At 66.7% G+C, this 54,648-nt stretch carries 55 protein-coding genes and 1 pseudogene (1 of these 56 only partly in view); 22 read left to right on the top strand and 34 right to left on the bottom strand.

Annotated features, from left to right (window positions below; genetic code table 11):
• Positions 1–88 carry the start of a TldD/PmbA family protein gene (locus tag VIF40_RS12620; protein ID WP_331937864.1) on the bottom strand. It extends 1,244 nt beyond the left edge of the window, so only the first 88 of its 1,332 coding nucleotides appear in the window; it begins with the start codon at positions 86–88; its stop codon lies off the left edge, out of view.
• A gap of 206 nt (positions 89–294) precedes the next feature.
• Between VIF40_RS12620 and VIF40_RS12615 the strand changes: the two genes are divergently transcribed.
• From VIF40_RS12615 to VIF40_RS12600, 4 genes are all read left to right on the top strand, one after another.
• Positions 295–678, top strand: a complete 384-nt coding sequence (locus VIF40_RS12615) for a DUF2946 family protein (protein WP_331937863.1) — start codon at positions 295–297, stop codon at positions 676–678.
• 89 nt (positions 679–767) lie between these two features.
• A complete protein-coding gene (locus VIF40_RS12610) occupies positions 768–1,313 on the top strand; it encodes an RNA polymerase sigma factor (RefSeq protein ID WP_331937862.1) in 546 nt (181 codons plus the stop codon).
• 85 nt (positions 1,314–1,398) lie between these two features.
• Positions 1,399–2,340, top strand: coding sequence for a FecR family protein (locus tag VIF40_RS12605; RefSeq protein ID WP_331937861.1), 942 nt, complete (start codon positions 1,399–1,401; stop codon positions 2,338–2,340).
• A 126-nt stretch (positions 2,341–2,466) separates the two neighbouring features.
• Positions 2,467–5,175: a TonB-dependent receptor gene (locus VIF40_RS12600; RefSeq protein WP_331937860.1), complete on the top strand. Its 2,709-nt coding sequence runs from the start codon at positions 2,467–2,469 to the stop codon at positions 5,173–5,175.
• 175 nt (positions 5,176–5,350) lie between these two features.
• Here the strand turns inward: VIF40_RS12600 and VIF40_RS12595 are convergent, their stop codons facing one another.
• Together VIF40_RS12595 and modA are read right to left on the bottom strand one after the other, a co-directional pair.
• Positions 5,351–6,874: a TldD/PmbA family protein gene (locus tag VIF40_RS12595; protein WP_331937859.1), complete on the bottom strand. Its 1,524-nt coding sequence runs from the start codon at positions 6,872–6,874 to the stop codon at positions 5,351–5,353.
• Positions 6,875–6,954: 80 nt separating this feature from the next.
• The gene (gene modA, locus VIF40_RS12590; RefSeq protein ID WP_331937858.1) at positions 6,955–7,761 is read right to left on the bottom strand and encodes a molybdate ABC transporter substrate-binding protein; all 807 of its coding nucleotides are present in this window, start codon (positions 7,759–7,761) and stop codon (positions 6,955–6,957) included.
• 241 nt (positions 7,762–8,002) lie between these two features.
• Between modA and VIF40_RS12585 the strand changes: the two genes are divergently transcribed.
• The 4 genes from VIF40_RS12585 to VIF40_RS12570 all read left to right on the top strand — a co-directional run bounded on the left by VIF40_RS12585 (position 8,003) and on the right by VIF40_RS12570 (position 10,150).
• Positions 8,003–8,881 (top strand): helix-turn-helix transcriptional regulator, encoded by an 879-nt coding sequence (locus VIF40_RS12585; RefSeq protein WP_331937857.1) that lies wholly within the window; start codon positions 8,003–8,005, stop codon positions 8,879–8,881.
• An 80-nt stretch (positions 8,882–8,961) separates the two neighbouring features.
• On the top strand, positions 8,962–9,414 hold the full coding sequence (locus VIF40_RS12580; protein ID WP_331937856.1) for a group III truncated hemoglobin: 453 nt from the start codon (positions 8,962–8,964) through the stop codon (positions 9,412–9,414).
• Positions 9,415–9,521: 107 nt separating this feature from the next.
• On the top strand, positions 9,522–9,749 hold the full coding sequence (locus VIF40_RS12575; RefSeq protein WP_331937855.1) for an AbrB/MazE/SpoVT family DNA-binding domain-containing protein: 228 nt from the start codon (positions 9,522–9,524) through the stop codon (positions 9,747–9,749).
• Complete coding sequence (locus tag VIF40_RS12570) at positions 9,746–10,150, top strand: type II toxin-antitoxin system death-on-curing family toxin (protein WP_331937854.1); 405 nt, start codon at positions 9,746–9,748, stop codon at positions 10,148–10,150. Before VIF40_RS12575 ends, VIF40_RS12570 begins: the two co-directional genes overlap by 4 nt.
• A 72-nt stretch (positions 10,151–10,222) precedes the next feature.
• Here the strand turns inward: VIF40_RS12570 and VIF40_RS12565 are convergent, their stop codons facing one another.
• Complete coding sequence (locus VIF40_RS12565; protein ID WP_331937853.1) at positions 10,223–11,065, bottom strand: hypothetical protein; 843 nt, start codon at positions 11,063–11,065, stop codon at positions 10,223–10,225.
• A 286-nt stretch (positions 11,066–11,351) separates the two neighbouring features.
• Here VIF40_RS12565 and VIF40_RS12560 point away from each other — a divergent pair, with 286 nt between their 5' ends.
• Positions 11,352–11,672, top strand: a complete 321-nt coding sequence (locus tag VIF40_RS12560) for a hypothetical protein (protein WP_331937852.1) — start codon at positions 11,352–11,354, stop codon at positions 11,670–11,672.
• 176 nt (positions 11,673–11,848) lie between these two features.
• The gene (locus tag VIF40_RS12555; protein WP_331937851.1) at positions 11,849–12,337 is read left to right on the top strand and encodes a molybdenum ABC transporter ATP-binding protein; all 489 of its coding nucleotides are present in this window, start codon (positions 11,849–11,851) and stop codon (positions 12,335–12,337) included.
• Here VIF40_RS12555 and VIF40_RS12550 read toward each other — a convergent pair.
• The 7 genes from VIF40_RS12550 to VIF40_RS12520 form a co-directional block, all read right to left on the bottom strand.
• Positions 12,252–12,668 carry a ModE family transcriptional regulator gene (locus VIF40_RS12550; protein WP_331937850.1) on the bottom strand — a complete coding sequence of 139 codons (417 nt, stop codon included), beginning with the start codon at positions 12,666–12,668 and terminating at the stop codon, positions 12,252–12,254. The genes VIF40_RS12555 and VIF40_RS12550 overlap by 86 nt on opposite strands.
• Positions 12,669–12,756: 88 nt before the next feature.
• Positions 12,757–13,626 (bottom strand): xanthine dehydrogenase, encoded by an 870-nt coding sequence (locus VIF40_RS12545; RefSeq protein ID WP_331937849.1) that lies wholly within the window; start codon positions 13,624–13,626, stop codon positions 12,757–12,759.
• A gap of 168 nt (positions 13,627–13,794) precedes the next feature.
• Positions 13,795–14,130, bottom strand: a complete 336-nt coding sequence (locus tag VIF40_RS12540) for a cupin domain-containing protein (RefSeq protein WP_331937848.1) — start codon at positions 14,128–14,130, stop codon at positions 13,795–13,797.
• A gap of 52 nt (positions 14,131–14,182) precedes the next feature.
• Entirely contained in the window at positions 14,183–15,367 is a 1,185-nt protein-coding gene (locus tag VIF40_RS12535; protein ID WP_331937847.1) for a site-specific DNA-methyltransferase, read from the bottom strand.
• A 171-nt stretch (positions 15,368–15,538) separates the two neighbouring features.
• Complete coding sequence (locus VIF40_RS12530; RefSeq protein WP_331937846.1) at positions 15,539–16,147, bottom strand: ribonuclease HII; 609 nt, start codon at positions 16,145–16,147, stop codon at positions 15,539–15,541.
• A gap of 76 nt (positions 16,148–16,223) precedes the next feature.
• Positions 16,224–17,405 carry a PA0069 family radical SAM protein gene (locus VIF40_RS12525; protein ID WP_331937845.1) on the bottom strand — a complete coding sequence of 394 codons (1,182 nt, stop codon included), beginning with the start codon at positions 17,403–17,405 and terminating at the stop codon, positions 16,224–16,226.
• Between the two features lie 263 nt (positions 17,406–17,668).
• The gene (locus VIF40_RS12520; protein WP_331937844.1) at positions 17,669–18,127 is read right to left on the bottom strand and encodes a hypothetical protein; all 459 of its coding nucleotides are present in this window, start codon (positions 18,125–18,127) and stop codon (positions 17,669–17,671) included.
• A 189-nt stretch (positions 18,128–18,316) separates the two neighbouring features.
• Here VIF40_RS12520 and VIF40_RS12515 point away from each other — a divergent pair, with 189 nt between their 5' ends.
• The gene (locus VIF40_RS12515) at positions 18,317–19,825 is read left to right on the top strand and encodes an ATP-binding protein (RefSeq protein ID WP_331937843.1); all 1,509 of its coding nucleotides are present in this window, start codon (positions 18,317–18,319) and stop codon (positions 19,823–19,825) included.
• A gap of 54 nt (positions 19,826–19,879) precedes the next feature.
• Here VIF40_RS12515 and scpA read toward each other — a convergent pair whose 3' ends face one another.
• Positions 19,880–22,045 carry a methylmalonyl-CoA mutase gene (scpA, locus tag VIF40_RS12510; RefSeq protein WP_331937842.1) on the bottom strand — a complete coding sequence of 722 codons (2,166 nt, stop codon included), beginning with the start codon at positions 22,043–22,045 and terminating at the stop codon, positions 19,880–19,882.
• Positions 22,046–22,316: 271 nt separating this feature from the next.
• On the opposite strand from scpA, the gene VIF40_RS12505 reads away from it, so the two are divergent.
• A complete protein-coding gene (locus tag VIF40_RS12505; protein WP_331937841.1) occupies positions 22,317–22,556 on the top strand; it encodes a CopG family ribbon-helix-helix protein in 240 nt (79 codons plus the stop codon).
• Positions 22,553–22,840, top strand: coding sequence for a type II toxin-antitoxin system RelE/ParE family toxin (locus VIF40_RS12500; protein ID WP_331937840.1), 288 nt, complete (start codon positions 22,553–22,555; stop codon positions 22,838–22,840). The genes VIF40_RS12505 and VIF40_RS12500 overlap by 4 nt, the downstream gene beginning before the upstream one ends.
• A 57-nt stretch (positions 22,841–22,897) precedes the next feature.
• Here the strand turns inward: VIF40_RS12500 and VIF40_RS12495 are convergent, their stop codons facing one another.
• On the bottom strand, positions 22,898–23,818 hold the full coding sequence (locus tag VIF40_RS12495; protein ID WP_331937839.1) for a retropepsin-like aspartic protease: 921 nt from the start codon (positions 23,816–23,818) through the stop codon (positions 22,898–22,900).
• A 163-nt stretch (positions 23,819–23,981) separates the two neighbouring features.
• On the opposite strand from VIF40_RS12495, the gene VIF40_RS12490 reads away from it, so the two are divergent.
• Positions 23,982–24,566, top strand: a complete 585-nt coding sequence (locus VIF40_RS12490) for an EF-hand domain-containing protein (protein WP_331937838.1) — start codon at positions 23,982–23,984, stop codon at positions 24,564–24,566.
• A 61-nt stretch (positions 24,567–24,627) separates the two neighbouring features.
• Here VIF40_RS12490 and VIF40_RS12485 read toward each other — a convergent pair whose 3' ends face one another.
• From VIF40_RS12485 to VIF40_RS12470, 4 genes are all read right to left on the bottom strand, one after another.
• Positions 24,628–26,538 carry a methyl-accepting chemotaxis protein gene (locus tag VIF40_RS12485; protein ID WP_331937837.1) on the bottom strand — a complete coding sequence of 637 codons (1,911 nt, stop codon included), beginning with the start codon at positions 26,536–26,538 and terminating at the stop codon, positions 24,628–24,630.
• A 341-nt stretch (positions 26,539–26,879) separates the two neighbouring features.
• Complete coding sequence (locus tag VIF40_RS12480) at positions 26,880–27,215, bottom strand: cytochrome c (protein WP_331937836.1); 336 nt, start codon at positions 27,213–27,215, stop codon at positions 26,880–26,882.
• Positions 27,216–27,252: 37 nt separating this feature from the next.
• Positions 27,253–28,470 carry an LL-diaminopimelate aminotransferase gene (locus tag VIF40_RS12475; RefSeq protein ID WP_331937835.1) on the bottom strand — a complete coding sequence of 406 codons (1,218 nt, stop codon included), beginning with the start codon at positions 28,468–28,470 and terminating at the stop codon, positions 27,253–27,255.
• Between the two features lie 81 nt (positions 28,471–28,551).
• Complete coding sequence (locus tag VIF40_RS12470; RefSeq protein WP_331937834.1) at positions 28,552–28,923, bottom strand: hypothetical protein; 372 nt, start codon at positions 28,921–28,923, stop codon at positions 28,552–28,554.
• Between the two features lie 256 nt (positions 28,924–29,179).
• On the opposite strand from VIF40_RS12470, the gene VIF40_RS12465 reads away from it, so the two are divergent.
• A complete protein-coding gene (locus VIF40_RS12465; RefSeq protein WP_331937833.1) occupies positions 29,180–31,420 on the top strand; it encodes a class I poly(R)-hydroxyalkanoic acid synthase in 2,241 nt (746 codons plus the stop codon).
• Here the strand turns inward: VIF40_RS12465 and VIF40_RS12460 are convergent.
• Together VIF40_RS12460 and VIF40_RS12455 are read right to left on the bottom strand one after the other, a co-directional pair.
• On the bottom strand, positions 31,399–32,691 hold the full coding sequence (locus tag VIF40_RS12460) for a cation:proton antiporter (RefSeq protein WP_331937832.1): 1,293 nt from the start codon (positions 32,689–32,691) through the stop codon (positions 31,399–31,401). The two genes, VIF40_RS12465 and VIF40_RS12460, sit on opposite strands and share 22 nt — an antisense overlap.
• Before the next feature lie 53 nt (positions 32,692–32,744).
• The gene (locus VIF40_RS12455; RefSeq protein WP_331937831.1) at positions 32,745–34,316 is read right to left on the bottom strand and encodes an NAD(P)-binding domain-containing protein; all 1,572 of its coding nucleotides are present in this window, start codon (positions 34,314–34,316) and stop codon (positions 32,745–32,747) included.
• A gap of 511 nt (positions 34,317–34,827) precedes the next feature.
• On the opposite strand from VIF40_RS12455, the gene VIF40_RS12450 reads away from it, so the two are divergent.
• On the top strand, positions 34,828–35,088 hold the full coding sequence (locus tag VIF40_RS12450) for a zinc-finger domain-containing protein (protein ID WP_331937830.1): 261 nt from the start codon (positions 34,828–34,830) through the stop codon (positions 35,086–35,088).
• 10 nt (positions 35,089–35,098) lie between these two features.
• Complete coding sequence (locus VIF40_RS12445; protein WP_331937829.1) at positions 35,099–36,262, top strand: FAD-dependent monooxygenase; 1,164 nt, start codon at positions 35,099–35,101, stop codon at positions 36,260–36,262.
• Here the strand turns inward: VIF40_RS12445 and VIF40_RS12440 are convergent.
• Positions 36,253–36,846: a TMEM175 family protein gene (locus VIF40_RS12440; RefSeq protein ID WP_331937828.1), complete on the bottom strand. Its 594-nt coding sequence runs from the start codon at positions 36,844–36,846 to the stop codon at positions 36,253–36,255. The two genes, VIF40_RS12445 and VIF40_RS12440, sit on opposite strands and share 10 nt — an antisense overlap.
• 141 nt (positions 36,847–36,987) lie before the next feature.
• On the opposite strand from VIF40_RS12440, the gene VIF40_RS12435 reads away from it, so the two are divergent.
• Together VIF40_RS12435 and VIF40_RS12430 are read left to right on the top strand one after the other, a co-directional pair.
• Positions 36,988–37,884 carry a MipA/OmpV family protein gene (locus VIF40_RS12435; protein WP_331937827.1) on the top strand — a complete coding sequence of 299 codons (897 nt, stop codon included), beginning with the start codon at positions 36,988–36,990 and terminating at the stop codon, positions 37,882–37,884.
• A gap of 45 nt (positions 37,885–37,929) precedes the next feature.
• Positions 37,930–38,316: a hypothetical protein gene (locus VIF40_RS12430; protein ID WP_331937826.1), complete on the top strand. Its 387-nt coding sequence runs from the start codon at positions 37,930–37,932 to the stop codon at positions 38,314–38,316.
• Between the two features lie 541 nt (positions 38,317–38,857).
• On the opposite strand, the gene VIF40_RS12425 is transcribed toward VIF40_RS12430, so the two are convergent.
• The 3 genes from VIF40_RS12425 to hppD form a co-directional block, all read right to left on the bottom strand.
• Positions 38,858–39,880, bottom strand: coding sequence for a fumarylacetoacetate hydrolase family protein (locus VIF40_RS12425; RefSeq protein WP_331937825.1), 1,023 nt, complete (start codon positions 39,878–39,880; stop codon positions 38,858–38,860).
• Between the two features lie 9 nt (positions 39,881–39,889).
• Positions 39,890–41,188 (bottom strand): homogentisate 1,2-dioxygenase, encoded by a 1,299-nt coding sequence (hmgA, locus tag VIF40_RS12420; protein WP_331937824.1) that lies wholly within the window; start codon positions 41,186–41,188, stop codon positions 39,890–39,892.
• 183 nt (positions 41,189–41,371) lie between these two features.
• The gene (gene hppD / locus VIF40_RS12415) at positions 41,372–42,436 is read right to left on the bottom strand and encodes a 4-hydroxyphenylpyruvate dioxygenase (protein WP_331937823.1); all 1,065 of its coding nucleotides are present in this window, start codon (positions 42,434–42,436) and stop codon (positions 41,372–41,374) included.
• A gap of 90 nt (positions 42,437–42,526) precedes the next feature.
• On the opposite strand from hppD, the gene maiA reads away from it, so the two are divergent.
• Positions 42,527–43,159: a maleylacetoacetate isomerase gene (gene maiA / locus VIF40_RS12410; protein WP_331937822.1), complete on the top strand. Its 633-nt coding sequence runs from the start codon at positions 42,527–42,529 to the stop codon at positions 43,157–43,159.
• Positions 43,160–43,174: 15 nt separating this feature from the next.
• Here maiA and VIF40_RS12405 read toward each other — a convergent pair whose 3' ends face one another.
• The 5 genes from VIF40_RS12405 to VIF40_RS12385 form a co-directional block, all read right to left on the bottom strand.
• Positions 43,175–43,867 (bottom strand): hypothetical protein, encoded by a 693-nt coding sequence (locus VIF40_RS12405; RefSeq protein WP_331937821.1) that lies wholly within the window; start codon positions 43,865–43,867, stop codon positions 43,175–43,177.
• Entirely contained in the window at positions 43,864–46,095 is a 2,232-nt protein-coding gene (locus VIF40_RS12400) for an adenylate/guanylate cyclase domain-containing protein (RefSeq protein WP_331937820.1), read from the bottom strand. Before VIF40_RS12400 ends, VIF40_RS12405 begins: the two co-directional genes overlap by 4 nt.
• A 71-nt stretch (positions 46,096–46,166) precedes the next feature.
• Entirely contained in the window at positions 46,167–46,655 is a 489-nt protein-coding gene (locus VIF40_RS12395) for a hypothetical protein (RefSeq protein ID WP_331937819.1), read from the bottom strand.
• A 114-nt stretch (positions 46,656–46,769) separates the two neighbouring features.
• Positions 46,770–47,462, bottom strand: coding sequence for a Crp/Fnr family transcriptional regulator (locus tag VIF40_RS12390; RefSeq protein WP_414684798.1), 693 nt, complete (start codon positions 47,460–47,462; stop codon positions 46,770–46,772).
• An 81-nt stretch (positions 47,463–47,543) separates the two neighbouring features.
• Entirely contained in the window at positions 47,544–49,340 is a 1,797-nt protein-coding gene (locus VIF40_RS12385; RefSeq protein WP_331937818.1) for a PHA/PHB synthase family protein, read from the bottom strand.
• 42 nt (positions 49,341–49,382) lie between these two features.
• On the opposite strand from VIF40_RS12385, the gene VIF40_RS12380 reads away from it, so the two are divergent.
• Complete coding sequence (locus VIF40_RS12380; protein WP_331937817.1) at positions 49,383–49,895, top strand: DUF4142 domain-containing protein; 513 nt, start codon at positions 49,383–49,385, stop codon at positions 49,893–49,895.
• Positions 49,896–49,908: 13 nt separating this feature from the next.
• Here the strand turns inward: VIF40_RS12380 and VIF40_RS12375 are convergent, their stop codons facing one another.
• From VIF40_RS12375 to egtB, 4 genes are read right to left on the bottom strand one after another with little or no spacing between them, the layout of a single operon-like run.
• Entirely contained in the window at positions 49,909–50,214 is a 306-nt protein-coding gene (locus tag VIF40_RS12375) for a type II toxin-antitoxin system RelE/ParE family toxin (RefSeq protein ID WP_331937816.1), read from the bottom strand.
• Between the two features lie 7 nt (positions 50,215–50,221).
• A complete protein-coding gene (locus tag VIF40_RS12370; protein ID WP_331937815.1) occupies positions 50,222–50,491 on the bottom strand; it encodes a type II toxin-antitoxin system ParD family antitoxin in 270 nt (89 codons plus the stop codon).
• A gap of 29 nt (positions 50,492–50,520) precedes the next feature.
• Positions 50,521–51,537, bottom strand: a complete 1,017-nt coding sequence (egtD, locus tag VIF40_RS12365; RefSeq protein WP_331937814.1) for an L-histidine N(alpha)-methyltransferase — start codon at positions 51,535–51,537, stop codon at positions 50,521–50,523.
• A complete protein-coding gene (egtB, locus tag VIF40_RS12360) occupies positions 51,534–52,850 on the bottom strand; it encodes an ergothioneine biosynthesis protein EgtB (RefSeq protein WP_331937813.1) in 1,317 nt (438 codons plus the stop codon). Before egtB ends, egtD begins: the two co-directional genes overlap by 4 nt.
• Positions 52,851–53,075: 225 nt before the next feature.
• Here egtB and VIF40_RS12355 point away from each other — a divergent pair, with 225 nt between their 5' ends.
• Positions 53,076–53,339, top strand: a complete 264-nt coding sequence (locus tag VIF40_RS12355) for a phosphopantetheine-binding protein (RefSeq protein WP_331937812.1) — start codon at positions 53,076–53,078, stop codon at positions 53,337–53,339.
• On the opposite strand, the gene VIF40_RS12350 is transcribed toward VIF40_RS12355, so the two are convergent.
• Positions 53,340–54,107, bottom strand: coding sequence for a L,D-transpeptidase (locus VIF40_RS12350; protein WP_331937811.1), 768 nt, complete (start codon positions 54,105–54,107; stop codon positions 53,340–53,342).
• A 333-nt stretch (positions 54,108–54,440) separates the two neighbouring features.
• Positions 54,441–54,648 (bottom strand): annotated as a pseudogene (locus VIF40_RS12345) (cell division protein FtsH); the annotation flags it as partial.

The following is a 54,648-nucleotide window of genomic DNA, read 5'->3' as shown; positions in this document are numbered from 1 at the left end:
CATCGATATGGATCACACAGGAATCCGCCGTCGACGAAGCGACCAGGCGTCGGGCGAGGGCGAGGGCGTCGTCTCGCGTCAGGAACATGGCCGGCCTCTCTGCGTTCGTCTGCGTCCCGGCGGTGGGCCGGCAGTCCGTGATGAGCGGTCGCATGATAAGATGGATATCCGCCGCTCGAAAGCCGTCAGGCGCGGCCGGGACTGTGTCCGCCGCGCAACAGTGGCTCGGATAGTGGGCCGCGCCCGCGTCCGATCATTGACCGCCCAGTTCCGGCGGACCTATTTTTGGAGCCGATGAGGACTGTCTCCTCCATGCGCGGCACGGCGCGCCGGCTTCTCGCCTGCGCTACGGTGTTTCTCGCCCTGTTGCAAGCCGTCGCCCTGCTCGGCTCGATGGCGCGCGCGCATGGGGCCGCCTCGGCCGGCCTCTCGTCGAGCGAGCTCTGCGCCGCCGCCCGCGACAGCGACGGCGCGCCGATCGCCCATCATATCGGCGAGCATCATTGTGTCCTGTGCTCGGATCGGACCGCCGAGCCGCCCGCCCTCGCCCCCGCGACGGCGCCCGTCGGGCTGCGGCCGGACGGCGTCGCCAGCATCGGCGCGCGGGCGCTGTCGCCACGCGCGCCGCCGCTCGGCTGGGCGAGCTCCTGGTCCTCGCGCGCGCCGCCATCGGTCTGAAATTCGAACGCCGCCGCCCGCCTCGGGCGAGCGGCCGGCCTCGACTTTTCGGATCAATCGCGCGCGCGCGCCAGCCAGGGCGTTTCACTTTGTCTCGATCGATCTCGTCACGCGGCGATCGGCCTGCGGACCCCAAACCTTGGCGGTTCCGCGAGCTGTTCCTCGCCCATAAGCGCGATCTCTTCGGCTTTCTGGTGCGCAAGGTCGGCGCCGTCGACGCGCCGGATCTGCTGCAGGAGACCTTCCTGCGCATGGTCCGCCATGATCGGCCCGAGACGATCGAGGACCCGCCGGCCTTTCTGAAGCAGATCGCCGTCAATCTCGTGCGCGATTTCGCCCGCCGCCGCAAGACCGAGGCGGGCTGTCTCCAATTCGGCGACTATGTGATCGACCCGCCGGCGCCGGAAACGCCGATCGAGGAGCGGCTCGACTATGAGCGCCGCTCGGCGCTGCTGAAAGCGGCCATAGAGACCCTGCCGCCGCGCTGCCGCGAGGCCTTCGAGCTGCATATCTACAATGACGTCGCGCTCGCCGAGGTGGCGCGGCGGATGGAGATTTCCGACCGCATGGCGCGCAAGCATGTGAGCCTCGCGCTGCGCGCCTGCCGCGCCGCGCTGCGGAGCGGCGCCGAGTGATTTTTTCCCGTTTCGAGGTTCCGCCTCGCGCCGGGGCCGCGTCCTCTATACTGTCGCGCGCGGCGCCTCGAGGACGGATGGAGAGATGACCGGGGATAAGGCGAGAGAACCCGCGCCGGACGAAGCCGGGGACGCCGCGATCGAATGGTTCGTGCGCCTGCGCGCGGGAAAGCTCTCGTCGCAGGAGACCGCGGCCTTCGAGGCCTGGCGCGCCGAGCCGCCGCATGCGGCCGCCTTCGACGACGTGCTGCATATGTATGGCCACCTCGCCGGCATGAGCCCCGCCCGCCGCATGCGCCCAGCGCCGCGCGCGCGCAGGATACGGGCCGCGGCGCTCGCCTTCGCCGCCGCGGCGGCCGTCGCCGTCTTCGCCTCTTATGATGAAATCGCCCTGCGGCTCGAGGCTGATCATTTCACCGGCGTCGGCGAGAAGCGTCTGGTGACGCTGGACGACGGCTCGCATGCGCTGCTCGACTCGCGCTCCGCCATCGCCTTGCGCTATTCGGCCGGCGAGCGGCGGCTGCGGCTGCTCTCGGGCGAAGCCTGGTTCGAGGTCGCGCCCGACGCCTCGCGCCCCTTCGTGGTCGAGGCGGGCGAGGGCCGCGTCACCGCGCTCGGCACCGCCTTCGACGTGGCGCTGGAAAAATCCGGCGCGCGCGTCACCGTGACCGAACATCGCGTCGGCGTCGCCAGCGGCGGCAAGACCACGATCGTCGAAGAGGGCCAGCAGACCGCATTCGAGCGCGACGCGCCGGCCAGCGCGCCGGAGGCCGTCGATCTCGATGCGACGACCGCCTGGCGGCGCGGCAAGCTCATCGTCAATCGGCAGCCGCTCGGCGATGTGCTCGCCGCGCTCGGCCGCTATCATCGCGGCTATATTTATTGCGTCGATCGCGCGATCTGCGCGCGGCGCATCTCCGGCGTCTTCGGCGCGCAGGAGGACGCGCTGCAATCCTTGGCGGAGATAGAGTCCTCGCTCGGCCTGCGCGCCATCCATGTCACCCGCTATCTGATCCTGCTGTATTGAATTCGAACGCTTCATCGGCGCGCGAATTTTTTCGAGCGTAGGAGGTTCCGCTTTTTCCGCCTGCCGCGTCCTGTTGCCGAGAGCCCGACACTATGGCGGGCGTTGCGACGGCGGGACGGAATGGCCATGGCGAGGAAAAAGTCGGTAGGCGAGGGCGTGAATATGAGCTCGACGGCGATCGCCTTGGCGCTGAGCGCGATGACGCTCGGCGCACAGGCCCCTGTCACCAGCGCGCAAGCGTCCATCTCGCCGCAGGAGCGCGCCGGGACGCTGCTCCATTACCAGATTCCGGCCGGCGCGATGGAGACGGCGCTCAATGCTTTCGCCGATCGCAGCGGCCTGCATATCGTCTTCGACGTCGGTCTCACCGACGCCGTGAAGACACGCGGCGTGCTCGGCGCTTATTCGGTTCGCGAAGGTCTCGACCGGCTGCTCTTTGGAACAGGCCTCTCCTATCGCCTGTCGGAGAATGGTCGCTCCGTCTCCATCATTCTCGCGCAGGCGTCGCGCGGAACCATGACCGACGCCAGCGGCGAAGAGCTGCCGCCGATCGACATCGGCGCCGAGCAGAAGCGCATCTCGGGCGCCTCGACCGCGCCGGGCTTCGACGCCGAGCGCGCCAAGGAGCCGATCTATCGCGACCCGCCCGGGCAGACGGTGACGACGGTCGATCACAAATTCCTCGAGACGACGCCGATGCAGACTGTGCAGGACATGCTGCAATACAGTCCCGGCGTCTCCATCGCGCAAGGCACGATTCCGCGCGAGCTGCTGCCGTCGATCCGCGGCTCCGGCAATCGGCTCGGCATGACCTACCCCTTCTCCGTCCGCAATATCATGCTCTATGAGGACGGCTTTCCGATCGTCACCGCGGACGGCAACGGCCGCACCGACATGCTGGACCCGCATTCCTTCGCCGGCGTCGACGTCTATCGCGGCCCGTCATCGGCGATGTTCGGCAATTACGCCTATGGCGGCGCGATCAATTTCCGCAGCCTGACCGGGGCGCAGATCGACGGCGTCGAGACCGGCTCCGAATTCGGCAGCTTCGGCTATTTCAACAATTACCTGCGCGCCGGAAAAAAGTTCACCGATCGCGATTTCGGCGACTTCGACATATCGTTCTTCGGCTCCGACACGCGCGGCGACGGCTATCTCGCGCGTGGCGCCCACGCGTTCGACCAAGGCAAGGTTCTGGCGACATGGACGCCGGTTCCGACCGATCGGCTGACGTTCAAATTTCTCGCCAGCAGCTCCTTCGCCGAATTCATGAATCGCAGCTCGCTGACGCAATTCTACACCAATCCCTACGGCAAGACCGTCAGTTGCCGCATCGCGACGCCCGCCAATCTGCCCTTCTGCAACAATCTCAACGCGCCCGCCAACGGCTCCTTCACCAGCGCCGCCTCGGGGCTTTCCAATCAGAGCGTCTGGCAGCTCGGCACGCATTGGCATGTGATGCGCGACATCGTGGGCTTGCGCTATGAGCACGACTTCGACAACGCCACCACATGGCGCACGCAATTTTCCTATGATTATCTCGATTACATCAACAGCACCTGGCCGCCGCCGAAGGTCGGCCCCGCCGCGCTCGGCGGCCTCGGCGGACCAGTCGCGATCCGCGGCCCCTCCTTCGGCTTCAGCGCCTCGACCGACATCACCAATCATGGCGCGATCTTCGGCCTGCCGGCGACGCACTATCTCGGCTTCTTCTATGACGCTCTGAAGAGCGACAATCCGCTGTATTCGCAGGTTCCCAATGCCTGGGGCTATGGCGCGATCGGCGGCGCGGTCGGCAATATCGAAAGCAATCATTCCAACATCGGCATTCGCGCGCGCGAGGAGATCGCGCTGACGCCGCAGCTCACCGCGGCGATCGGCTTCAGCTCCAATTGGAACAGAATCTCCGGCGTCTACACCGTCTATAATTACGCCGCCAGCGGCGCCATGACGCGGCCGACGCAGGTCGGCGTCGACAATGAGTATTGGAACACGGCGCCGGAAGCCTCGCTCACCTATCGCTTCAGCCCGGAATGGCAAATCCGCGCGCGCTATGCGACAGGCTATGGCACGCCCAATTTCATGTATCTCACCAACACGCCGACGGGCGCCGGCAATAATACGTCGCTGAAGGCGCAGACCAATATGGGCGTCGATCTCGGCGTCGACTGGACGCCGGCGAAAAACCTGACGGCGAGCGTCACGCTCTACAATGAATGGTTCCGCAACGAGATCCTCACCCAGGCGAATGGCCTCGTCAGCTATCAGCTCAATGCGCCGGCTTCGATCCATCGCGGCGTCGAGGCGAGCGTCGACTGGCGTCCCTTCGACCGTTGGCGGCTCATCGCGGCCTATTCGTACAACGACCAGTTCTTCACCAATTTCTGGGACAATCTCTCATCGACGATCGCCTATAATCGCTCTGGAAATCGCATCCCCAATGTGCCGACGCATACGCTGACGAGCCGCGTCGGCTATGACATTGCGGATGGCGATTTCAAAGGGCTCGGCGCTTTCGTCGAATATGTGTTCAAGAGCTCCTACACGATCGACAACGCCAATCTGACGTCGGTCCCGGGCTACGGCCTCGTCAATCTGAACCTGCATTACAGCCGTCCGATCACGGATAGCTATGTGAAGAACATCGAAGTGTATTTCGATGTGAAGAACCTCTTCGACCACACCTATGTCGCGGGCGCCAATGTGCTGACCAATACGCTGGTGACGGGAACCGCGGTGCAGACGCCGGCCGTCCTGCTCGCCAATTCGACGGGCGCGTCGATCATCGCCGGCTCGCCGCGCGCTTTCATCGGAGGGGTGAAGTTCAAATTCTGAATGTCGCGCGCGCGTCGAAGAAGGCGAAGATGCGCGAGCCCCCTCCCCAACCCTCCCTCGCTACGCGGGAGAGGGAGCAGATTGCACGCGTCATCGGCGTTTCGCGACACGTCGTCGCCTTCCCTCTCCCGCACAGCGGGGAGGGTGAGGGAGGGGGCCTGCCGCGTGAAGGACTTCAGTCGCGCGCGGTGTTCAGCACCGTCACGCCGCGGAAGCGCGCGGCCGGCGCGCCATGGGAAACCGGCGCGAGCTGCATCGGCTCGGCCTTGCCGCAAGTGAAGGTGCCGCAGAGCCGGTAGGTGGAGGAATCGCCGAGCCCGTCGAGCGAATTCCAAAACGGAATGGTGCGGCCCTGATAGGCGGCGTCGCGCACGGGCTCGCCGAGCTTGCCGTCCTTGATCTCGTAGAACATCTGCCCGCCGAATTGGAAATTGTCGCGCTGCTGATCGATGCTCCAGCTTCCCGCGCCGACGATATAGAGCCCCTTCTCGACGCCGCCGATCAACGCCTCGAGCTTGCAGGCTTCAGGATTGGGCGCCAGCGAGATATTGGGCATGCGCTGAATGGGGAAGGCGGTCGGATCATCCGCATAGGCGCAACCGTTGGAGCGCTCGGCGCCGATGAGATGCGCCTGACCCAGCGCCATTTGAAAATTGCGGAACACGCCTTTGGAGACGATCTCGAATTCGGCGCGGTCGCGCGGCGCGCCATCGTCGTCGAAAGCGATGCTGGCGAGGCCGCCCTCCTGCGAGCGATCGGCCTTTATCGTCATCAGCTCGCTGCCGAAGCGCAGAGTGTTCAGCATATGCGGCTTGACGAAGGAGGTGCCGGCGAAATTCGCCTCCCAGCCGAGCGCGCGATCGAGCTCCGTGGAATGGCCGACGGTCTCGTGAATGGTGAGCCAGAGATTGGTGGGATCGATGACGACATCGGTCACGCCCGCCTCGACGGGCTTCGCGTCGAGCTTTTGCCGCGCGTCCTCGACGGCGCGGGCCGCCTCGCCGAGGAGATCGCAGGCGAGCGCATAATCCCAGCCGGCGGCGCGCGCCGGGGCGAGGCTCTCGCGCGTCGCATAGCGGCCGGAGCCCTTGTCGATCACCGTGACCTCGAAGGAGGGCTGCGCGCGCGTGCGCGACTGGACGATGCGGCTGCCGCGGCTGTCGGCGAAGAGCCGCTCCTCCGTGGCGAAGGAGAAGGAGGAGACGCAATAATCCGCGCCCGCCGCCAGCGCCGCCGAATTGACCTCGATCAGGCGCGCGACCTTCGCGGGCGCATCGACGGCGAAAGGATCGATCCCCAGCGGCATGATCCATTCGGCCTCATGCGGCTCGGTCTCCTCGAGCCGCACGGGCGCGACGCGGATCGGCGCGACGGCGCGAGCGTTGTGGATCGCGCGCTCGACGGCCGCCTCTATGGCGCCGTGCTCCAGCGAGCGCGCGCCGTAAAAGCCCCAGCAGCCGTCGACGAGCACGCGCAGGCCGAAGCCGGGGCTGGAGCTCTCGAAAAATTCGTCGAGCCGCTCTTCCTTCGCCTGGATGAACTGGCGGCGCGTCTCGCCGATGCGAATATCGGCGTAGCTCGCGCCGGCGCGACGCGCGGCGGCGAGCGCCGCAACCGCCAGATCGGCGAGACGGGCGCGGTCGAGCCGGAACGGCGCAGCGGTCCGCGAAGCCTCTTCGAGTTTTTGCGCAATGGTCATGGGTCCCTCGCCGCCCGAGGATAGACTCGGAGGGGCGGCGAGGGAATGCCGAAAGCTCGGACTCTTCGCGTCCGGCGTCTTCAGCGTAGAACGGCGAAGCCCTGCTTCTTGTAGAAGCCGGCGGCCTCCGGGCTCTTCAGAAAGGCGAAGAATTTCGTCGCCGCCTCGCTCGTCGAGGAGGCGGTCTGCGCGAAGGGATAGACGATCGGCGGATGCGAGGAGGCCGGGAAGGTCGCGACGACCGAAACCTTCGGCTCCGAATGCGCATCGGTCAGATAGACGATGCCGAGCGGCGCCTCGTCACGCGCGACGAACAGCAGCGCAGCGCGAACATTCTCGGCGAAAGCGAAGCGCGATTCGAGATCCTCCCACAGATTGAGCTTGGTCAGCGCCGCCTTGGCGTATTTGCCGACCGGCACGGAGGCCGGATCGCCGGTGGCGATGCGTCCGCTATCGCCGAGCGCGGCCAGCAGCGCGGCCTTTTCCAGCGCGACCTTCTTGCCGCCCGCGATCTTCGGCGCGACAAGGACGAGGCTGTTTCCGAGCAGATCGACGCGCGTGCCCTCCTTCAGGAGGCCGCGCGAGGACAGGTAATCGGCCGAAGCCGTGTCGGCCGAAACGAAAATATCCGCCGGCGCGCCCGATTCGATCTGCTTGGCCAGCGGCAGAGAGGCCGCGTAGCTGATCGAAATCTCGACGCCCGTCTTCTTCTTATAGGCCGCGGCTGCGTCGTCGAGCGCATTCTTGAGGCTCGCGGCGGCGAACACAGTGACCGTCTTTGCGCCTGCCGCCTTGTCGGCGCCGGCCGCCGGCGCCTCGGCGAAGGCGGGAGTGAAATTCAGCGACAGAAAAGCGGCGACGAGCGCCAGACTTGCCATTTTGACCATGAGAACGACTCCGATGATCGGCCCCGATGCGCGGGCCTTGTCCTAATTATGCATATCTTTTGCCTCCATGTGAGTCATTCACATAAATTCACATGAAAAGACCGCGCTGTTTCGTCGCCGCTCGGCGTATGGCGACGCCTTTTTCGTCTCTCGGCCGCGAATGGCGCGATTGTCGGCGGCCAGTCGATATGATAATTTTCCCCGTCTCGGAAAAAATGCACCCTGTTCAACAAAATGCGCAATGTCTGAATTTCTCACGACGCGCGAGCTCGCCGCGCTTTTGCGCGTCAAGGAGCGCAAGGTTTACGATCTCGCCGCGGAAGGCGCTCTGCCGGTGCGCCGCGTTACCGGCAAGCTGCTGTTTCCCCGCGTGGAAATCGAGGAGTGGCTGGCGGCGGGCGCGAGTGGCCGGGCGCCCCGTGGCGAGGCGACGGCGCGTCCGCTGGTCGTCGCCGGCGGCCATGATCCGCTGCTCGAATGGGCGTTGCGCGAATCGCGCTGCGGCGTCGCCGCTCTGCTCGACGGCGCGCTCGACGGGCTGGAGCGCGCGGCGACCGGCGGCTGCATCGCGGCCGGCCTGCATATTCCAGAGCCCGGCGACGGCTGGAATGTCGAGACCGTGGCCCGCAGGCTCGCGGGCGAGCCGATCGTCGTCGTCGAATGGGCCAAGCGTCGCCGCGGGCTGATGTATCGCAAGGGGCTTCCGCGGCGCATAGCCGGCCTCGCCGATGCGCGCGACCTCGATTTCCAATCGCGCCAGCCGGAGGCCGGCAGCGAGCTCGTCCTGTCGCAGCTGCTCGAGCGCGAAGGGATGAAGCGTGAGCATCTGCGCCTCGTTCCCGCGGTGGAGCGCTCGGAGACCGATCTCGCCTCGGCCATCGCCGCCGGCCGCGCGGACATCGGCCTCGGCCTGGAGGCCAGCGCGCGCCAGTTCGGCCTCGACTTCGCGCCGCAAATCGTCGAGCGCTTCGATCTCGTCGTCTGGCGCAAGGCCTATTTCGATCCGCCCTGGCAGGCGCTCATGCGCTTTTGCGCGAGCGAGGCGTTCACCGCGCGCGCCGCGCGGCTCGGCGGCTACGACGTCTCGCAATTCGGCGCCGTGCGGTTCAACGCCGACTGAGGCTCTCGAAAAAGCGCGACGCCGCCGGCCGGCTCTGGCGCCCGCCTTGCTGTATCGTTACAGGAATAGGAGCAAAGACAATGTCAGCTTCCACCGAGATGAGCGTCGACGCCGAAAGCGCGGCGCTCGAAGCCGCGATCACGACCTGCGTTCGCTCTTTCTATGACAAGGGCCTCGCCGATCCGCTGCTCGGGCCGATTTTCGGCGCGATCCCGGCGCTCGACCAGCATCTCGACATTATTGCGAATTTCTGGTCGAAGGCGCTGCTCGGAACCGAGCGCTATGACGGCCATCCTTTCGCGGTACACCTCAATCTGCCGGTCGAGCTCGAGCATTTCGCCCGCTGGCTGGAGCTGTTCACGCAAACGGTGCACGAAAACCTTCCGCCCGCCGCGGCCGAGCAGGCCATCGCCAAGGCGACACATATGTCGGAATGTTTTCAGGGCGGGCTGTTTCCCTTCACCGGCGCGGACGGCAGACCGTCGCGGCTGCCGGCAGCCGCCGTCCCGTCGATCGGACAGAAGCGCGGCTAGCGTTTCCAGCAGACACTTACGCGACGAGCATACATATATGCATTATAATGTCTTTGATCGCCCGCGGTCGCGCATTATAATGTCCATATGTATGGAGGACATCGCTCATGACAAAGCTCAAGCTCACCACGGTCGGCACGTCCACGGGCGTCGTCATCCCCAAGGAAATGCTCACCCGCATGAACGTCGCCAAAGGCGATACCCTCTACGCAATAGAGGGCCCGGACGGCAGCTATCGGTTGACGCCCTATGATCCGATGTTCGAGCGCAAGATGCAGGCCGCCGACGACATCATGCGCCGCTACCGCAACACCCTGCATGTCTTGGCGCAATGAGCGGCGCAGAGCCGATTTGGATCGAGGAATTCGACGCGCTCGCCTTGCATGATCGCTTGCTGGCCTACCATGGCGGCGCGCCGGGTTTGCGCGACGAAGGCCTTTTGAAATCGGCTCTGGCGCGAGGGCGGCAAATGTTCGCCTACGACGACCGCGCCGACCTCATCGACATGGCGAGCGCCTATACGAGCGGGATCGTCAAGAACCATCCGTTTCTCGACGGCAACAAGCGCACCGGCTTTGTCGTCGGCATTCTGTTTCTCGAATTGAACGGCTGGCGTTTCGACGCATCTGAAAGCGCCGCCGCCGAGGCGGTTCTCGCGCTCGCGGCGGGCTCGTTGGACGACGTGAGCTACACGACATTCTTGCGGGAGAATGTTTCGCCTGACGCAAAACCCTGATCGATACGAAGCCACGCTCAATAGCGCTGGAGACTTTGCGCGACCTGCCCGCCCGAGCTGACGCCGTCGGTCTCAGATCGACAGTCCGCCGCCGCCCTCCAGAAACGCGTCCCAGGAGAAGGGCGTCCAGCCTTCCGCCTGCATTTCGATCGCGAAGGAGACGCCGCGGGCGATGAGCCGGTTGCGCGCGGCCATGCCGGCGACCTGCGCCCCGCTCGAGGCGGCGATGTCGGCGAGCGGCGTGCCGACGGTGACCGCCCTGCCCTGCTTGATGATGCCCCTGATGCGGCCGCCATAGGGGGCGAGGACCGGCGCGCCGTCGATCAGGCCGAAGGCTTCGCCCGCCTCGACGACATTGCCGATGTCCTTATACATTTTGAACAGCCCGGCCACCGGCGCGCGCACCGGCTCGGACTCCGGCGGGTCCGCCTCGGCGCTGGGGCCGGGACCGTCGCCGGGGCGCCGTATCGCGCCCGGGTCCTTGCCATAGGCGTCGATGGCGAGATCGCAATTCTCGCCCGGAATCGAGCCGGTCGCGACGCCGATCGTGAGCGCCGCGAGATTTTTGATCGAGAACGGGTCCTTGCGCGGGGTCATCTCGGCGTCGATGACGACCTCCCAGGGCCAGCGTTCGAGGATTTCATTGAGCGGATGCGTCAACACCGGCACGAACATGCGGCTGCGCAGGCCGAGCATGAATTCGGCGACGAGATCGGCGCGGCGCGCCTCCACCCCTTCGAGCACGCTCGAGCCGTCGAACCAGGCGTCCGAGAACGTCATTTTACGCCGAAGATCGGGCGGCGGCGCGGCCTCGTGAAGGGCGACGATATGATCGGCGAGGAACAGCTCGCGCGCTATGGCGGAGGCCGTCTCGCCGATGCCGAGGACGAGAACGCAGGAATGTCTGTCGGACATGACGGCTCACTTCGGCTGAGGTGATGTGGTTCGTGCGGGCCAAGCAAGAATCTGGCCTTCCCTGCGAAAGCGGCGCCATTCGGCGGTGGCGCGCGGCCCCGATGCGCGCTCCGCGGGTGACCTTATGCCGCAGCGGAAAACACCCTTGTCTGGAAATTTTGCAATATACTCTGATATACGGCTGGCGTAGAAAGAAGCGCTTCGGGCGGAGACGCCGGCTCGGCCGGCCGATCGACAGCCCGACAATTCGGAGAGCGCCGCGCGCGCGGCGAAAATGGAGGACGATGTGCAACCGAATGTTTCTTCAGAGGTCTCGACCGAAGCTGGCCATATCGTCGCGACTGTCCCCGCGGCTGTCGAGCCGGTGGTAAAAGACGCCAGCGTCGCGACCGCGGTCGGCGACAGCGTCATCATCATGATCCGTTTCCGCCCCGATACGACCGTCTGGGAAATCAACGGCCTTCCTTCCCATCTCGACAAGCAGGCCTGGTTCACTCTTCTGTGCAAGCGCGCCGGCGACAAATTCGAGGCGCGCGCAGGCGGCCGCGGCTATTTCCGCCTGACCCGCGAGCAATATGAGGCGATCGCCGCTCGCAATCCGAACTGACCAATCGAGACGGGCGCCGCCGAGCGGCGTCCGTGTCCTGACCCGCGCCGCCGAGCGGCGTCCATATATTGGCGTCCCTATCCTGACGTCGGCGTCCTGGCCCGGCCGGTCGATGCGACTGCGATTTTCCCTTACCAAAATATGAGATTGGCGTATTTCTCGCTAGTTCGGCGATCATGCTGGACAAAACGACGCCGCTCTTTGCTCGAACCCATCATTACGTGTCGCTCTTCCCGGCGCGCGTGCTGCGTCACGACTGGGATTTGGGCCTCTCCACGCTGTTTTTCGCCGGTGGGGAATTGCGCGTGCCGCTCGTCGACGCCGCCGTCGGAACGGCGATCGAGGTGGAGATCGACGCGCGCGACGTCTCGATCGCTCTGTCGCGGCCGATGGATGTCTCCATCCTCAATCGCCTTCCCGGCACGATCATCGAGCTAGATTTTCTGCCGCCGCCCTTCACCCGCGCCAGCATCTCGCTGGGCGGCGCGCGCGTCGACGCGCTGATCACCCATGAATCGGTGGAGCGGCTCGCTCTGGTCGAGGGACTCTCGGCCTGGGCGATGATCAAGACGATCGCCGTCAGCGGCCGGACGCTCGATCCCGACGAGGCTCCGTCTCCGCGCCACTGGCCGTCTTCTGATAGGACCAGTCGAGCGCGCCGATGATCTCGTCCAGCGTGCGCTTGGCCGAATTGGCCGCATGGCGCTCGATGGAGCGATAGACGCTCACCAGCCGCTCGCCGAAAGGCGTGATCTCCGCCCCTCCCTCGCGGCGACCGGGAAAGGTCGCTACGACCGGGCTCTCGAAGGTCCGGTTGAGCGCGTCCACCGACAGCCAGCATTTGCGATAGGACAGGCCGAGCGCACGGCTCGCGCCGATGATCGACCGCTCCTTGCGCAGGGCGTCGATCAGCTCGAGGTCCGCCGGGGCGAGGACTCCGCCATTGGGCAGCTTCAAAATCACGCCGATCTGCGGCGCTTCACTGTCTGTTCGCATCGTCCCGGGCCTCCTTAAGACGCCGCGATCTATATCGAACAAAATATAGCTGAAATGCGACGGCCCTGTCACATTGGATACAGGAATGTCAGTGTGCGACGAAAGGTCCCTCGATCGGCGTCGCCTCGCGCTTGGCGAGCTCGATGCGGATCGCCCGGCCGACGCCGCTCGCGACCAAGGCCGATCGCTCGTCTATGCCGGTCCATTTGGCGGAACGGCCGCGCGGATCGATCTCGAGCAGCTTGACCCCGGCGGGAATATGCAGCCCGTCGCGAGCGACCCCGCGCAGCACGCCATCGAGCGGCGCGGTGACCGGCTCGCCGTCCAGATGGCCGACGACGAAATCCTTGAACACGCGGACGCCGATCTCGACCGCCGAATGCCACAGGCCCGGCTTGCGCGAATAGGCGAAGCGCTCCTCTCCAACACCGCCGAGGCGGTTGGGAACATGGTCGGCCGGCTCGGTCGCGCCTTCCTGAATGATGAGGCCCGCCTGCGACGGCTTGGTCTCGATCGCTATGTCGCAATTGCGGCCGACGGCGAAATTGGGACCGAGACCGACCGCGATCTTGGCAAGATGCCGCAGGTCCGGCGTCGCCCGATATTTCTGCATGCGGGCGTCGACGAGCACATGCGCCGTGCGAATGGCCACGAGATCGTGGAACTGCAGCGGCGTCACCGCGACATTGGTCGTGCGGTCGAGGATTTCGACAAGCTCGATCGTCGAGTCGGCGCGCTCGCCCGCGACATCCTCCAAAGTGATCGATTCGCCATAGAGGCAATCGTGAAACGCCATCTGCCGACGAATGACCGGCGGAAACGAATCATAGCTGAGCACGCATGCCCAGCCGATGCGGTTCATGTGGACGGCGACCGCCGAAGCGATCTCATTCGTTCCCAGAATGACGGCCAAAGGGCGCTTCCGCCGCGGCGTCGAAAATTCGTGTCGAGGGCGCATCGCTCACTCCTGATCTGAAAAACAGGGAAGCAAGCCGCGCGCCAGCGCTCATGCAATCGTTTATCATTTAAATTCATGTCGTTGTAAAAACACTTCGCGCCGTTTCGGGTGGCGCTCCTATATTGTCGTGTATATAACAGTGGCGGTTTCCGACAGTCTGTCGCATCGTCAGGCGTCGTCGGCGCGGAAATGGACAGCGAGCCAGACGGTCGGCAACGTCGCATCGGTCCATTCGACGCGATGGCGGCGATGGGCGGCGATCTCGAGATAATCGCCGGGCGCGAGGGTCACGAGCTCCTCCCGATCCGAAAAGCGCAGGCCCGCCGAGCCCGCGAGCAGGATCACCCATTCCGATTCGTCCTGGTCGTGCCAGAAGCCGGGAGGGCTGGCCTGGCCGAAGGAGACGATTCGCTCGACGCGCAGGCCCGGCGCGGCGAGCAGCGGGAGAAATTGCTCCTGCTCCGCTTTTTCCGGCAGATCGACGAAAATATTGTCCGGACGCATGGCTCACCCCCGCAGCTGGCGCGCGGCCGCGGCTCGTCGGATCGAGCCGCGACTATTCCGCGGCGTCACGCAGACGCGCGCGGGCGACCGTGCGCAAATCGTCGATCGGCGCCAGTCCGGCGCCGGATTCGAAATGCCAGAAGGTCCAGCCATTACAGGCGGGCAGGCCTTGGACCAACGCCCCGGTCTTGTGAATGGAGCCGACGATCGCGCCGATCGCCAGCGTGCCATCGGCGCGGACGACGGCGGTGTGGCGACGCCGCGCATCGGTCAGCGTCACGCCGGGGGCGACGAGTCCGGCCTCGACGACGCTGGCGAAAGCGATGCGCGGCTCGGTGCGTTTGGAGGGCGCGGACGCCACCGCCTCGGCCGGCAGAGGCGAGATCGCGGCAATGCGCTCGCGCGCCGCCGCCGCATAGACCGAATCGCGCTCGATGCCGAGATAGTCGCGGCCGAGCAGGCGCGCCGCAGCGCCAGTGGTGCCGGAGCCGAAAAATGGATCGAGCACGAGATCGCCGGGATTGGAGGCGGCGAGCAATATGCGGGAGAGCAGAGCCTCGGGCTTTTGCGTGGGATGAGTCTTGCGGCCATTGGCGTCTTTGAGCCGCTCGCCGCCGGCGCAGATCGGCAGCAGCCAGTCCGAGCGCATCTGGCAATCCTCATTGCCGGCCTTCAGCGCCTCGTAATGAAAGGTGTAATTGCGCGCCGAAGCGTCGCGCGCCGCCCAGATCAGCGTCTCATGCGCATTGGTGAAGCGGCGGCCGCGGAAATTCGGCATGGGATTGTTCTTGCGCCAGACGATGTCGTTCAGGATCCAGAAGCCGAGGTCCTGCATGATCGCGCCGACGCGGAATATATTGTGATAGGAGCCGATCACGAAAATCGTGGCGTTCGGCTTCATCGCCCGCCGCGCCGCCGCCAGCCAGTCGCGGGTGAAGGCGTCATAGGTCGCGAAATCGGCGAATTTGTCCCAATCGTCATCGACCGCGTCGACAACGCTCTGATCCGGCCGGGTCAGCCGATTGGCGAGCTGGAGATTATAGGGCGGGTCGGCGAAGACGAGCTCGACGCTCGCCTCCGGCAGACTCAGCATGACCTCAACGGTGTCGCCGATGACGACTTCGTTGCGAAGAATCGCGCGCTTCGGCGCGCGAGGCGACCCGAAATTCGTCGGCCCAGTACGCGAGACCTTTATCTGGGACTTGGGGCGGGTCGCCCCGACGCGCGCGCTACTCATGAACCATCACCGGCTACGCAACCAACGCTGCGAACAATGCCCGATCGGGGTAAAAGCCGGGTTTAGAGAGCCGGTGCGCAGCTGTCTCTTTTCCGCACGTCTTCGTTAAGAAATCGCAAGTTCACCAGATGTTTACGAAACATCATGACGCGCCGGCGCCGGGTCCGCCCGTCAACTGCGCGCCGTACGCAGCGGCGCGAAGCTCATGCGGTGGAAGGGCGTCGGACCATGGGCTTGCAGGGCCGCGAGATGCGCGCGCGTGCCATAGCCGGCGTTGGTCTCGAATCCGTAATGCGGGTAGAGCGCGGCGAGCCGGCGCATCTGGCGGTCGCGCAGCACTTTGGCGACGATCGACGCCGCGGCGATAGAAAGAGAGAGAGCGTCTCCCTTGACGATCGCCTCGCCCGGGCAGCCGAGCGCGGGCAGATCGCGGCCGTCGACGAGGACGAATCCCGGCGCGACATGAAGCGCGGCGACGGCCCGCGCCATGGCGAGCAGGCTCGCCTGTCTGATGTTCAGGCCGTCGATCTCCTCGACGCTGGCGAAAGCGACGCCGATCGCCAGCGCGCTGGCGGCGATGCGCTCGAAAGCCGCCTCCCGCGCCTTGGCCGAAAGGGCTTTCGAATCATCGACGCCGTCCGGCAGGCGGTCCGGATCGAGAATGACCGCCGCCGCCGCGACCGGCCCGGCGAGCGGGCCGCGCCCGACCTCGTCGACGCCGGCCACAGGACGAGCGCCGTCCCGAAGAACGCGGATCTCGGTGAGAAAATGGGGAGGCATGCTCGCTCGGCGGTCGAAAAAAGGGCGACTGAAAAAAACACAGCGGCTGGATCGAGGCAATCGATCCGCGGCCGCCTCAGAACAGGCTGAGCTGCTCGGCGTCGCTGCGAGGCGCCCGGAACAGATCGGCGCGCAGACGCGTGCGGGAAAAACCGAGCCGCGTCGCCGCGAGCTCGAAACGGCGGCCGATCATCCAGGCGTAGGGCCCATCGCCCGTCATGCGCTTGTCGAAGGACGGATCATAGAGCTTGCCGTCGCGCGCCGAACGCACGAGCGACAGCACATGCCGGGCCTTGGCCGGGAAATGAGTGACGAGCCATTCACTGAACAATTCGCGCAGCTCGAGCGGCAGGCGCAGCATCACATAGCCGGCCTCGCGCGCGCCGGCGGCATGGGCGCGCGTCAATATCGTCTCTATCTCCGCGTCATTGACCGCCGGAATGATCGGCGCGACCAGAACCGCCACCGGTATGCCTGCCTCGGCGAGCCGCTCGATCGTCGCCAGCCGCCGCTCGGGCGAGGCGGCGCGCGGCTCCATCGCCCGCGCCAGCGCCGGATCGAGCGTCGTCACCGAGATGGCGACCTTGACGAGGCCCTTGCGCGCCATCGGCGCGAGAATATCGATGTCTCGAACGACCAGCGAGGATTTGGTCACGATGCCGATCGGATGATCGGCGCGGCTCGCCACCTCGAGCAGGCCGCGGGTGATGCGATAGCGCTTCTCGAGCGGCTGATAAGGGTCCGTGTTGGCGCCGATGGCGATCGTCTTCGGCGAATAATTACGCGCCGACAATTCGCGCTCGAGCAATTGCGCCGCGCCCTCCTTGACGTAAATCTCCGTCTCGAAATCCAGGCCCGGCGACAGCCCCATATAGGCGTGGCTCGGCCTGGCGTAGCAATAGACGCAGCCATGCTCGCAGCCGCGATAGGGATTGACGGAGCGGTCGAAGGAAATGTCGGGCGAGTCGTTGCGCGTGATGATCGTCTTCGCTTTCTCGACATGGACATTGGTGCGAAATTCGCCGAGCTCCTCGAGGCGGCTCCAGCCGTCGTCGGCCTCGACGCGCCGCTCGCGCTCGAACCGCCCGCTCTCATTGGAGAGCGCGCCGCGCCCGCGCCGCCGCGCCGGATCGACGATCGGGCTCTCCTCGGACGAAAAATTCACAATGGCGCCGATCGCCTCGCGGCTGCGCTGCGCCGCCTGCCCCCGATCGCTTTTCTCAGCCTTCTGGATCAAACGTTTCGCGGAGCTCGCCATGGCGACACTCTCCTTGCCGGCGCCGGCCTCGCTTCGGCCCGCGGACGACGAGACGCCCATGCGCGACACTGGGGCGCCTCGCGACCGCGAGCCTCGATGCGACGCGTATAACTCTAGGGGACTTGTTTACGCACGCAGGGAACGTTTACCGAACAAAGGAACATATATGGAACAAATCGGCGGGCGTCAAGCGCCCGCTTCGTCGAGCGTCGGCGCGGATCGAATTCTGATCGATCGAACGATTGCGGTCGGACGGAAAGCGCTCAGTTCTTGGCGTCGACGATGCGATAGGACTCGTGGCAGGCGACGCAATTGCGCATCACCTCGCCGAGACGTGCGAGCGAGACTTTCTCGGTCTCGCCTTGCGTGAGGCCCTTCGCCAATGCGTCGAAGCCTTTGCGCATCGGCTGGCCGAAGCTGCGCCATGTCTCCGGAAATTTGGGCCCGAGCGTGGGGGGCATGGCGTTTTCCGCCTGAAACCGCAGGGCGCCGCGCGCGGCCGCCGCCTCGGCCGCCGTCGCTGCGTCGTCGGCGGCGAGCGCTGCGACGATCTGCTCTATGCTCTTCACGAAAAGCCGCATCTGGCCGAGCACGAAAGCCTTCTCGGAGGCCGTCATCGCAATGGCGACGCGCGGATCGGCGTCCTCGGCGCGCGCCGCAACCATCTGACCCAGCGAGAGGAAAAGGCAAAAGGCAGCAAATCCCGTGTGACGCCAGCGCATCGCGACTCCCCGTCGAACACAGCTATATACTCGCACTATATGTTGTGGCCCCTTCGCGCGACAGGCCAAAATCCAGGCGCCGGCCGCCCGTTGTCCACAGGCGGCGCGACGCAGTTGAACGCGCGGCGCGAATCGATATTGAGTGCCCGCCATGATCTTCAGTCCCTTCACCGCCGGACGGGCGTCGCGATGAGCGCGCCCGCCAAGGTCGCCATCGATCTCGGGACGCGCACGGACGGCGGCGTCGCCACTCTCGATCTCGAGGAGCTGCTGGCGACGCGCCTTCTGGTTCAAGGCAATTCCGGCTCCGGAAAGTCGCATCTGCTGCGACGCCTGCTGGAGCAGAGCGCGCCCTGGGTGCAGCAGGCGATCATCGATCCGGAAGGCGATTTCGTCACGCTGGCCGAGCGCTACGGCCATGTCATTGTCGATGCGCGGCGCGGCGCGGCGGATCTCCAGCGCATAGCGGCGCGCACGCGCCAGCACAGAGTCTCTGTGGTGCTCGACCTCGAAGGGCTCGACGCCGAGCAGCAGATGCACGCCGCCGCGGCCTTTCTCGGCGGCCTCTTCGACGCCGAGCGCGACCAATGGTATCCGCTGCTGGTCGTGGTGGACGAGGCGCAGCTCTTCGCCCCCGCGGTCGCGGGCGAAGTCTCGGACGAGGCGCGCAAGGCCTCGCTCGGCGCCATGACCAATCTGATGTGCCGCGGCCGCAAGCGCGGTCTCGCTGGCGTCATCGCCACGCAGCGCCTCGCCAAGCTGGCCAAGAATGTCGCGGCGGAGGCGTCCAATTTCCTCATGGGCCGCACCTTTCTCGACATTGACATGGCCCGCGCCGCCGATCTGCTCGGCATGGAGCGGCGTCAGGCCGAGATGTTCCGCGATTTGCAGAGCGGCAATTTCATCGCGCTCGGCCCGGCCATGGCGCGCCGCCCGCTGCCGGTGCGCATCGGCCCGGTGGAAACCGCGGCGCGCAATGTCAGTCCCAGGCTGCTGCCGCTGCCCGAGCCGGGCGGCGACGACGCCCATGATCTCATTTTCACGCCCGGCGCCGATGAAGAGCGCTTCTCGGCCCCGCGCCGACCGCCGCCGGCGCCGCCGACGGCCGATGTGCTCGCCCGTCTCGCCCGCGGCGCGCCGCCCGCCGCCGAGCCCGCGCCGAGCCTCTCGCCCGAGCAGCGCCAAGCGGCGATCGACTCGGCGCTGCGCGAGATTTTGACCGACAGCGACGCCAGCTTCCGCACCATAGCGGTGCTCTATCAGGATTTTCTGGTGCGCTGCCGCATTCGCCGCATCGGCGGCGAGACATTGAGCCTGCCCGCCTTCCGCCGCCGCCTCGCCGTCGCCCATGCCGGCATAGAGCTCGCCGAAGCCGAGGCCGAGGATTCGCCCTGGGCCGAGGTGCTGGCCATGGCCGGCGCTCTGCCGGAGGATATGCAGGGCGTCTTTCTATCGCTGGCGCGCGCCGCCTTCGACCATCGCCCCTGCCCCTCCGACGCCGATGTCGCCAGCGCCTATGGCACGAGCTCGCCGGGAAGAGCGCGTCGGCTGCTCGCCTATATGGAGGAGCGGCAGGCGATCGTCTGCCGCTTGGACTCCCGCCGCTGGCGCATCGTCGCCATTCCCGGCGTCGCCTGGGAGACCGAGCCGGGCGATCCCGGCGCCGCGGCGGCGACCTCCGAGGCGAGCCCGGGCTGATACAAATTCAGAGTGATGGAATTGTTGCGAGCCTGAAGGCTCGCTTCATGAGCGCTATTCCCGCACCGTCTCCCGCTGCGCATAGCCGAGCCGGACATTCAGCTCTTGCAGCACTTTCTCGGCGGCTTCCGGAATATTGGTGCCGGGCGGGAAGATCGCCGCGGCGCCGGCGTCATAGAGCGCCTGGAAATCCTGCTCGGGAATGACGCCGCCGACGACCATCATCACCTCCTCGCGCCCCGCCGCCTTCAGCGCGTCACGCAATTCCGGCGTCAGCGCGAGATGGCCGGCGGTCATCGTGTTCACGCCGACGATATGCACATCCTCCTCGGCGGCGCGCTTGGCGACCTCCTCCGGCGTCGCGAACAGATCGCCGATGACGACCTCGAAACCCAAATCCGTGAAGGCGGAAGCGATGACCTTCTGACCGCGGTCATGGCCGTCCTGGCCGAGCTTGGCGACGAGAATCTTCGGCTTGCGCTTGTCGTTCTCGGCGAAAGCGGCGGTCATGCCGCGCACGCGCGCGACCTTGTCGCAATCGGCCCCCGCCTCGCGCGCATAGACGCCGGAAATGACATTGGCCTTGGGCTTATGGCGGTCGAACACTTTTTCCAGCGCATAGGAAATCTCGCCGACGCTGGCCTTGGCGCGCGCAGCCTCGATCGCCAGCGCCAGAAGATTGCCGTCGGCCTTCGCGCCCTCCGTCAGCGCGTCCAGCGCGGCTTGCGTCCTGGCCTCGTCGCGCTCGGCGCGCAGGCGCTCGAGCTTGGCGATCTGCGCGGCGCGCACGGCGGAATTGTCGACCTTCAGCACATCCGGCGCGACGTCGCTGTCTGGACGAAACTTATTCACGCCGACGACGACCTGCTGTCCCGTATCGATGCGCGCCTGCGTCTTCGCCGCGACTTCCTCGATGCGCTGCTTGGGCAGGCCGGCGGCGATCGCCTTGGCCATGCCGCCGAGGCTCTCGATCTCCTCGATATGTTTCCACGCCGCCTCGGCCAGCTCGGCGGTCAGCTTCTCCACATAGAAGGAGCCGCCCCAAGGATCGATGATGCGCGTGGTGCCGCTCTCCTCCTGCAACACGATCTGCGTATTGCGGGCGATGCGGGCGGAGAAGTCGGTCGGCAGCGCCAGCGCCTCGTCCAGCGCATTGGTGTGCAGCGATTGCGTATGGCCTTGCGTCGCCGCCATCGCCTCGACGCTGGTACGGATGGCGTTGACGTAGACGTCCTGCGCGGTGAGCGACCAGCCCGACGTCTGGCAATGTGTGCGCAGCGTCATGCTCTTCTCGGTCTTGGCGCCGAGGTCCTTCATCAGCCGCGCCCACAAGAGGCGCGCGGCGCGGAGCTTCGCCACCTCCATGAAGAAATTCATGCCGATGGCGAAGAAGAAGGAGAGCCGCGGCGCGAAAGCGTCGATATCGAGCCCCGCGGCGACGCCGGCGCGCACATATTCGACGCCATCGGCGAGCGTGTAGCCCAATTCCAGATCGGCCGACGCGCCGGCCTCCTGCATGTGATAGCCGGAAATGGAGATGGAGTTGAACTTCGGCATATTCTTGCTGGTGTAGGCGAATATGTCCGAGACGATGCGCATCGACGGAAACGGCGGGTAGATATAGGTGTTGCGCACCATGAATTCTTTTAAAATGTCGTTCTGGATCGTGCCGGTGAGCTGCGCGGGCGAGACGCCCTGCTCCTCGCCCGCCACGATGAACAGCGCCAGCACCGGCAGCACGGCGCCGTTCATCGTCATGGAGACGCTCATCTGATCGAGCGGAATGCCGTCGAACAGCGTGCGCATGTCGAAGATGGAATCGATGGCGACGCCCGCCATGCCGACATCGCCGGCGACGCGCGGATGATCGCTGTCATAGCCGCGATGAGTGGCGAGATCGAAGGCGATGGAGAGCCCCTTCTGCCCGGCGGCGAGATTGCGGCGGTAGAAGGCGTTCGAGTCCTCGGCCGTGGAGAAGCCGGCATATTGGCGGATCGTCCAGGGCTGGGCGACATACATCGTCGGATAGGGGCCGCGCACGTAAGGGGCGACGCCCGGGAAGCCGTCGATGAAGGAGAGGCCTTCTATATCCTCGGGACCGTAGGAATTCTTGACTTCTATGCCTTCCGGCGTCCGCCAGCGGCGCGGCGCGGCGGCCTCGGCCGGGGTCGCGGCGACGGGAGCGAAGGCGATTTTGCTGAAGTCGGGAATTTGGGACATTGCTTTCCTCGGAACGGCTCTCCTGATTATTAGCGAAAAGCGGCGAGGGGCGCAAAGGGCGAGGACGCGGGTGTGAGGGGCGAGGGCAGCTCCTCAAAGGCGGCGCTGACGGTTTCCGCGTCCTTCGAGACGCCCGCTTCGCTGGCTCGGCGGCCCCACAGACCCGCAGCGCTTGGCTTACGCCTCTGCGAATTTCATGGATTTCGACGCGCGGCGCTACTAGAATACAAGTGAACCGGATCACACCACGCAAGCCGACACGAGCACCCCGATGTCCGCCGCTTTTACTGTGCGTCTCGATGAGGCCACTCTCGGCGAGCTCGATAGACTCGCTGAAAAAACCGAACGCTCGCGCAATTGGCTGGTCGCCAAGGCCGTCGAGGATTACATCGCCCTGAACGCTTGGCAGGTCGGCAAGATCGAAGCCGGAATCGCCGCCGCCGATCGCGGCGACTTCGCCAGCGATGACGAGCTGGCGCGGGTGCGGAAGAAATTCGCGGTCAAAAAATGAAGGTGCGCTGGACGGCTCCGGCGCTACGCGACCTCGAAGCGATCGGCGACTACATCGCGCGCGACAACCCCGCCGCCGCCGATCGCATCGTGACCCGCATTCTCGACCAGGCCGAGCTTCTCGCCGCCCACCCCCATGCAGGCCGCGCCGGTCGCGTCCCTGAAACGCGGGAGATGGTCGTTTCGGATACGCCCTTCATTCTGCCCTACAGTGTGAAGGGCGATGTGGTCGAAGTGCTTGCCGTTTTCCACGGCTCCCGCCGGTGGCCGGAGAGCTTCGACTGAAGTTGGCGCACTTTCGCGCCTACCGTAGCCTGCCTCGTCGAGAAAGATGGCCTTTGTTCACGGCGACGCCCCCTGTCTCCCCACAACCCTCCACCGCGGCCCCTCCGCCCCGAAATCCAGCTCCCAGCGGTAGCGGCTCAAAATATCGAAGCCGAGGATGATCGGCGTCTCGCCGCCGAGCGCCTCGCGCAACGGGCCGAAATCATAGGAAACCACCACCACATCCTTCAGCACGCGCCCCGCGCCGAGATCGATCTCCTTCACTCGGTAGACTTTCGACGCGAATTTCTTGCCTGACGCCTCGCTCACCTTCGCCTTCTTGGCGAGCGGGACGAACAGCGCCTTGTGCCGCTCCAGAAATCGCCGATCGACGGCGGAGATTTCCGCGCCCGTGTCGAACAGGCCGACCGCCTCCGTCTTGCCGAGGCGCACATCGAGGCCGATGAGCTTCTGATCCGCCCACAGCCGGCGAAACGGCCGAAAGCCATCCCCATCGCTCGGCGGGAAGAACACCATCTCGCCGCCCGCGAGATCGAGCGAGAAGCGCGCGCCTTTGAAGAAGTCGAGGCCCAGCAGATCGTCGCCGTCCGAGGTCGCGCAGCGGGTGACGCGATAATTCGCGCGGCCGATATTATTGCCCTGCGCGGCTTTCAGCTCGACGGCGCCGGCGTCCGCATCCTCGCAGCGCATGGCGGCGCCCGAGGCGCCCGTCGAGACGCTGGCGCCCAGCGCCGGAAACGCCTCGTTCCACGGCGCGAGCCTGATGCGGCTCGTCGAGGCCGCCGTGTCGAGCCGCATCGGCCCCATCACATTGCCGAAGCGCATGGTGACATAGGCGCGGCCGCCGCCATCCGCGCCATGGACGATGGTCAGCGGGACGACGGAGCGCACCTGCGCGCGTGCGGCGAGGGGGCCGACGAGAGCGCCGACCAGCGCCCAGAGAAGCAAAAGCGGAAAGCGCGAAAAGATTTGCGTCATGGCGCGGTGGCTCCGTCCCGGCGGAAAAGCCGTCTATAGCGCGCGCCGTCCGCCGCGGAAATCGAGCAGAGACCGGAGGGAGCGATTTCGTGATATTGCAGAGACGTCGGCTCTCTCGCCGCGGGCCAGACCATCGGCGAGAGGCTCTCTGGAGGTCATCACCATGAGACGTGCGGCGATCCGGCTGGCGGCGGGTCTATTGGCTTTGGTTTCGAGCGCGGCGCTCGCGCAGCAGCATCGATCGCATGGCGTTCCGGGCGACGCGCCCCGGGGCCCGGGCGGCGGCGGGGCGGACGACGTGCTCGCCACCTCGAGCGAATGGGGCGGCGCCGGCGGCGTGTACACCTGCGAGCAATGGAAGCAATATCTCGAGCGCATGTTCCGCCTCGCCGACAAGCGCAAGCGCGGCTTCATCGACGCGCAGGATTTCGCGATCATCCCGCGCGCGAGCGTGGTGTTCCGCGCCGCGAGCTTCGACTATTTCGACATGGCCGGAAAGGGCCGCGTCACCCGCGCCGAATTCCTGGCCTTTCCGAGCCCCTTCTTCGCCCGCTACGACCGCAAGAAGAGCTGCCGGGTCTTCCAGGAGGAGCTCGCCAAGACGCAGGCGCCGGCCGCCGGCGCGCCGGAGTCGTCTCCCGGGGCGGGAGGCTTCCCCGGACGCGACCGCGGCGGCGGTTTCGGCGGAGGCTATGGCGGCGGCAGCTTCGGCGGGACCGGGAGCGGGGCCGGAGGCTTCGGACGGTGAGACGGCGCGGCGCGGCGGAAAAAGGAAAAGGGAGCGCGAGCCCCCTTCCCCCGTCGCCGGCTCAGAACTCCGCCCACTCCTCGTCCTGCGCCGGCTCCGCCTTGCGCACGGCCGAGCCGGAGCGCGCGCTCGCCGTGCGCTTCAGCATCGGCCGCGGAGCGGAGGCGGCGCGCGGCGCGCGCGTCTCGATCTCGCCGATCTTGAACTGCGTGACGAGCTGAATCAGCTCGGCGCTGTCCTCGGCGAGCGAGCGGCTCGCCGCATTGGTCTCCTCGGACATTGCCGCATTCTTCTGCGTGACCTGATCGATCTCCTGCACGGCGGTGTTGACCTCGCGCAGGCTCGTCGATTGCGCCTCGGCGCTCGCCGCTATGCCGGTGACGACGACATCGATGCGATTGACCTGCTCGACGATGCGGTGCAGCGAGGCTCCGGTCTCGGCGACCAGCCCGACGCCGTCCTGCACGCGGGCGTTGGAGACGGCGATCAGATCCTTGATCTCCTTGGCGGCCTCGGCCGAGCGCTGAGCGAGCGAGCGCACCTCCGTCGCCACCACGGCGAAGCCGCGGCCGGCCTCGCCCGCGCGGGCCGCCTCGACGCCGGCGTTGAGCGCCAGAAGATTGGTCTGGAAGGCGATCTCGTCGATGACGCCGATGATCTGGCCGATCTGCTGGGAGGATTTCTCGATGCCGCTCATCGCGTCGATCGCCTCGCCGACGATCTTCTCGCCCTTGACCGCGTCGGTCTTGGCGTCGCCGACGATCTCGCGCGCCTCGACGGCGCTCTCGGCCGCCTTGCGCACCGTGCCGGTGATCTGGTCGACGGCGGCGGCGGTCTCGGCCAGCGTCGCCGCCTGCTGCTCATTGCGCTGCGACAGATCCTCGGAGGCGCGGGCGATCTCGCGGGTACTGGAGCCGATCGCGCCGGTCGTCACGACAATGCCGCGCAGCGTGTGCTGCATGCGCTCGGCGGCGGCGTTGAAACGCGCGCGGAGCTTCTCGTAATCCTTGATGAACTCCTTCTCCAGCCGCACCTCGAGGTCGCCCTCGGCCAGACGCTCCATGGCGGCGGTGTATTCGGAGAAGAAGAAGTCGCGATTCTCTATATACCATTTGGCGCCGGCGGCTTTCTCCTCCAGCTTGCTGGCCGCGGCGGCGTTCTGCTCGGCGGCGCGCGTCTCGGCGAGGCGGATCTCCTCGAGCTTGTCGCGCACCACGGCGGTGGCGTCGCGCAGCCGGCCGATCTCGTCATCGCGCCCCGCGAAGGGCGGCTGGCCGAGCTTGTCGCCGCGCGCGAGCTTCGTCGCATAATCCGAGATCGCGACGATCGGCGTCACGACGCGGCGATGCGCCAGCAGCGAGGCGCCGACGAGCGCGCCGAGAATGGCCAAGGTCGCAGCGAGGCTCACGAGATCGGCGCGGTCGCCGAGCTGAACGGCGTCCTTCTCCGTCGCGGCGGCGGCGGCGCTCGCCAATCCGATCGCATTGGCCACCAGCCGGCGATGCGCGGCAAAGTCGGCGTCGACGCGCTCGAGCGAGGCCGAGACGGCGGCGGCGTCGCCGCGGCCGAGAGCGAGAAGGAAAGCGTCGACGTCGCGCCAGAAGGCTTCGGCCGTCGCGCCCGCCGGGCCGGCGACCAGCGCCGTCAGCTCTGCGGGAAGATCGGGAGATTTCGCCCAGACGGCGCGGCGCTGCTCGAAGCGCGCGCGCAGATCGGCGAGACGGGCGCGAGTCTCGGCCGCGTCCAGCCTGCCGGCGGCGGCGAGCTCGACGTCGAGATAGGCCTCGGCGACGGAGAGCGGCGCGGGTTGCGCGTCGGCGACGAAATCCTTGCCGGCGACGATCTGCCGAAAGGCGTGTCCGCCGATGCGCAGCTCATCGAGAATGTAGCGTCCGGCGCCGGCGGTCGCCAGAAAAGCCAAGAAAGCGACAGCGGCGAGCAGACTCGCGGCGCGGGAGAGGGAAAGGCGCATCGACAGTGCCTCCGAGAGGAAGCCGCTCGGAGGCGAATTGGTCCTGCCGGCGGGAGATGTTTCGAGGGGGAGCGAAAGGGTCGGTCCGCGGACATCGTCCACGACCGGAACACAGCCGGATCGGCGCCGGAATGGCGGAACGGCGTCATGCCTCCGAACGCATGGCCGCTCCATGCGCTCGATCCTCCATGCGACAAAATTACACAGGACGGATTAAGAAATCATGCCGGACGGCGCGATCGGGTGAACGAGAAGAGGCGTCGAACGAGGCGCAAAGGAGGGGGGTGATTCCGCCGAGTCTATTTCTCATCGTCACCCGACCGCCCTGGTGGCGCGCGCGATCACTTGTGCTGGATCGACGAGAGATAGGCGAGCAGCGCCTCGATCTGGCCGGGCGAGAATTCGAAGCGCGGCATGTCGAGCCCGCCATGGCCGACGACAATGCCTTCGGCCAGCGCCTCCTCGAGATTGTCGAGCGGATATTTCTTCGCCAGCGCGCGAAACGGCGGCGAGGCCGGGTTGGGGCTCTTCCCCCGCGCGCCGATCGCATGGCAGCGGCTGCAATTGGCTTTGGCGATAGCGCGGCCGCGCTCGATCTGCTTGTCTTGCGGCTTATCCAGCGCGAGAGCCCCGCTGGCGACGAGAATGGCGGCTATCGCCACGAAAATGCGAACCATGCCGCCCTCCCCTTCTATTCCCTGCGCCGGCCGCGCGTCAGCCGTGCGCTTGCAGCGGCACGACATTGTGCAGCGTCGTCTCCGCGCCATCGAAGAAGCGGCGCAGATTGCGCGCCGCCTGGCGGATGCGCTGCTCGTTCTCGACCAGCGCGAGACGCAGATAGCCCTCGCCATGCTCGCCGAAGCCGACGCCCGGCGCGACCGCCACATCCGCCTTCTCGATGAGGAGCTTGGAAAATTCGAGGCTGTTCATGCCGGAAAAACGCTCCGGGATCGGCGCCCAGACGAACATCGACGCATCGGGCGCCGGAATCGGCCAGCCCGCCTGCGCGAAGCTCTCCACCATCACGTCGCGGCGCTTCTTGTAGATGGCGCGCATCTCCTTGATGCAATCGTCCGGGCCGTTCAGCGCCGCCGTCGCCGCCACCTGGATCGGCGTGAAGGCGCCATAGTCGAGATAGCTCTTCACCCGCGCCAGCGCCGCGCAGAGCCGCTCATTGCCGACGGCGAAGCCGATGCGCCAGCCGGCCATGGAGAAGGTCTTCGACAGCGACGAGAATTCGACCGCTATGTCGATCGCGCCATTGACCTGCAGGATCGACGGCGGCGGATTGTCGTCGAAATAGACCTCGGCGTAAGCGATGTCGGAAAGCACGAAGATGTCGTGCCGCTTCGCGAAGGCGACGAGGTCCTTGTAGAAATCGAGCGAGGCGACCGTCGCCGTCGGATTGGCCGGATAGCAGACGACGATGGCGATCGGCTTCGGAATCGAATGCGCGACCGCCTTCTCCAGCGCGTGGAAGAGCTGCGGCGTCGGATCGGCCGGCACGGAGCGGATGACGCCGCCCGCCATCAGAAAGCCGAAGGCGTGAATCGGATAGGACGGGTTCGGCGCGAGGATCACATCGCCGGGCGCCGTGATCGCCTGCGCCATATTGGCGAAGCCCTCCTTGGAGCCGAGCGTCGCCACCACCTGCGTCTCGGGATCGAGCTTCACGCCGAAACGGCGGGCGTAATAGCCGGCCTGGGCGCGGCGTAGCCCCGCTATGCCCTTGGAAGCGGAATAGCGATCGGTGCGCGGACGACCGGCCGTCTCGACGAGCTTCTCGATCACATGGCGCGGCGCGGGCAGATCGGGATTGCCCATGCCGAGATCGATGATGTCGGCGCCGCCGGCGCGCGCCTTGGCCTTGAGCCGATTGACCTGCTCGAAAACATAAGGGGGAAGACGCTTGATGCGATAGAAGTCCGACATCGCCGATATCCGTTGAAAGCTCCGCCGGCCCCTTTTTTAGAGGCGGGCGGACGATTGTGACGCGAAACCCTTTCGAAAGAGCTAGGGCCGTTTCGTCTCGGCGCGCCGTTCTTTCGGCGCGTCGGGAATTTTGACGCGGGCGCCGCGGGCGCGATTGGCGGCCGCAGCGGCGCCGAGCTCTTTCTCGAGCGCAGCGGCGCGGGCGGCGCTCTTCTTGACGTCCGTCTTGACGTCGGAGGCCGGCGTCGGCGCGGCGAAGGGCGTGTAGCCCGTCTCGCCGGTCCGCGAATGGGCGACGAAGTCGGCGGGCCGCGGCGGCGGCCGACGCATGTCCAGTCCCTCGAAGAATTTGCCGATCGACTCGCCGACCGTCCCCGACCCGCCCTCCTGCGCGCGCGCGTCGCCGACAGCGACGGCGAGCAAGATCAGGCAGATCGCGAAACGCGCGTTCATCGGCTTCTCCGGATGGTTTGTTTCGTCATAGAGCGACAATGCGGCTTTGGTAAGGGGGCAAGTCGAGAAGCCGGGGCAAGGCAGCCGCGACAAAGAGGCCGAGACGCCGGCGCTTGCCCTTCCGCGACGCATCGCCGTGCTTAAGTATTGGAGGAAGCGCTTTTCTCCACGGGAGACGGTTTCCGAACCTTCGTGGGATATGCTCTAAGGAAACGACGAGGCCGGCGGCCCGAAGCCGCCGAGGACAGGACAGCCGATGACCGCACAACGCCGTTCGCCAGCCGGAGCCAAACGGCGGCCCCCGCTTCGCGCGGCGGCCGAGCCCCCCGCAGCGCCGCCCGAGGCGGCCAAGGGGCGCGCGGCTGTCGTCGGCGAGCGGAGCCTGACGGTCGCGCCCAAGGGCAATGCCGCGGGCGGTCGCGCGGGAGAGAATGTCCAGAGCCCCATCGTCGAATCGAGAGCGGCGAAAGCCGCGAAGAAGAAGAATCCGCAAAAGCCCGCCCCGGCGAAGGCCGCGCCGGCTCCGCGCCTCGCCGAGCCGACAGGCGAGGCGCTTCGCCGCGACGCGCTCGACGCCGCGGCCACGCTGCTGACGAGCGCCGCGGGGGAATTGACGGACGATCAACGCCGGCTTCTGGTCGAGCGGCTGCTGCTCCATGCGGCGCCGGCTCCCGAGGCGGAGCCCGCCCCGCGGACGCGGCCGTCGGCCCGGTCGCAAGCCGCGCCGAACGGCCATGACTTCGAGGTTTTCGCAGAAAATCTGGCGCGGCTGGTGGATCAAGGACGCAAGGCGCTGGCCGCCGCGATCGGCGGCATGGAGCCCGGCGACACGCGCAGCGAGCTCGCCAGCAATGTCGCCGACGCGGCCAAGACGCTCGGCGTCGTCGCCGAGCGCTGGATGGCGAAGCCCGAGCAGGCCTACGCCGCCCAGGCGACGCTCGTCGCCGGCCTCACCGATATTTGGAGCCAGACGCTGCGCCGCTTCTCCGGCGAGGACACGCCGCCGATCGTCCCGCCGGACCCGAGCGACAAGCGTTTTTCGGCGCCGGAATGGAACGACAATCCCTTCTTCGACTGGCTGCGCCAATCCTATGCGCTGACCTCGCGCTGGGCCGGCGAGACGGTGGAGAGCACGGAAGGGCTGGACCCGCAGGTGAAGGCCAAGGCCGGCTTCTACACGCGGCTCATCGCCAGCGCGCTGTCGCCCTCCAATTTCGTCGCCACCAATCCGGAGCTGCTGCGCGCCACGCTGGACGCGCGCGGCGAAAATCTCGTGCGCGGCATGAAGATGCTGACCGAGGACCTCTCCGCCGGCCATGGCATGTTGAAGCTGCGCCAGAGCGACGAGAGCCAATTCGAGCTCGGCGTCGACATGGCCACGACGCCCGGCAAGGTGGTCTATCGCACGCAGGTGATGGAACTCATCCAATATGCGCCCTCGACGCCGACGGTCTATGAGCGCCCGCTGCTGATCGTCCCGCCCTGGATCAATAAATTCTACGTGCTCGATCTCAATCGCGAGAAGAGCTTCATCCGCTGGGCGGTGGCGCAGGGGCTCACCGTCTTCGTCATCTCCTGGGTCAATCCGGACGAGAACCAGGCGGAGAAGGGCTTCGACGCCTATATGAAGGAGGGCGTGCTCGCCGCGCTCGACGCGGTGCAGCAGGCGACGGGCGCTCCGCATGTTGCCGCGGCCGGCTATTGCGTCGGCGGCACCATGCTCGCCGCGACGCTCGCCTATCTGGCCGAGAAGGGCGACGACCGCATCGACAGCGTGACCTTTCTGGCGACGCAGGTCGATTTCACCGACGCCGGCGACATGCAGGTGTTCATCGACGAGGCGCGCCTCGCCGCGCTCGACGAGGCCATGGCCCGCACCGGCTATCTCGAAGGCGTCAAAATGGCGACGACCTTCAACATGCTGCGGCCGAACGAATTGTTCTGGACCTATTTCGTCAATAATTACATGAAGGGCGTCGAGCCGGCGGCCTTCGATCTGCTCACCTGGAACTCCGACTGCACGCGCATCCCGCGCGCCAATCATCTGTTCTATCTGCGCTACTGCTATATCGAGAATGCGCTGTCGCAAGGGCGCATGGTGATCGACGGCGTCACGCTCAATCTGCGCAAGGTGAAGATTCCGATCTACGAGCTCGCAGCCAAGGAAGACCATATCGCGCCGGCGCGCTCCGTCTTCACGGGCGCGAAATATTTCGGCGGCGAAGTGCGCTATGTGCTCGCCGGAGCGGGCCATATAGCGGGCGTCGTCAACCCGCCGGCGAAGAACAAATATCAATATTGGACCGGCGGCCCGCCCGTGGGCGTCTATGAGGATTGGGCGAGGACGGCCCATGAGACCAAGGGCTCCTGGTGGGGCGACTGGCTCGGCTGGCTCACCGCCCAGGCGCCGCAGCGCCTGCCGGCGCGCATCCCCGGCGACGGCCGGCTGAAGCCGCTCTGCGACGCGCCGGGCGATTATGTGCGGGTGCGCGCCTGAACGGGAGGACAGTGGCTCGCGAGCCGCGACGACCGGCTCGCGCGCTGCGACCAATCGAAGATCGGCATGGCGGCGGCGGTCGTGATCACGGCGACCGTCACCAGCAAGGCGAAGACGCTTTTGCCGATCAGCGCGTGATGGACGCCGACATTGGCGAAAATCAGCAGCATCAGGCCGCGCGCGTTGAACAGCCCGCCGAGGGCCGAGGCGTCGCGCCAGCTGAAGCCGCTCGCGCGCATGGCGGCGGCGCAGACCGCATATTTGCCGAAGAAGGCCACGAATAAAATCGTGAAGAAGGGGATCAGCAGCCCGCCTGCGAACAACAGCCGCATCTCCGTCCCGAGCCCGGTGCTGGCGAAGAACATGGGCAGGAAGAAGACGACGACATATTGATACATATTGGCGCGGATCGCCGCGAGCAGCGCCGCCGATCGCGGCATGCAGGCGCCGAGCACGAAGCCGCCGAAAACAGAATAGACGCCGATGCGGTCCGTCAGCCCGATGACGACGAGCAAAAGCACGATCACCAGCGCGAACTCCTCCTGCAGCAGAGCGCCGCGCGCCTCCACCTTGCGTCCGACGAAGGCGAAGAGCGGACGGAACACGAAGAAGCAGAGCGCGACGAAGCCGAGAGCGCCGAGGATCGGCAAGAATCCGTGCGCGATCGATCGGCTCTCCGCGAGAGCGACGATCAGCGGCAGCAGGCACCAGGCGACGGCGTCGTCTATGCTCGCGGCGAAAAGCGCGAGCACGCCGATGGAAGTCGCGGCGAGGCGATGCTCCTCCAATATGCGGGCGAGCATGGGAAATGCGGTCAGCGACAGCGCCGAGCCGAGATAAAAGGCGAATTGCCAGACATTCGACCGCTGCGAATCGTCGGCGAGCGCTTCGAAGAACATGACGCCGCAGGCGCCGCCGAGGATCATCGACGGCGCGATCCCGGCGAAGGACAGAGCCGCGGCGCGGCGCGCCATGCTCCTGTCGAGCAAGGCGATGTCGATGTCGCAGCCGACGAGGAACATATAGCTGGAGAGCCCGATCTGGCTTAGCATGAAAATAGCGCTGCGCGCTTCCGTGGTGAAGATCGCCGCCGACCATTCCGGCGCTAGCGCGCCCAGAACCGATGGTCCGAGCATGATTCCCGAGACCATCTCGCCGACGACCTTCGGCTGTCCGACGAATTGCACGAGCCGACCGCAGAGATGCGCCACGGCGAGGACGACGCCGAGCGCGAGAATGACGTCGAGAAATTGATCGAGCTGGCTGCTCATCGCGGGGCGATCGCTTTTCTGTCGAGAGATTATTGAAAACGCGCGCGGGCCGGTCACGCGACCGTGGACGGCTCGCCGCGCAGAAGCGCCTCTCGCGGCGCGCGGCGTGCGAGCGCGTTTTCGAGAAAGTCGGACAATGCGTCCCGATGCACGGGCTTGCTCCAATTCGCCTCGAGATCCTCGAGCAGATGACAGGTGTCGACGCATTCGCCTTCCCGATAGAAGCGAATGACCGGATGCAGAAACACGCTCGCATCGGCGTCGAAGGAACGCTCGATGCGGAAGGGATCGACGACGACGGCCTGTCCATATTCCAGCGACGCGACGAGATAGGCGCAAAACCGCTCGTCGCCGAAGGCGCGCGCATAGCCCATCGGCATTTCCGAATAATGAGCGACATGATCGCCGTCGAAGCCGAAGACATCGGTCATATAGCCGGGCTGCTGCCAGAGGGCGGAGGAGCGATTGACTCTTTCGATGATCGCCTGCGTCAGCGCGGCCGCCTCCGCCGCGCGCCGCGCCATCGGCCAGGGCTCGCCGTGCCGCTTCGCGGCGAGAATTCTGGCGAGCGCCCTGGAATTGTAGCGAAAGCCGTGAATGAAGCCGGAGGTCGCTTTGCGATAATCCAGCGAATGCGTGATGGTGCCGACGAAATGCATGTCAGGCTGATTGGTGGACGCATAGTCCCAGCCGATCGACGGATATTTGCCGCAAGGCGTCAAAGCCGGCCGGGCGGAGGCGTCGAAGGGCTCCGGATCGAAGCGAAATCCGGTGCAATGGACGATCCGGTCATATTCGATCTCTTCTTCCTCATCCTCGGCGTGCGCGTAATGCAGCTTCACGACGAGCGCGTCGCCGTCGCGGCGTATGCCGAGGATCGTCGCGTCGAGAATCGCGTTCTGCGATTTCAGATGATAGGTGTCGAGGATCGAATTGTTGATCGCGCGCAAATGGCCGACGTAATGGGTCTTCCACGCCATCTCGATCGACTCGGGGCTGGCGAGATGGATCAGCGCCGCCTCGCCGACGAGATCGTCGGCCGTCTCGAAAGCGGAATTCCCCTTGCCGATGATGAGAACGCGCTTATTCGCGAATTGGCTGCGATCGATTGCCGCGTCGGCGTAGCAATCGGCGAGCTCTATGCCGGGAATAGCGGGAATATAGGGTCGCGATAGCCCTGTCGCGACGATGAGGCAGCGGCAGCGATAGTCATTACCGCCGGCGTCATGGAGATGATAGCCGTCGTCGCGCCGCTCGATGCGCTCGATCGACGTTCCCGTTGCGACGGCGAGGCCATTGACCGAAACGAAATCGTTCAGATAGCGGATGAGATTTTCGGCGCGCGGAAAATAGCGCTCGTCATAGTCGCGGAAGAGAAGCGCGTTCTCCTCGCTCAGCAGCGAGTTCCAATCATGGCGCAGATTGACTTCCGGATCGTCCGAGCCGGTATGGCGCTTGTTGATCGATATGAGCTGCCGATGGCGCGGAAAGGTCTCGAAAAACGCGCCGGCGCGCGCCCCGCGCTCGAGAATGACGTAGTCGCGTCCGGCGCGCTCGAAGAAATAGCCGAGCTGAACGCCGCCGGGTCCGCCGCCGAGAATGATATAGTCGTGATCGTATCGCATGAGCGCCCCCAGACCAGAGCATCGACCGATGAGCGCGCGCCTTCGCTTCGCTGCGACGAGGACCCGCGCTTCGAGAGAAAAAAGCCACGAATAGAAGCACGACGTCGGTTTCGCGTTCCGGGCGCTGAAATCGCCGGTCGAGCGAGAGATCGAAGCGCGCTTCCGATCGTCGGCGCGCCGTTGAAAAAGTCTCCTCGACAATAGACGTCCAATGGAGTCGATCGCCGCCAAGAACGCCGCCGAGAAATCGAAATCGACGCTCTGCGCGATGTGATCGCACGACGCGCGCGAGCCAAGCCTTCGCCCCCAAGGCCTTCGCCCACAAGTCTTCGCCCCCAGGCCTTTCGCCCCAAGGCCTTTCGCGCCGGCCTCCGGCAAGGCTCACGGCCAAAGCGTCCGTCCCGGCGCGGCCGGCGACCCGGGGCCGCAGCCGCGCCCCCTACCCAAACCGGCTCCGCTCCACTATAGCTGGCTGCGACCTGACAGACCGACATCCGGGGATATGAACGCCATGTCGCACGACTCCACTCCGCATTTCCACAATCAGCCGGGCGTCGCCAAGATCAAGGTCGGCTCCAAGGAGTTCATGTGCGTCGGCGCGCTGCCGCCCTTCGACCACCCGCATGTCTTTATCGACATGGGCTCGGCCGACGAGGCCGTCTGCCCCTATTGCTCGACGCATTATGTCTTCGACGCCGACCTCGGCCATGGCGCGGCCGATCCGGCCGAATGCGTCTATCATTCCGAGACCGTCCTCGACCCGACCGCCTGACGCCGCGCGTATGGGCGCCCCCTTCGTCGTCGTCGGCGCCGGCATAGGCGGGCTCGCCGCGGCCATCGCGCTGGCGCGGGCCGGCAAGCGGACGCTCGTCCTCGAGCGCGCCGAGCGAATCGAGGAGGTCGGGGCCGGACTGCAGATTTCGCCCAACGCCGGCCGCATCCTGCAGGATTTCGGCATGCGCCCGGCGCTGGACGCCGTCGCTCTCGAGCCCCGCGCCCTGAACATTCGCCGCGCCGCCGACGGCGCGGTTCTGGCGCGCCTGCCGCTCGCTGCGGCGCGCGACCGCTGGGGCGCGCCCTTCCGGGTCTTCCATCGCGCCGATCTGCAAAAGGCGCTGCTCGACGAGGCGCTGCGCCTCGGCGTCGAGGCACGCATCGCCGCGCGCTGCGACGGCTTCGCGCAGGACGAGAGCGGCGTGCGGCTGACTGTGGGCGAGGAGACGCTGGACGCCGAGGCGCTGATCGGCGCCGACGGGCTGCGCTCGACGATTCGCGACGCGCTCGGCCTGCTCGCGGCGGACGCGCCCAGCCCCGTGCGGCTCACGGCCTGGCGGACGCTGATCCCGATCGACGCCGCGCCCGCCGCCCTGCGCGAGCGGGAGACGCATATCTGGTTCGGGCCGGGCGGCCATATCGTCCATTATCCGCTGCGCGACGCGACCATCGTCAGCGCCGTCGCCATTCTCGAGGATCGCGCCGATCGCGGCCCCGCCGGCGATATCCGCACGGGGGCGGAGCTGGTCCACGCCATGGGTTTCCGACGCTGGAGCCGCGATCTGCGGGATCTCCTCGAGGCCGGCGGCGCCTGGCGGCGCTGGCCGCTCTACGCCCGGCCGGAGCTGGCGCGCTGGGGCCGCGGCCGCGTGGCGCTGCTCGGCGACGCCGCGCATCCCATGGTTCCCTTTCTCGCCCAGGGCGCGGCCCAGGCGATCGAGGACGCCGCCGCGCTCGGCCGCGCCTTCGCGGATGGACGCGCGGAGGTCGAAGCCGCGCTCGACGCCTATCAGGCCGGACGGATCGAGCGGGCGATCCGCATTCAGCGCGCCTCGCGGCGCCAGGGCGCCAATTGCCATTACGCCGGGCCGATGGCCGCGCTGCGCGACATCGCCGTGCGACTCATGGGCGGCGAGGGCGTTCTCTCCCGCAACGCCTGGATCTATCGCTGATCGTTCGAGCCGACGACCACTTTCTCGATACGCGGATCGGGCACGAACCACAGGATCGCGACCGCCACATAGAGCCCCAACGCCAGCAACGGCGAGACGAGATAGCTCGCCGCTATGGCGCAGAGATACACGACGATCGACGCCCGGCCCTTCACATCGCGGCCGACCGCGCCGGCGAGCGTCGACGCCGGGCCGGCTAACCGCAAGATCGCCACGGTCAGCAGATAATAGGCGATCGCCGGCATGAGCAGCGCGACGCCGTAGAGAATGGTCGGCGCGCTGGCGAAATCATTGTCGGCCATCCAGGCGGTGGCGAAGGGAATGAGCGACAGCCAGAACAAGAGATGCATGTTCGCCCAGAGCACGCGCCCATCCACCCGCGTGACGGCATAGAGCAGATGATGGTGATTGTTCCAATAGATGGCCAAATAGACGAAGCTCAGCGCATAGCTGGCGAAAGTCGGCGCGAGAGGCGCGAGCGCCGACCATTGCGCGCTGTGCGGCGCTTTCAGCTCGAGCACCATTATGGTGACGATGATCGCGACGACCCCGTCGCTGAACGCCGCGAGCCTGTCTTTCTCCATCGCTTCGCTCCGATCGCGCCGGTTTCCGGGAGTGGACGCATAGCGGCGAAAAAGAGGCCGCGTCTCCACGGACTTGGCAGCTTTGTCCGCAGGCTGATAGTAATAATGACCAATTGGTTACGCTGCAACGAGGGTTCGCCTATGCCTCTCGCCCGCGCCGCGATGATCGGCCTTCTCGCCTGCGCCGGCCTTGCCGCCGCAGGGTCTTTCGCGCGCGCCGAAAATGCGCCCGCACATGCCGAAGATGCGCCCTTGCGCGCCGGAGATGCGCCCGCGCCAGAGGCGCCTGCGCCGACGCCTGTCCCGACATTCGCCGCGGCGGAGGAGGGTTGGATCGTGACGATCGGCGCGATGGGCGCCCTCGCCCCGAGCTTTCCGGGCTCCGGCACGCTGCGTCCCTACCCGTTTCCGTCGATCAGCTTCCGGCGCATCGGAGCGCCCGAGCTGTTCTCGACGCCCGACGACGGATTCGGCTTCGCCATCATCGACTCCAACGGCTTTCGCGCCGGCCCGGTGGCCAATTTCGTGTTCAAGCGCGGCCAGCGCGATGGGCTCAATGGCATTCACAGCATCGAGCTCACTCACGAGATCGGCGGCTTCGCCGAATATCAGAGCGAGCATTTCCGCACGCGCGCGGAGCTGCGACAAGGCATTGACGGTCACAAGGGCTTCGTCGCCTCGCTGGGCGCGGATCTCTATGGCGGCGACGGCCGCGCGACTCTGTCCTTCGGACCGCGCCTCAGCCTCGGCGACAATCGATACGCCAACGCCTATTTCTCGGTCTCGCCGATCGAGGCGCTGGTCAATGGGCGCATCGCGCCCTATGAGGCGAATGGCGGATTCACCGCGGCCGGCGGCCTCGCCACGTTTCGCTACGACTTCAGCAAGGACACCAACGCCACTTTCTACGGCGGCTTGCAGCGGCTGACGGGCAGCGTCGGCGCGAGCCCGATTCCCAATGAGATCGGCTCGCGCAATCAGTTCACCGCCGGCCTGTCGATCGCGCGCTCCTTCGAGATCCGCGGATTCGCCTGGTGAATGTCCGCCAGCATGCGCGGCGCTTCTTGACTCTCGCTACGATGAGTGCAAGTCTCATCCACCATGGCCGATAGATTACGCTCGATCTTCTTCCGGCGACTTGCGCTGGGGCTCTATACGCTGACAATCATTGTCGGCGCGCTGGGCTTCGCGTCGCATCGCGGCCATGGCGGGGCGGGCGTCAGCATCTTCGAGGATCGCGCCGCTTTCTGCCAGGATTTTCAAAAGGCCCATAGCACGCCGAAGACGCCTTTCGTCGTCTGCTGCGACGCATGTGTCTCCAGCGCGCCGCCGACCCTCCCGACGGCCATCACGCATATTATTTATCGTTTCGAGATTTCGACCCGTTTCCATTTCGCCTCTCGCCTCGGACGGGACCTCGATGAGAGCCCGGACAATCTCCGCTCGAGAGCGCCGCCCGCCTTCGTCTGATCCGTCGATGCGGCCCCTCCTGGGCGCGCCATGCGCCAGGCTTGTTCTCTCCCGATCTGCTTTTCTCGAAATGCCCCGCGCATAGCGCGCGCATGACGAGCCGAGCGCCGGAACCAAGCACAGGAACTAGGAACCACGAATTGTCGCCGTCCTCTCTCGAGAGCCGCGACAATTCGAGAGGACTTCCGCGAGCGCTCGTCGGTCCGTGATGGCGGACCCCGTACCATCGTCACCCGTGTCTCGACCTCGACGCGCCTTTCCCCGAGGCGTGAATCTCCCCCCGATGCGAGGCGGGTCATGGCGACGAAATGCGGTTCTGGACTGGCGACGCTCGCGGAATCTGTCGACCGACTTGAAAGGCGGAGATCGGACTCCCTCCGACGAGCTCCGCCTCGACAGCGAGCGCCGTGCTGCCCACTCAGGGTCATTGCCGCCTCGCTCGTCTCGTCGGCCGCCACTGCGCGGCGCTCCCTCTTCCCCGGAGGGAGCGCCGCCCTTGGCCGATCCCTATGCCCCCAGCCCCATGCAAATCGGCGCGCGGTCAGGCCGTCGGCCCTCGATCGGCGGCCACCTCCTGCGCGATCGCGCCGAAGATCGAATGGCCCTGCGCGTCGCGCATCTCGATGCGAATGCGGTCTCCCGACTTCAAAAACGGCGTTCGCGGCGCGCCGCCGATGAGACTCTCCACCACGCGCTGCTCGGCGAGACAGGAGTAGCCCTCCCCGCCTTCGGCGATCGGCCGGCCGGGCCCGCCGTCCGCGGCGCGATTCGACACGGTGCCGGAGCCGATGATCGAGCCCGCCGCCAGCGCGCGGGTGCGCGCCGCATGAGCGATCAGCCGGCCGAAATCGAAGGTCATGTCGACGCCGGCGTTCGGCCGGCCGAGCGGCGCGTCATTGACGAAGGAGAGCAGCGGCAGAGCGAGCGTCGCGCCATCCCATGCGGCGCCGAGCTCGTCCGGCGTCACCGCGACCGGCGAAAAGGCCGAGGCCGGCTTCGACTGAAAAAAGCCGAAACCCTTGGCGAGCTCGCTCGCCGTGAGGCCGCGCAAGGTCACGTCATTGACCAGCATGACGAGCGCGATGCGCTCGCGCGCCGCCTCCGCCCCGATGCGCGAGGGAACGTCTTCGGTGACGACGGCGACCTCCGCCTCGAGATCGAGGCCGAATTTCTCATCGAGAAAAGGGATCGGATCGCGCGGGCCCAAAAATCCGTCCGAGCCGCCCTGATAGATCAGCGGATCGCTCCAGAAGGAGGCCGGCATTTCGGCGCCGCGCGCCTTTCTGACCAGCGCGACGTGATTCACATAGGCGGAGCCGTCGGCCCATTGATAGGCGCGCGGCAGCGGCGCGGCGCAATCATGCTCGCGAAAGCGGAAGGAGGGGAGCAGTCCCGCCTCCAGCCGCCCGGCGAGCGCGGCGAGGCGCGGCGCCGCGCGCGGCCAAGCGTCCAGCGCCGCCTGCAGCGTCGGCGCGATTTCCGTCGCCTCGGTCGCGCGCGTCAAATCCCGCGAGACGACGACGAGCCGCCCATCGCGCCCCTGCTTCAAAGAAGCGAGCTTCATGTCCTCTCCTCACGGCGCGCCGTCGAAGCGGCGGCCGAGCCCCGCCCAGCAATCGGCATAGTCCTGCTGCAATGTCTCGAGCGTCGCGGCGTAGCGCGTGAGATGCTGCGGCAGCCGCGTCTCCAGCATGAAGGCGAGCCCGCCCTCGAGCTTCTGCGGTTTCAGCGCCTCGGCCGTCGCCTGCGCGAAGCTCTGCGCATCGGGCCCATGCGGCGACATGCTGTTGTGCAGCGAGACGCCGCCCGGCAAAAAGCCCTCCGGCTTGGCGTCGTAGCGCCCGCAGACGAGCCCCATGAGCTCGCTCATCACATTCATATGGAACCAGGGCGGCCGGAACGTATGCTCGGCGACGAGCCAGCGATCTGGAAAGATCAGAAAATCGATATTCGCCGTCCCTTCGCGCTCCGACGGCGCCGTCAGCACGCAGAAGATCGACGGATCGGGATGGTCGAACAACAGCGCGCCGACCGGCGCGAAGCGCGCGAGATCATATTTGTAGGGCGCGTAATTGCCGTGCCAGGCGACGACGTCGAGCGGCGAATGATCGAGCCCGCAGATGAAGAATTTGCCGCCCCATTTCACCGTGAGCCGACACGGCCGCTCGGCGTCCTCGAAAGCGGCGACCGGCGTCTCGAAATCGCGGGCGTTGGCGAGGCAATTGGCGCCGATGGGCCCGCGGCTCGGCAGAGTGAAAGGCGCGCCGTAATTCTCGCAGAGATAGCCGCGCGCCGGGCCGTCGACGAGCTCGGCCTTGAATTTCACGCCACGCGGAATGACGCCGATCTCGCCGGGGGCCGCCTCCATCACGCCGAATTCCGTGACGAAGCGCAGCGCGCCCTGTTGCGGAACGAGCAGCAACTCGCCGTCGGCGTCGTAGAAATAATCGTCGGTCATCGAGCGCGTCGCGAAATAGAGCCCCGCCGCCATGCCGCTCTGCGCGTCGACGTCGCCCGCGCTCGTCATCACGCGCACGCCGGCGAGAAAGGTGAGCGGGCCCTCCGGCATGAGCGGCGGCCCCCAGCGATAGCGGCCGAACGGCAGATCATGCTCGTCGCGCGCCGGCGCGCTCTTCCACAAGGGGAGCGCGAGCCGCTCGAAGCGCCCGACATGACGCACGGAAGGACGAATGCGATAGAGCCAGCTGCGCGCATTGGCGCCGCGCGGCGCCGTGAAGGGCGAGCCCGACAATTGCTCCGCATAGAGCTTATACGGGCAATGCTGCGGCGAATTCTGCCCGACAGGCAGAGCGCCGGGCAGTGCCTCGCTGGCGAATTCATTGCCGAAGCCGGACAGATAGCGCAGAGTCATGGCTCGATCTCCGAATGGCGCGCGCTCCACCCTCCTCTTCAGGGGGAGGGTCGGCCGGCGATAGCCGGACGGGGTGGGGCGAGCGCGAGAGTCTTTGCCGCGTCACCCCCTCCCGCCCGCCTTTGGCGGTCGACCTCCCCCCTCGAGGGGGAGGTGGGCTCCACGCAGCGTCGAATCCACCCCTCACGCTCCCGCGCGCAGCACGCCGCGCTTCACCTGATCGTCCTCGATCGACTGGAACAGAGCGCGGAAATTTCCCTCGCCGAATCCCTCATCGCCCTTGCGCTGGATGAATTCGAAGAAGATCGGCCCGATCACCGTCTTCGAAAAAATCTGCAGCAGCAGCTTGTCGCCCTCGCCGTCGATCAATAGTCCGAGCGCGCGCAATTTTTCCAGCGGCTCGCCATGGACGGGAAGCCGCTCGGCGATGCGCGCGTAATAAGACTCCGGCGGCGCCGGCATGAATTGCAGCCCGCGCGCCCGCAAGGCCTCGACCGTGCGATAAATATCGTCGCAGGCGCAGGCGACGTGCTGAATGCCCTCTCCCTTATAGGCGACGAGATATTCCTCGATCTGACTCTTGTCGTCGACGCTCTCGTTGATCGGAATCCGTATCTTCCCGCAGGGGCTCGTCATCGCGCGCGAATGCAGGCCGGTGAGCTTCCCCTCTATGTCGAAATAGCGAATCTGCCGGAAGGAGAAGAAGCGCTCGTACCAGCCCGCCCATTCGTCCATATGGCCGCGAAACACATTATGCGTGAGATGATCGATCACGGTGAGGCCGACGCCCTCGGGGCGCGGATCGCGCGCGCCGGTCCAGCGGAAATCGACATCCCAGATGGAGCCGCGATCGCCATAGCGATCGACGAGATAGGCGAGCGCGCCGCCGACGCCGACGAGCGCCGGAATCTTCAATTCCATCGGCCCGATCCTGGTTTCCGCCGCGCTCGCGCCCAAGCCGAGCGCGCGCTCGAACGCGAGGCGCGCATCCGTCACGCGAAAGCCCATGGCGCAGGCGCAAGGCCCATGCGCGCGCGCGAAAGCGGCGGCGAAGCTGTCGGGCTCGGCGTTGAGCACGTAATTCACATCGCCCTGTCGATAGAGCGTCACATCCTTGGAGCGATGGCGCGCCACGGCGACGAAGCCCATTTCTTCGAGCAGCGCCGCGAGCTTCGCGGGCTCTGGATGCGCGAATTCGACGAATTCGAAACCATCCGTGCCCATCGGATTTTCCGGAGACGAGGACATTTCGACCTCCTTGCCATTCGCGCTCGCCTTCAACATATTGCGCGCGGCCGCCGATTGAAGGGCCCGCGGGCGGCCGGGAGGCAGCCGCGCGTGAAGCTCTATGATTATTTTCGCTCCTCGGCCGCCTATCGCGTGCGCATAGCGATCGCGCTCAAGGGATTGGCGATAGAGCGCATTCCCGTCCATCTCGCCCGCGGCGAGCAGCGCCTGCCGGCCTATCTCGCGAAAAATCCGCAAGGCCTCGCGCCCGCGCTGGAGCTCGACGACGGGACCATCCTCGCGCAATCGCTGGCGATCATCGATTATCTCGACGCTCTGGCGCCGCAGCCGCGGCTGACGCCCGAAGATCCTCTGCTCGCGGCCAAGGTGCGCGGCGTCGCGCTGGCCATCGCCTGCGACATTCATCCGCTCAACAATCGCCGCGTGCTCGACTATTTGCGCGAGCGGCTCGGACAGGACGATTCCGGCGTCGACGAATGGGTCCATCATTGGGCGCTGAAAGGCGGGCTGGAGGCGGTGGAGCGGCTGATCGAGCCCGGGCCCTTCTGCTTCGGCGCGCAGCCGACGCTCGCCGATGTCTGTCTCGTGCCGCAGCTCTTCGCCGCTCGGCGTTTCTCGACGCCGCTCGAAGCGCTGCCGAAGATTCGCGCCGTGGAGGCGCATTGCCTCGCTCATCCCGCCTTCGCCGCGGCCGAGCCGTCGCGACAGGCCGACGCCGAATGACCATCGCGGCCCGCGTCAGCGTCCGGCGGCCCGCAGCCCCGCTATGCAGCGCGCGAGATTGACGCGCGCGGTGGCGTCCCATGCCGCGCGCGTCTCCGCGCGACGAAACACCGGCGCATCGCCTCTCGCGAGCCCTTCCAGCATCTTGGCCTGATTGGCGGCGAATTCGGCCTCCTCGACGCCGACCGACTCGGAGCGAATCTTCTGCGTATTCGCCGCGAAGATATCCCAAGGCGCGGCGAGCGGGCTCAAATCGAGATCGACGAACAGATCGAGATCGTCGGAAAAGCCTGGATAAAGCTCGCAGCTCGCGCGCGCGCCGACATGATCGGCCGTCGCCATGACGAGCTCCTCGACCGCCTTCGCCTCGTTTCCGTCGAGCAGCGTATGGCGATGGAAAGCGGCGACGCTGTCGCGCACATTCTGCCGGTCGAGACGCGTCTTTCCGTCCGGATCGCGCGCGAGATGGACGGCGTCGTGCCAGAAGATCGCCGCCGCGATCAGATCCGGCCGCGTCGCCAGCCTGTCAAAATGCTCGAGGCCGGCCAGCAGCTCGTCGATATGCGCCCAGCTGTGATAGGCGCGATGCGGCTGACGATAGGCCGCGTCGAGCGCCCGATAGGCGCCCGGCTCATGCGCCGGCTCGATCCGCCGCCAATAGCGCAGCCTGCGCGCTTCATTTGCGCCTTCCATCGTCGCGCCCGTCATTTGCTGTCCATCTTCCAAACGGGCTCGCCTCCCGCCATGGAGGGCGGAGCCGCCTCGAAAGCCGCGAATCGCTGTTCCATAGCCATATAGCAACCACTCCAATCCGGCTCGACGGTCGCGCTCAGCCTCGCCGCCGCGGCGCGGGCGCGGGTAAAATCCCCTTCGGCATGATAACGCATCATCGTCACATGATCGTCACGCCAGGCGGCGAAAGCCTCGCTCGCCGCGAAGCGCGCATCTCCGGCGAGCGCGAAAATACGCGTCGGCGTCGAGCGTCCGACGACGAGCGCCGCGCCGAGATCGAGCCAGGCGAATTCAGCGGCGACGTCCCGCAAATCGCCCGAGACGAGAATATCCACGCGAAACCATTTACACAGTCCTTCGAGCCGCGATGTGAGATTCACCACATCGCCGAGGATCGAATAGTCGAAGCGCCGCGCCGATCCCATATTGCCGACGCTGCACGGTCCGAGATTGATGCCTATGCCCATCGCCGCTCGGCGGTAGGCGCGGTCCTCGCGCGCCGCGACGGCCGCGCGCTCGGCGTTGAAGCGCAGGAGCGCGGCGCGCATGGCGAGCGCGGCGCCGACGGCCTTGCGCGGATGGTCGGCGATATCGAGCGGCGCATTCCAGAAGGCGACGATGGCGTCGCCGATATATTTGTCGACCGTGCCCTCGCGGTCGAGAATGGCGTCGGTCATGGGCGTCAGATAGGCGTTCATGAAATGTGTGAGCTCCTGCGCGCTCAGCCCCTCCGAGATGGAGGAGAAATCGCGCAGATCGGAGAACAGCACGGTGAGCTCGCGCGTCTCGCCGCCGAGCACCAGCCGCTCGGGATGCTCGACGAGGCCTTCGACGACGGCGGGCGCGATGAATTTGCCGAAGGCCATATGCACATGGCGTCGCGCGGCTTGATCTTGACGCCACAGCGCCACCGCGCCGACGCCATAGGCGAGCGCGATCGAGAGGCTGGGGAAAGCGGCGTCGACCAGCAGGCCGGCGCGATCGAAAGCGAGAAACGACGCGGCGAATAGCGCGACGATCGCGCCGATCGCGGCGAGCGCCGAGAACAAGGGCGCGACCATCGGCAGCAGCGCGGCGATGATGACGAAAGCCGCGCCGGCGGCGATGAGCTCGAGGCCGTTCGCCCAATCGGGCCGCGACAGCAGCGCGCCGGACAGCAGCGATTCGAGAATTTGCGCATGGATCTCGACGCCGGGAACCGTCGGCTGCAACGGCGTCGCGCGAATATCGCCGAGGCCGACCGCCGTGGTGCCGATGAAGAGGATGCGCCCCTCGATCGCCTCGCGCGGCGCGCGCCCCTGCAGCATCGCCGCCGCCGAGAGCACCCGCTGCGCCGCCTCGGCGCCATAGCGCGGACGAATATCGGCCCCGGCGCCGACGGCGATCTCGAATGCGCCCACCTTGACCGCATTGACGCCGGTCTGGCGTCCGAAGGCGGTCTCGCCGCTGGCGTTGGAGGAGCGGATGACGATCGTCGAGGCGCCCTGCGCGACGCGCAGCGCCTCCAGCGCCAGGGAGGGCGTGACGCCGCCGGGACCCATGGCGAGCAGCGGAATGCGGCGCACGACGCCGTCGCGATCGGGCGCCCAATTGGTCGCGCCGAGGCCGCGCGCGGCCTCCGCCAGCGTATCGATCGGCGCGACGACGCCGGGAAAGCTCGCGAGGAATTCGACCGGATCGTCGCCGGCGATGGCGACGCCCGTCTTTTGCGGGGGCGCGCGCCGCGCGCCGGCGCCCGAGAGCGTGAGGCCGAGCGCGACCGGCGCCGCCGCGACCGATTGCGCGAGCAGCCGATCATTGGGAATGGCGTGGGCCACGGCGGCGGCGATCTCCGTCTTGGCCGGGCCGTCGGGCAATTGCCGCACGAAATGATCGAGGCTGGTCTGATCCTCTTCGGCGAAGATGATATCGAAGGCGATCGCCGCCGCGCCCGCCTCCGTGAGCTTGTCGACAAGCTCGGCGAGCCGCGTGCGCGGCCATGGCCATTGGCCGAAGACCGCGAGGCTCTCCTCGTCGACCGCCACCACCCGCACCGGAAGGCCGGGATCATAAGGCCGCGGCGCGAGGCGCTGAAACGAATCGAAGACGAAATTGCGCAGATCGTCGAGCGCCGGCGGCTGCAGCCGTCCGATCGCGAGCACGGCCAGAGCCGCGGCGGCCGTCGCGAGGAGATAGGCCGGCCTGCGTCGCCGCGAGCGCTTCAATCACGCCTCCCCTGCGCGGAGCGCCAGCGATGGCGCGGGAATAAAAGAGAAAGTTTCGTCAAAAGGCCCGTTCACGCTGACTCGAAACGCAGCTCGCCGCAAGCCGAGCCGCAGCGCGACGCCGGATAGGCCGCCGACGGTCGCCGATCGGTCGCATCGCTCGATCGGCTTCGCTCCTGGCCCGCGAGTCGCGCGAGGCTGGACATGGCGCTCGACGCGCGTCGCGCCGCGAGGCGCTCGACGACGCCGAGCGCGGCTTCGATCGCGATCCCGTCCGGCGCCGCCGCCCGGAAGCGCGGCGCGCCCCGCGGCACGGACAGGAAGCGGCGCAGCACCAGCAGCAGCTCGGCGGCGAGGCGCGTCGCGCCGATATCGAGCGCCCGCCGCATGTCGGAGACGATGAGGTCGCGCACGAAATCCGCGCCGCGGTCGCAGAGCATCAGATAGCTCTCATAGAGGGATTGATGAAAGGGCGACGGAATCGCGCCGGGGATCATCTCGTGCGGCCCGAGCCCGCAGAGCTCGGCGCAACGGGACAGGGGGATCAGAGCAAAGGACATAGCGGGCTCGTCTGGCGGACTCGTCTAGCGGGGATGGACGCCCGCGTCGAGCGAGCATCGCCACTCTAGGCGGCGCCTCGCCGCCTCTCTGTGCGCGACCGCACAGAGCGACAGTCAGCCGGCCTGCTCGAGGCAGGCCGTCAGCCGCTGCTCCAATTGCGAGGGCCGCAGCAGCACCAGGCCGCCCCTGATCTTCTCGGCGAGACCCTCGTGGATCATGGCCTGCACCTCCCGATTGACCTGCTCGCGGCGGCAGCCGATGCGCGCGGCGAGATCATGCTGCAGCGGCGGCGGCGAGATGATCGCCTGGCCGTCATGCCCCTTGCGCGGCAGAGAGAGGCGCAACAGCTCGGCGTAGAGCCGATGGCGCAGATCGAGCACCGAACGCTCGAACAGCCGCGCATTGAGGTCGCGAATGCGCTTCGTCAACAGCCGCAGCACTTTCTCGCAGGCCGCCGGCTGCGAGAAAAGCACGGTCTTGAATACGCTCGCCGGCATGATGCAGAGCTCGGATTTCGTCAGAGCGGTGACATTGGCCGAACGCTCGGCGCCGTCGATCGCCGCCATCTCCCCGAAAATCTGCCCGGGGTGGAGGTCGCAGAGAATGACCTCCTTGCCCGCCGGCGTGCGGATGAGCACCCGCAAATCGCCGGACACGATGAAATAGACATCGGTCGAGCGATCGTCATAGTCGACGACGAGCTCGCGCTCGTCGAAGCGCCGCCAAATGCATTTGCGGGCGACGCGCTCCGCCTCGGCGGCCTCTAGCCCCTCGAAATAAGCAATTCGCAACAAAGAGTTCGACACTTTATCGTCCCGCCCATAGCCTCAATTTCAGTTTGACAATTAATTTGCCGCGCGTCGAGAGGAAAGCGCTCGACGTTCCATTCAACGTTCATGGACATGGTTTCCAGGCGCCGCGCAGAGCGGCGCGAACCCGCGCGAGGCCGCCCCCATGGCCGGCGGCGCGACGCGCTCCGCCGAGCCATGGGCGGCGAGCCATTCGGTCCACAACGGCCACCAGGAGCCCTGCTCGCGCCGCGCCGCGGCGAGCCATTTGTCGGCCGAGACATAATGATCGCCGGCCCGGCGCAGGCCGACATGATAGGAGCGGCCGCCATGCCCCGGCTCCGAGACCACCCCGGCATTGTGGCCGCCGGTGGTGAGCGCGAAGGTCAGCTCATTGTCGGTGAAGAGATGGACTTTGTAAACGGAGCGCCAGGGCGCGATATGATCGGTCTCCGTGCCGACGACGAACATGGGCGCGGAAATATCCTTCAGCGCCACCACCTCCCCGTCCACGGCGTAGCGGCCGGCCGTCAGCCGATTCTCGAGGAACAGCCCGCGCAAATATTGCGAATGCATGCGATAGGGCATCCGCGTCTGATCGGCGCTCCAGGCCATGAGATCATTGGGTTTCTGGCGTTCGCCGAGCAGATATTCGCGCACCGCCTTGGACCAGACCAGCTCGTTGGAGCGCAGCGCCGCGAAGGCCCCGGCCATCTGGCGCGTGTCGAGCACGCCCTGGTCCCACATCATGTCCTCGAGAAAGGCGACCTGCGCGGCGTCGACGAACAGCATCAGCTCGCCGGGCTCGCTGAAATCGGTCTGCGCCGCCAGCAGAGTGAGGCTGGCGAGGCGATCGTCGTGATCGCGCGCCATTGCGGCGGCGGCGATCGAGAGCAGCGTGCCGCCGAGACAATAGCCGCAGGCGTGGACCTTGCGGCCCGGCAGCACGGCGTCGATCGCCGCGAGCGACGCGACCACGCCGGAGACGCGATAATCGTCGAAGGAGAGATCGCGGTCGTCGGGCGTCGGATTGCGCCAGGAGATCATGAAGACGGTGAAGCCCTGCGAGACCAGATAGCGCACCAGCGAATTCTGCGGCCGCAGATCGAGCACGTAAAATTTCATGATCCAGGCCGGCGCGATCAGGATCGGCTCGGCGAAGACGTTCTCCGTCGTCGGCCCGTATTGGATGAGCTCGATCAGCTCGTTGCGGAAGATCACCTCGCCCGGCGTCGCCGCCACATCGACGCCGACGCGAAAGCCGTTGCCGCCATTGGGCGTGTCGAGCAGAGCGCGCGCGACATCCTCGAGGAAATTCTCGGCGCCGCGCAGGAGATTGGCGCCGCCTTCCTTGGCCGTGCGGTCGATGACGGTCGGATTGAGCCAGAAGGCGTTGGAGGGCGAAAACAGCGCCAGCCATTGCTGCGCCATGAAGGCGACGCGGGCGGCGTCATTGGGCGTCATGCCGCGCGTCTCGCGCGTCGCCTGCCGCCACCAATGCTCGGTCGCGAGAAAACCCTGTTTCCAAAAGGCGAAAGGCGGCGCGTCCCAGGCGGGGTCGTCGAAGCGCTTGTCGAAAGGCGCGGGCGCGAAGGGCCCCGCAACGACCTCGCCCTTCGCCACATGCATGGCGAAATGCGCATAGCGGGCCGCGTCCTGCATGGCGGCGAGCGACAATTCGATCTGCCGTCCGGGCGCGCGGGAGAGATGCGTCGCCCAATCGAGCCAGGCCGACATTTGGGCGAGCGGCGAGACGCCATGCGTGATGCGCGCCGTGAAGGCGCGGGCGGCGCGATCCAGCGTGTCGAAGGACGGGATTTCCCCGCCGAGGTCGAGATCGCGCGGCCTGTCCTCGACGCTCACGGGCGGCGGCGTCACGGTCGAGACGAGATTCATGCGGTCGCTCCTCTTGCGCGCAGGCCCATTTCGACCCAGCTTATGTCGACCCCGCTTCATGAAACGCGCGTGACGGCGCAGAAATCGTGGCTCGAGGAGACGACGATGCAGCGCGCAGCTTATGTTTCGGCGAAGGACTTCGTCGACAGGGTGATGGTCGCCGGCCGCTTCGAAGTCTACACGAGCGAGCTGGCGACGCGCTATGCGCGATCTGCCGCGGTCAAGCGCTTCGCGCAGCAAATGATCGCCGAGAGCCGCCGAACCGAGGAAGAATTCGCCACGACGCTGGAAAAGGCCGCGATCGAGCCGCCCATAGACGCGCTGGACGTGGCCTGCAGCGCGAAATATTTTTCGCTGCCGGTCTTCGGCCGAACGGATGATTTCGACGATTCTTACGTGTTGCAGCAGGTCGAGGTCCATGAGGACGCGGTTTCGCTGTTCAGCGACTATGCCGCGCGCGGGCAGGCGCCGGAGCTCCAGGCCTTTGCGGCGCGCTTGCTGCCGCGCCTGGAAGCGCGGCTGCGGATGGCCCGGGAGCTGACGACGCGGCGGTGAAGGGCGTGGCGCGTTATTCGTTAACGGATGTCTTCCGCTCGAAATCACGACCGCCATAGAAAACGCCTTCGATCGAGACAAGGTCCCCATCGATGACAAAAGCGATGGTGACACGGCGCTCGAATCCGATGGTCCGCAAGCCGGGCAAGAGGTCGTCGCGCTTTCGCCCCCGCTCCGGGAAAGTGGAAAAACCGAGGCAATAGGAGACGATCCGCTCGACGAATGCGTCCGCGATCCTTTCGCCGGCCCGCTGCGAGATCCAGGCGTGGAGATCGTCGACCTCCCGTTCCGCCGCCGGCGTGAAGACGACCGTCGCCATGCTAGACTTATCGCCGGCCAGCGCGTCGCGCCTTTATCCGTGAGAGCAGCTCTCGGGCGGGCGCGCCCTTGGAGGGGTCCGCGAGAAATTCGGCATGGCCGGCGACGACGACCTCGCGGAGCCATGTCTCGAGCGATGCGTCGCGGTCCAGCAACGCCCGGACGCCATCGCTCAGCAACTCGCTCTCCGAGGCATATTCGCCGAGGCGCAGCTTGGCTTCCACCGCCTCGGCCATATCGAGCGGCAGGGTGACGCTGAATTGCTGCTTGGTAGACATGGACCGGCTCCCCGAGGCCTGAGAGCTTATCAGAAGGATGCGGCCGAGCCTATCGCGCCCGGACCTGCCGCCGGCGCCCGCAGCTCATGGACGCTGAACAGCGCCTCCGCATCGGTCCAGACGCGGCCGGGAGCCCAGCCCGCGCCGCTCGCCGCCGCGCGAAACTCGTCCACGGCGTATTTGTAGCAATCCTCGGTATGGATCGCCTCGCCGCGCGAGAAGGCGAAGTCGCGCCCACCAATCGTCGCGGTCTGGCGGCGGCGGCTGACGAGCCGCATTTCGACGCGCCCCTCGCGCTCGTCATAGATCGCCTGATGGCCGAAGCCCGAAAGATCGAAACCGCCGCCGAGCTCGCGATTTATGCGCGCCAGCAGGTTGAGGTTGAACGCCGCCGTCACGCCATGCGCGTCATTATAGGCGGCGATGAAACGCGAGGGCTCCTTCTTCAGATCGACGCCGACGATGAGCCGTCCGCCCGGCCCGAGCAGGATGCGCATGGCGAGCAGCAGGCCGCGCGCCTCGTCCGGCGCGAAATTGCCGATCGTCGAGCCCGGGAAGAAGCCGATGCGGCGTCGGCCGGCGAGATCCTCCGGCAGAGCGACCGGCTGCGAGAAATCGGCGACGATCGGGGTGACGCGCAAATGCGGGAAGCGCGCCGAGAGACGCACGCGCGCCTTCTCCAGCGCGCTGCCGCAGACGTCGATCGGCGCATAGAGGGCGAGCCGCGGCGCGCGCTCGAGCAGGATTTCCGTCTTGCGGCTCGAGCCCGAGCCGAATTCGACGAGCGCGACGTCCTCGCCCGCGCCGTCGAGCATCTCCTCGCCGAGCATCTCCTCGCCGTGCGCGCTCAGAATATCCGTCTCGGCGCGCGTCGGGTAATAATCCGGCAGGCGCGTGATCTCATCGAACAGATCGCTGCCGACGGCGTCGTAGAGATAGAGGCAGGACAGGCGCTTTTCGGACCGCGACAGACCGTCGAGCACATCCTCGGCGAAGCCATGGCCTCTCGGCGCGAAAGGCCAGGCGAAATCGATCTCATTCGTCATCGGCTCACATCCCTGGCGAGGCGCAGGCCGGCGAGCAGCCAGCGCTGGCGCGCATAGAGAAAGTTGCGATAGCTGGCGCGAATATGGCTCTGCGGCGTCACGCAGCAGCCGCCGCGCAGCACATGCTGGTCGCACATGAATTTGGCGTTGTATTCGCCGAGCCCGCCCGCCGGACGGCGGTAGCCCGGATAGGGAAGATGGGCGCTTCCGGTCCACTCCCACACATCGCCGAAGAGCTGGCGCGCATGGCCTTGAAAGCGCTCCGCCGGCGCCATGGGGCGCAGCGCGCCGCCGTCGAGCAGATTGCCCGCGACCGGCTCCTCGCTCGCCACGGCCTCCCATTCGAATTCCGTGGGCAGGCGCGCGCCGGCCCAGCGGGCGAAGGCGTCGGCCTCGTAGAAGCTCACATGAACCACCGGCGCGGCGGGCTCCAGCGGCCGCAAGCCTTCGAGCGTCATGGCGAGAAAGGATTCGCCGCGCCGTTCCCAATAGGCCGGCGCCCGCCAGCCCTCGCGCTGGACCGCGGCCCAGCCGTCGAAGAGCCAAAGCGAGGGATCGTCATAGCCGCCGTCATCGATGAATTCGAGCCATTCGGCGTTGGCGATCGGCCGATCGGCGATCTCGAAAGAATGGATCAGCGCATCATGGCGCGGCGTCTCATTGTCGAAGCAGAAGCCCTCGCCGCTGTCGCGGCCGATGCGGACGATCCCGCCGGCGTAGCCGATCCAGCGCAGCGGCTCGGGAGCGCCGCCGAGGCTGCGCAGCGGCGCGGCGCGATAGGCCGGCCGCTGCGGATCGGCGGCGAATAGCGCGAGAATATCGGCGAGGATCAGCTCTTGATGCTGCTGCTCGTGCTGCACGCCGAGCTCGATCAGAATCGCGGCCTCGCTCTGCGGCGCGAGGCCGCGATCGAAGAGCCGCTGCAGACCCGTCTCCACATGGCGGCGATAGGCGAGCACGCGCTCGAGCGGCGGCCGGCTCAGCAGCCCCCGCTTGGGCCGCGGCTGCCGCGCGCCGGCGAATTCGTAATAGGAGTTGAAGCAATAGCCGAATGCGGGGTCGAACAGCTCATAAGCGGGCAGAAAGCGCGCCAGCACGAAAGTCTCGAAGAACCAGCTGGTATGGGCGAGATGCCATTTGGTCGGGCTCGCCTCCTCGATCGCCTGCGCCGTCATATCCTCGGCGCCGAGCGGCTCGGTGAGCGCCAGCGTGCGCTCGCGCGCCGCCGCCAGGCGGGCGCGCAATGTCTCCATGGGCGGCTCGCCATGCGGCGGCGTTGCGAAAACCGGTCGCGCCATCGGCCGTGTCGCCATCGGCTTCGTCCTCGCGAGGGTTCGCGCCTCGGTCGGCGCTGTCGATGATCCGGCCATATAGGCCGCGCCGACGCGCCGGCAATCCGGCGCAATCGCCATCGCGAGCGGCGAGCGGCGCCACGCGTGATGATGGCGCGTGCGTCCTCGCACAGAAGCGGGCGGCGGCTACACGTAACCTCCTCTCACGCTCGAACGAAGACAGAGCGTGACGCCAGGGAGAAAACCATGTCGATCGAAATCATCCGCCGCGCCGTAGACGCAAAGGGCAATCTGCCGGTCGACGCCGCGAGCCTCGCCGCCGACGCCGATCTCTACGCCGCCGGGCTCTCGCCCTTTTGCGCCATTCAGGTGATGCTGCGGCTGGAGGCCGAGCTCGACGTCGAATTTCCGAAGTCCATGCTCAACCGCCGCAGCATGGCGACGATGGCGACGATCGGCGCGCTTCTCGCGGCGCTGGAGCAGTCGCAGAGCCGTCCGCGCGCGGCCTGATTATTTGACGACGACGCGGGCGCCTTTGGCGACGCGCTGGTAGAGATCGATCACATCCGCATTCAACATGCGGATGCAGCCGGAGGAGACGGCGCGGCCGATGCTCTCCGGCTCGTTGGTTCCGTGAATGCGGAACAAAGTGTCCTTTTGCCCCTGGAACAGATAGAGCGCCCGCGCGCCGAGCGGATTTTTCAGCCCGCCATCCATATGCTCGGGCAGATCGGGGCGGCGCTCCAGCATTTCCGGCGGCGGCGTCCAGCCCGGCCAGAAGGCTTTGCGGCCGATCTTCGCCTCGCCCTTCCAGGCGAAGCCCGTGCGGCCGACGCCGATCGCATATTCGACCGCCCGCCCATCCTCCAGCGAGAGATAGAGACGCCGCGCGCGCGTGTCGATCGTCAATGTGCCGGCGTCTCGGGCGGTCGGGTCGGCGACGAGGCGGCGCCGCGTCTGGCGCATGTCGACATCGTCGTCATAGTCGATCGGCGTCGAATAATCGGGATCGGCGTCGGGCGGCAGAGCGGCGAGGCGCTCCCTCTCGCGATTGTCCTTCGCGCGAGCGCGCGGCGGATCGCGACGCTCCTCGTCGAAAGGCCAATTGGCGCGGGCGCGCTGGCGGCGCGGCGGCTGCCGCTCGCCGTCCGGATCGCCGGCCGCGCCATTCTGCGCGCCATAGGTCGAATCCGGCCAGTAATAATATTGGGCGACCGCCGCGCCCGCATCGGCGAGCAGAGCGGCGAAGCCGAGGACGAGACCCAGACGCAGCGACATGACGATTTCCGATCGATCCAAACGCGTCTTTTGTCGAAGACGAACAAGGCGAAAAACAGAACGAGGCGGCTTTGCGGGCGCATTCGGGCACTATCGCATTCGGGCGACTATGGCATATGGAGCGGCGGCGCGGGCGTGACAGACGGCGCGCGCGTCTTCCGCCGATTTTATGCGAGCGGAGGCGGCAAAGCCACGCTTGCGCCATCGGGCGCTTGCCGCCGAAGGGGACGCCGGTTCGGCGTTGGAAGCGCGTCAAAACAACAGCTGAGCTTTGCGCAGACGAGCATTGCGCAGAAATGAAAAAGCCCGGCGTTTCGCCGGGCTTCGCTTCGTTCAGACCGGATGCGGCTCCAGGCCGCCCGTGTCCGGCTCGGGCGCCGGGAGCGCGGCGCCGGTCGAAGGCACGGGCGACGGGCGCGCCGGCGGCGCCGCGGGCGGCACGTCCTCGCGCACCGGGCGCTTGCCCTGCAGCAGGCCGATCAGCTCCTCGCCGGTCAGCGTCTCGAACTCCAGCAGGCCATTGGCCAGCACGTCGAGATCG

This window comes from Methylosinus sp. (assembly GCF_036560965.1).
GTDB lineage: Bacteria > Pseudomonadota > Alphaproteobacteria > Rhizobiales > Beijerinckiaceae > Methylosinus.
This window is presented reverse-complemented; position numbering and strand designations above follow the sequence as displayed.

What these genes read in the sequence shown, in the direction of transcription:
- VIF40_RS12600 (WP_331937860.1), top strand. Translation starts at nt 2,467, where the DNA reads ATGGCGAGGAAAAAGTCGGTAGGCGAGGGCGTGAATATGAGCTCGACG.
- VIF40_RS12355 (WP_331937812.1), top strand. Translation starts at nt 53,076, where the DNA reads ATGTCGATCGAAATCATCCGCCGCGCCGTAGACGCAAAGGGCAATCTG.
- VIF40_RS12565 (WP_331937853.1), bottom strand. Translation starts at nt 11,065, where the DNA reads ATGTCCGACAGACATTCCTGCGTTCTCGTCCTCGGCATCGGCGAGACG.
- VIF40_RS12520 (WP_331937844.1), bottom strand. Translation starts at nt 18,127, where the DNA reads ATGCGCTGGCGTCACACGGGATTTGCTGCCTTTTGCCTTTTCCTCTCG.
- VIF40_RS12405 (WP_331937821.1), bottom strand. Translation starts at nt 43,867, where the DNA reads ATGACGGGCGCGACGATGGAAGGCGCAAATGAAGCGCGCAGGCTGCGC.
- VIF40_RS12505 (WP_331937841.1), top strand. Translation starts at nt 22,317, where the DNA reads ATGTCCGCCGCTTTTACTGTGCGTCTCGATGAGGCCACTCTCGGCGAG.
- VIF40_RS12490 (WP_331937838.1), top strand. Translation starts at nt 23,982, where the DNA reads ATGAGACGTGCGGCGATCCGGCTGGCGGCGGGTCTATTGGCTTTGGTT.
- VIF40_RS12495 (WP_331937839.1), bottom strand. Translation starts at nt 23,818, where the DNA reads ATGACGCAAATCTTTTCGCGCTTTCCGCTTTTGCTTCTCTGGGCGCTG.
- VIF40_RS12450 (WP_331937830.1), top strand. Translation starts at nt 34,828, where the DNA reads ATGTCGCACGACTCCACTCCGCATTTCCACAATCAGCCGGGCGTCGCC.
- VIF40_RS12485 (WP_331937837.1), bottom strand. Translation starts at nt 26,538, where the DNA reads ATGCGCCTTTCCCTCTCCCGCGCCGCGAGTCTGCTCGCCGCTGTCGCT.
- VIF40_RS12605 (WP_331937861.1), top strand. Translation starts at nt 1,399, where the DNA reads ATGACCGGGGATAAGGCGAGAGAACCCGCGCCGGACGAAGCCGGGGAC.
- VIF40_RS12380 (WP_331937817.1), top strand. Translation starts at nt 49,383, where the DNA reads ATGTCGACCCCGCTTCATGAAACGCGCGTGACGGCGCAGAAATCGTGG.
- VIF40_RS12455 (WP_331937831.1), bottom strand. Translation starts at nt 34,316, where the DNA reads ATGCGATACGATCACGACTATATCATTCTCGGCGGCGGACCCGGCGGC.
- VIF40_RS12500 (WP_331937840.1), top strand. Translation starts at nt 22,553, where the DNA reads ATGAAGGTGCGCTGGACGGCTCCGGCGCTACGCGACCTCGAAGCGATC.
- VIF40_RS12570 (WP_331937854.1), top strand. Translation starts at nt 9,746, where the DNA reads ATGAGCGGCGCAGAGCCGATTTGGATCGAGGAATTCGACGCGCTCGCC.
- VIF40_RS12535 (WP_331937847.1), bottom strand. Translation starts at nt 15,367, where the DNA reads ATGAGTAGCGCGCGCGTCGGGGCGACCCGCCCCAAGTCCCAGATAAAG.
- egtD (WP_331937814.1), bottom strand. Translation starts at nt 51,537, where the DNA reads ATGACGAATGAGATCGATTTCGCCTGGCCTTTCGCGCCGAGAGGCCAT.
- VIF40_RS12530 (WP_331937846.1), bottom strand. Translation starts at nt 16,147, where the DNA reads ATGCCTCCCCATTTTCTCACCGAGATCCGCGTTCTTCGGGACGGCGCT.
- VIF40_RS12555 (WP_331937851.1), top strand. Translation starts at nt 11,849, where the DNA reads ATGCTGGACAAAACGACGCCGCTCTTTGCTCGAACCCATCATTACGTG.
- VIF40_RS12370 (WP_331937815.1), bottom strand. Translation starts at nt 50,491, where the DNA reads ATGTCTACCAAGCAGCAATTCAGCGTCACCCTGCCGCTCGATATGGCC.
- modA (WP_331937858.1), bottom strand. Translation starts at nt 7,761, where the DNA reads ATGGTCAAAATGGCAAGTCTGGCGCTCGTCGCCGCTTTTCTGTCGCTG.
- egtB (WP_331937813.1), bottom strand. Translation starts at nt 52,850, where the DNA reads ATGGCGACACGGCCGATGGCGCGACCGGTTTTCGCAACGCCGCCGCAT.
- VIF40_RS12425 (WP_331937825.1), bottom strand. Translation starts at nt 39,880, where the DNA reads ATGAAGCTCGCTTCTTTGAAGCAGGGGCGCGATGGGCGGCTCGTCGTC.
- VIF40_RS12585 (WP_331937857.1), top strand. Translation starts at nt 8,003, where the DNA reads ATGTCTGAATTTCTCACGACGCGCGAGCTCGCCGCGCTTTTGCGCGTC.
- hppD (WP_331937823.1), bottom strand. Translation starts at nt 42,436, where the DNA reads ATGTCCTCGTCTCCGGAAAATCCGATGGGCACGGATGGTTTCGAATTC.
- VIF40_RS12540 (WP_331937848.1), bottom strand. Translation starts at nt 14,130, where the DNA reads ATGCGTCCGGACAATATTTTCGTCGATCTGCCGGAAAAAGCGGAGCAG.
- VIF40_RS12375 (WP_331937816.1), bottom strand. Translation starts at nt 50,214, where the DNA reads ATGGCGACGGTCGTCTTCACGCCGGCGGCGGAACGGGAGGTCGACGAT.
- VIF40_RS12445 (WP_331937829.1), top strand. Translation starts at nt 35,099, where the DNA reads ATGGGCGCCCCCTTCGTCGTCGTCGGCGCCGGCATAGGCGGGCTCGCC.
- VIF40_RS12470 (WP_331937834.1), bottom strand. Translation starts at nt 28,923, where the DNA reads ATGAACGCGCGTTTCGCGATCTGCCTGATCTTGCTCGCCGTCGCTGTC.
- VIF40_RS12460 (WP_331937832.1), bottom strand. Translation starts at nt 32,691, where the DNA reads ATGAGCAGCCAGCTCGATCAATTTCTCGACGTCATTCTCGCGCTCGGC.
- VIF40_RS12395 (WP_331937819.1), bottom strand. Translation starts at nt 46,655, where the DNA reads ATGTCCTTTGCTCTGATCCCCCTGTCCCGTTGCGCCGAGCTCTGCGGG.
- VIF40_RS12465 (WP_331937833.1), top strand. Translation starts at nt 29,180, where the DNA reads ATGACCGCACAACGCCGTTCGCCAGCCGGAGCCAAACGGCGGCCCCCG.
- VIF40_RS12515 (WP_331937843.1), top strand. Translation starts at nt 18,317, where the DNA reads ATGAGCGCGCCCGCCAAGGTCGCCATCGATCTCGGGACGCGCACGGAC.
- VIF40_RS12580 (WP_331937856.1), top strand. Translation starts at nt 8,962, where the DNA reads ATGTCAGCTTCCACCGAGATGAGCGTCGACGCCGAAAGCGCGGCGCTC.
- VIF40_RS12435 (WP_331937827.1), top strand. Translation starts at nt 36,988, where the DNA reads ATGCCTCTCGCCCGCGCCGCGATGATCGGCCTTCTCGCCTGCGCCGGC.
- hmgA (WP_331937824.1), bottom strand. Translation starts at nt 41,188, where the DNA reads ATGACTCTGCGCTATCTGTCCGGCTTCGGCAATGAATTCGCCAGCGAG.
- VIF40_RS12550 (WP_331937850.1), bottom strand. Translation starts at nt 12,668, where the DNA reads ATGCGAACAGACAGTGAAGCGCCGCAGATCGGCGTGATTTTGAAGCTG.
- VIF40_RS12575 (WP_331937855.1), top strand. Translation starts at nt 9,522, where the DNA reads ATGACAAAGCTCAAGCTCACCACGGTCGGCACGTCCACGGGCGTCGTC.
- VIF40_RS12350 (WP_331937811.1), bottom strand. Translation starts at nt 54,107, where the DNA reads ATGTCGCTGCGTCTGGGTCTCGTCCTCGGCTTCGCCGCTCTGCTCGCC.
- VIF40_RS12545 (WP_331937849.1), bottom strand. Translation starts at nt 13,626, where the DNA reads ATGCGCCCTCGACACGAATTTTCGACGCCGCGGCGGAAGCGCCCTTTG.
- VIF40_RS12475 (WP_331937835.1), bottom strand. Translation starts at nt 28,470, where the DNA reads ATGTCGGACTTCTATCGCATCAAGCGTCTTCCCCCTTATGTTTTCGAG.
- VIF40_RS12615 (WP_331937863.1), top strand. Translation starts at nt 295, where the DNA reads ATGAGGACTGTCTCCTCCATGCGCGGCACGGCGCGCCGGCTTCTCGCC.
- VIF40_RS12595 (WP_331937859.1), bottom strand. Translation starts at nt 6,874, where the DNA reads ATGACCATTGCGCAAAAACTCGAAGAGGCTTCGCGGACCGCTGCGCCG.
- VIF40_RS12385 (WP_331937818.1), bottom strand. Translation starts at nt 49,340, where the DNA reads ATGAATCTCGTCTCGACCGTGACGCCGCCGCCCGTGAGCGTCGAGGAC.
- VIF40_RS12480 (WP_331937836.1), bottom strand. Translation starts at nt 27,215, where the DNA reads ATGGTTCGCATTTTCGTGGCGATAGCCGCCATTCTCGTCGCCAGCGGG.
- VIF40_RS12525 (WP_331937845.1), bottom strand. Translation starts at nt 17,405, where the DNA reads ATGGCGAGCTCCGCGAAACGTTTGATCCAGAAGGCTGAGAAAAGCGAT.
- scpA (WP_331937842.1), bottom strand. Translation starts at nt 22,045, where the DNA reads ATGTCCCAAATTCCCGACTTCAGCAAAATCGCCTTCGCTCCCGTCGCC.
- VIF40_RS12440 (WP_331937828.1), bottom strand. Translation starts at nt 36,846, where the DNA reads ATGGAGAAAGACAGGCTCGCGGCGTTCAGCGACGGGGTCGTCGCGATC.